Source organism: Nocardioides halotolerans DSM 19273, from assembly GCF_000422805.1.
In the GTDB taxonomy this organism is placed as follows: Bacteria; Actinomycetota; Actinomycetes; order Propionibacteriales; family Nocardioidaceae; genus Nocardioides; species Nocardioides halotolerans.
This window is the reverse complement of sequence record NZ_KE383925.1, coordinates 271,713-319,106: the sequence shown is the minus strand read 5'-3', so window position 1 is coordinate 319,106 and position 47,394 is coordinate 271,713. Positions and strand designations below refer to the sequence as shown.

The following is a 47,394-nucleotide window of genomic DNA, read 5'->3' as shown; positions in this document are numbered from 1 at the left end:
GCCACCCGCTACGACAAGCTCGCTGTCACCTACCGAGGCGCCGTCGTCCTACGCGCCATCACCATCTGGCTGATGACTTAGGAGACATGCCCTAGGCGGACACGATTCGAATCCGCGGACTCTGGACCCGTCCACGCAGCGACTGCGACTGTCGCGTCGATAGGGAGCTCGGGCAGGAATCTGCCCGACCGTCTGAAGTGACGTGCTGGTCGTAAGTCCTCGACGTGCGAACTCAGCTTCCGCGCGTCGCCAGGCCGTCGAAGATCAACTCGCAGATCGACGCAGACAAGCGCACTGCGTCTGCCGACGGGGCGTCAGATGGCCCCTCCACCGCCGCAGTGAGGCCGGCGACCGTGATGGCACCGAAGACGCTCAAGGCCACGGCGCCCGGGTTGGGCACCTGGCGTAGCGACCCATCAGCCACGCCGTCGGCCAACAACTGCTCGATCGGTTCGTAGAACGCAGCCCGCAACGCCAGCGCCAGCTCGGGCAGCCGAGTCGCGCGCCCCAGGTCGCCGACCAATGCCCGACACAGGAACGGATGCTCGAGCATTACCCCCAGCTGCGCCACGACAGCGGCCTCGAGTCGAGTCCGCGCATCCTCGGCGCTCGACACGGCAACGCCGACGGCGCCGGCGATCATGTCCAACAGGTCGCTGAGGAGAAACTCCAGCACGGCGTTCTTGCCGTCGAGGTGGTAATAGATCGTGGCCTTCGGGATGCCGGTGGCCTCGGCGATGTCTTCGATCTTGGTGCCGTCCAGACCGCGCTCCGCGATCAGCTCGGCCGCGCCGTACAACTGGCTGGCCAGCTTCGCCGGCAGCTTCCTCATCGCGCACCTCTGTTCTCTGCCGCCCGACCGGTGCGGCCCGGGCGGTATCGACGTCGTGCACATCGTATGTTGTACTGGAAGTACAAACCAGTGATCCAGACGATCGGTTGTGTTCAGTGAGTCGAGACGATCGGGCCGGGACCCGTGGACCGCTGCGGTCTGCCCTCAGCGTCGGTCACCGCTTCCCGGCCGTGGTGGTGATCGGCTGGGTGCTGGCGGCTGCGGCGCTCTCGCTGCTGGTGACCCCGCTGGGCACGGTGGTCGAACGCAGCAGCACCGCGTTCCTGCCGGAGGACTCCCCGACCCTGCATGGGCTGAGGGTCATGGACGACGCGTTCGGTTCCGGCAACACCCAGTCCTACGTCTTCGTGGTCATCACCAACGACAACGGGCTGGGCGCCCCCGACCGCCGTGTCTACGCCGACCTCGTGCATGCCCTGGGGGACGAGCCGGAACGGGTCTCGGAGGTCCAGGACTACCTCGAGGAGCCTCAGGCAAAGCGGTCGATGACTAGCAAGGACGGCGAAGCGACCTACCTGGTCGTGGGGCTCCGATCCGCGGTCGGGTCGCCGGCCTCAGACGAGGACGTGAAGTGGCTACGGTCGGTCGTCGACGATCTCGACGCCCCGACCGGCACCGAGATCCACGTGACCGGAGACCCGGCGATGATCACGGACCTGACCACGGCGGTAAACGACGCGTCGTTGAAGATCACGGCCGTCTCCCTCGCCCTGCTGGTCGGAATCCTGTGGCTGGTCTACCGCCGGGTCGCCACCGTCCTCGTGTCGCTGGTGACCATCGGCATCGCCCTGTTGTGCACCCGCGGCGCCCTGGCCTGGGCTGGTGAACATGGGCTGGCCCTGTCCACCTACACCGACGCGTTCGTCGTGGCTATCACCTTGGGCGCCGGGACCGACTACTGCGTCTTTCTGATCTCCCGGTTCCGTGAGGAGTACGCCAGGGGCCTCGACTCAAGCGAAGCGGTCGCCGAGTCGGTCTCCCGCGTCGGGCCGGCTCTACTGGCTTCGGCGGCCACAGTCATCCTGGGCGCGACCTGCCTGGGCTTCACCGATCTCGCCATCTTTGCCACCACGGGCCCCCCGATGGCGATCTGTGTCGCGGTCACCGTAGCGGTGAGCCTGACCTTCACTCCCGCACTGATTCGTTGGTTTGGGCCGCGCATCGGCCCCGCCCCGATTGCCCGCGCGGATTCGCGGTGGGCACGCACCGGCCGCCTCGTGGGGACCCATCCGGCCCGGGTCGTGGTCGCAGGGGTGAGCGTTCTAGTGCTTCTGGCTCTGGCGCTGCCCACCATGCAGCTCTCCTTTGACGAACGGGCGGCCCAGCCACCCGATACCCCCAGCAACGTGGGCCTTGCGGCGATGGCCGAGCACTTCCCGCCGAACCAGACGCTGCCGGACTACGTGCTCATCCGTTCCGACCAGGACATGGCCAACACTCGCGACCTTGCGGTCCTGAACGCGGTCAGCACCGCGGTGGCCAAGGTCGACGGCGTCGACCAGGTCCGCAGTATCACCCAGCCCGCCGGAAAGCGTCTCAAACCCGCGTCCATCGCCAACCAGCTCGGCAAGCTCGCCGAAGGACTCCACCAGGCAGACCGCAAGCTTGAGTCCGGGGAGCCAGGGCTAGAGCAGCTCGCATCCGGGTCCGGCGACCTGGCTGATGCCCTCAACCAGGTCTCCTCCGGTGCCGGGAAAGCCGAAGACGGTGCGGCCGAGCTCAGCAACGGAAGCAAGCGGATGGCCAGCGGCCTCGGCCAGGCCGCCGACAGAACGGGTCAGGCCGCTGACGGGGCCCGCCAGCTGCGGGACGGTGCGGCGACGCTGGCCGCTGGCCTCCGAACCGCACACGATCAGGTCGCCCAAGCCGTCGACGGCCTCGGCATGATCGTCGAGGCCCTAGAGGGCGACCCGATCTGCACTGCCGACCCGATCTGCAGACGTTCCCGTGAGGGCCTACGAACGATCTACGCTGGCCAACGCGACCAGCTCCTCCCCGGCCTCGCCGACGCGGCCGCCGGAGCGGACAAGATCGCTGCCGGGGACAGCAAGCTCGCCACCGGCCTCGACCAGCTCGCCGCCGGGCTGCGGCAAGCAGAGTCCGGCAGCAACCGGATCGCCGATGGACAAGCCCAGCTGAGCAACAAGCTCGGCGAGCTAGAAGGGGGCACCGACCGGCTCGCGACCGGTGCCGCCGGCATCGCACCGGGCATCGAGCAGCTCCTGACCCAGACCGAGCAACTCCAAGACGGGCTCGACGACTCCGGCGACTACCTCCAAGACGTCAACCAGCGTGCAGACACACCCGAGGCCGGCGGCTTCTACCTCCCCGCCTCCGCTCTCGAAAAGCCGGACTTCGCGCTGGCCCGGGACGTGTTCCTCTCCCAGGACGGCAAGCTGGCGCGGATCCAGGTGACCGGTGACACCGACCCGCTCACACCCGCCGGCCAAGAGCGCTACGACGAGATCCAGGGCGCCGCGAAGCAGGCCATGAACAACACCCGCCTGGACGACTCCACGGTCCTGGCTACCGGCGCCGCCGGCCTGGGCGCCGACCTGGCGCACTACCTGAAAGACGATGCCGTCCTGGTGGTTGTGGCGGTCCTCATGATGGTGCTGCTCATCCTCATCCTGACCCTGCGTGCCCTGGCAGCACCGCTCTACCTGCTTGCCTCCGTAGTGCTCTCGTGCGCGGCCGCGCTGGGGTTGACCACCCTGGTGTTCCAGCACCTGGGCGGACAAGACATCCACTTCACCGCCCCCGTCATCGTGTTCGTCCTCCTGGTCGCCGTCGGCGCGGACTACAACATCCTGCTGATGAGCCGGATGCGCGAAAGCGGGCTCGCTCTGGACCGCGACCAGGTTGCCCGCGCGGTCACCGCGACCGGACCCGTCATCACCGCCGCCGGCCTGATCTTCGCCTCCACCTTCGTGGCACTGCTGTTCTCTCCCGTCGAGGCGCTCGCCCAGACCGGTTTCGCAGTCGCTGCCGGGCTCTTGCTCGACACCTTCGTCGTGCGCACTCTCGTCGTCCCGGCCTGCGCCGCGCTGTTCGAGGAGGGCAGCTGGTGGCCCCACCCCGGGTCGGCCCACGCATCGGCAGCCGTTGAGCCAGCCCAATACCCCAGGCACCCGTGAACCAAAGACCAGAGAGAAGTCATGACTAGCCAGCAGCTCACCTACAGCCCGTTCGACCCCACAGTGATGGCGGATCCCTACCCCGTCTATCGGCAGCTTCGCGACCACGCCCCGGCGTACTGGTCGCCGGAGGCAAGCACCTGGGTGCTTAGCAGGCACGAGGACGTCTCGGCGGCCCTGGCCGACCCAACGACGTACTCCTCGGCGTCCGGCATCTTCCCCACCCCACCCGGCGTGGACATGACCGAGCTGTTCCTGCCCATGCTCATCATGAGCGACCCACCCCGGCACACGCAGCTGCGTCAACTCGTCAGCAAGGCCTTCACCCCTCGCCGCATCGCCGGGCTCGAAGGACACATCCAGACCCTTGTCGACGACCTCCTCGACACAACCCCCGAGACCGGCCCCTGGGACTTCGTCTCCGAGTTCTCCGGACCTCTGCCCGCGATCGTGATCGCCGACATGCTCGGCGTGCCGCGTGAAGACCGCGACCGCTTTCGGACCTGGTCCACCACCCTGATCCAGTCCAACCCGGTGCGAGGCGAGTTCGGCGCCGGGCTGGACGCCGCTGCAGCCCTCTACGAATACTTCTCCGCATTCCTGGCCGACCGACGCGCGCACCCGCAAGACGACCTCATGACAGCGCTCGTCCAAGCCGAGGTGGACGGCGAGCACCTCACCGAGGAAGAACTTCTCGGGTTCTGCCTTCTACTGCTCGTCGCCGGGCACGAAACGACGACCAACCTGCTGTCCAACAGCGCTGTCATCCTCGCCCAGCACCCTGAGGACCGACGCGCTCTCGCCGACGACCCCGAACTCGTGCCAGCAGCCGTCGAGGAGCTGCTCCGCTACGACTCACCGGTCCAGGGCCTGGCACGCACCCTGACCCGACAGGTCGATCTGCACGGGCAGGCTATGGCAGCCGGCGACACCGTGCTGCTGCTCTTCGGCTCAGCCAACCGTGACGACCACGCGTTCCCCGACGCAGACCACTTCGACATCCACCGTGGCCCCGAACGACAAGTCGCGTTCGGGCGCGGCATCCACTTCTGCCTCGGCGCATCCCTGGCCCGCCTCGAAGCACGCATCGCCCTGCGAGCACTCCTCAAACGCCGCCGTGACTGGGATGTCGACGTCGACTCCGCGGTCCGACTCCGGTCGGGCCCGATCCGCGGGTTCGCATCTCTACCCATTCAGTAGGTCAGCCACTCACCATCCAGTCCAACGAAGGAGTACCCGTGAAGGACCGACCGAAGCCGAGCCGCGCAACAGTCCTCCACGCTCTGATCGAGGAGATCCTCGCCCGAGACGACGGGCAAATCCCCACCAACATCGAAGGCACCGACACCTACTTCAACAACGACGAGGATCTCGCGAACGCGTTGCTGCTCCGCTGGCACACCCGCCTCGTGGCCTCACTAGAACGCGGCCTCGTCGACGACCCTGAAGACCGCAGGGAGGCCGTCATCGAAGCCTGGCGGCACGCCTCCCGGATCTACTCGGGCGTCCGCAGAGTCATCGACGAGATGGCCGAGGACCCGCCCACCGATGTCGTTGCCCACGCCGTGCTGACCACCGCCCGCAACGACTGGGCTGCCATGGCCATTGCAGCCGGGCTGGCCAGCGGCATCGACGAGCTAGGAGCTCGTGTCGGCCAGCGCCTCGAACTCGAGGCGAGACAACGCAACCTCACGGAACAGAGCGCGGCCAACAAGCCTGCAGCGCGATCATTGCTCGGCACTCTGATGGCTCATCTCGTCGGGCGGGGGATCCCGAGAGTCTCTACCGATTCCGTTCGTCCCTCCGGTTCTTCCGGAGCGACGGCGAGCCCTCCGGGCTCTGGGTCGGTTCGACACACGACGCCTGACTAGTCGCCATTGGACTCAGTCAGGTCAGTTCCCCTACGAGATCCGTGATGTGGCGCAGCAGTGGGACCGCGATGGCTTGCTCCTCAGGCGTGAGAGATCTCCAGGCGACCGAGAGTCGGTCGGCGACAAGGCCGCGCTTGGCGGCCAGGAGTTGCTCACCTCGTTCGGTGAGCGTGAGCACGCGCCGGCGGCGGTCGTCCTCAGCCGGGATGCGGCGCAGCAGACCTGCGCTTTCCAGGCTGGCCGCCTGTTGGGTCACCGTCGGTTGGCTCAACAGCGTGTACGTCGAAATGGCGCCGATGCCCTCCAGGCCGCAGATCTGTACAGCATCCAGTAAGACCAACTGCGGCACGGTGACGTCTTCGAAGAGCGGCTGCAGGCGTCCCCTGGTCCGCCGCGCGACCGCGAGCAGAGCCAGCACCGCATCAGCGAACTGGCTTCCGCTGTCCGAACCGACCACTTCACCACCAGCACCCATACGAGCTCCCGTAGTCCATGGCCACTCATTGACAGACCGGCGCCGAGGGCGGATCGACGGCCATATGTTGCGTCACGCTACCGGCCTTCCCTCGACGGACAGTTGTTCGGCAGGCGGCAACGATGGGCATCGAACTGCTCAATAGGCAATGTTGCCCATTGGGCAACAAGCGTCATACTCAGGGCATGGATCGTGGGTTGCGGGACCTCAAGCGCGAGGCGACGGGACAGGCGCTGGCCCAAGCCGCTTTCGAGCTGACTCGTGAGCGCGGGCTGTTTGGGTTCGTCACCGCGGACGTGGTGGAGCGGGCGGGCTACTCGCGACGCACTTTCGGGAACCACTTCTCCTGCAAGGAGGAGGCGGTCGCGTCAGTCGCGTTCGGCGGTGTCGACGACGCCAGCGCGATCCTGGCCGGCCTGCCCGCGGACCTACCGCTGCTCGATGCCCTACTGGCCGTGATGAGGGATCAGTTCACTGCGGACACGCTGGTGAGGATGCGCGAGCTGATGGCGATGGCGCGGGAGTACCCGACGCTGGAGCCTTACGTCCTGGGCGTTCAGCAACGAATGCGCCATACCGCCCAGGAGCTCCTGGCGTCGGTGGCCGGGGACCGGTACCCCGCGATCTACGTACCGCTGCTGTTTGGCGCCGTGTACGGCGCCGTGATGGCCGCCCTAGAGGGAACTCTCGACGTGCACCTGGACGGCGAGAGCGACTACACGCCCGCGTCGATGGACTACAGCTCGTTCCTCGACCTCACCTTCGACTACCTGCGTCACGGCCTCTAACCGCAGCCGCCTCACCCCCAAGGAGCACCCGACCCATGTCCACCTTCTTGTACCGTCTGGGACGAACCGCGTACGGGAGGCCGTGGCTGTTCATTGCCGGATGGGTCGCAGTCCTCGCGGCGGTCGTCGGTGGCATGGCAATCAACGGGGTGAGCGTGAGCTCCGAGATGAAGATCGAGGGCACCGAGGCACAGACCGTGCTCGACCGCGTAGCCGATGAGCTCCCGGAGGCGTCTGGGGGTCAGGCCAGCGTGGTCTTCACCGTGCCGGTCGGCGAGCGCCTCGACACCCCGGAGCGACTCGCAGTGCTCAGCAGCACTGTTGGCGAGGTCTATGAGCTCGAGAGAGTCGTCAACCCTCTCGACGCCGCGCTGAGTACCGCCGAGCAGGGAGCACCGGGCACGCCGCAAGAGAATGCGCCCGGGGATGCGCCAGCCGGGTCGGACCCGGCACAGGCGGCCCCCTACCAGCCGCTGATGGTGGACGGCGCCCCGGTGCCCGGCGTGCTGGTGTCCTCGGACGGGCGGGTCGCGCTGTTCCAGTTCCAGTTCACCGTCGCCTCGACTTCACTGACCGATGACGATGTCTCCTCGGTGCTCGAGGTCGTGGAACGCGCCGAACAGGGCACGGGGATGACCGTTCTCCCCAGCGACTCCCTCGAGGCACTCGAAATCCCCGTCGGCATCGGCGAGGTGATCGGTCTCGCCGTCGCCGCCCTCGTGTTGGTACTCACGTTGGGTTCCCTCACTGCGGCCGGCCTACCCCTGATCACCGCGCTGGTCGGCGTCGGTATCGGCGTCGGCGGCGCCTACACGCTCTCGAACGTCGTCGAGATGAACTCCGCCACCCCCGTCCTCGGCCTCATGGTCGGCCTCGCCGTCGGCATCGACTACGCGCTGTTCGTCGTCAACCGGCAACGACGACTGATCCTCGACCATGGCCTCAACGCGCACGAGGCAGCCGGCAGAGCAGTCGGCACCGCGGGTAGCGCCGTGTTCTTCGCGGGCCTGACCGTCCTCATCGCGCTGACCGCCCTCACCGTCATCGGCATCGCGGTGCTTTCGACAATGGCGCTGGTCGCGGCGTCTACCGTGGCCTTGGCCGTCCTCATCGCCCTGAGCCTGCTGCCCGCACTGCTAGGTCTGGTCGGGGAGCGGATCTGCTCGGACAAGGTCCGAACCCGGCGCCGCGCCAAGTTGCAGGCGGAGTCGCCCGGCGTCGCTGACCACTGGGTAAGGGGGGTGGTCAGGTTCAGGTGGCCAGTCATCGCCGGCGTGGCCGCGATCCTGGTCGTGATGGCGATCCCCGCAGCCAGCATGAACCTGGGCATCCCTTCCGGTGCCACCGCGAACCAGGACACGGCCGCCCGGCAGAGCTACGAGGCCGTCTCCCAGAGCTTCGGCGAGGGATTCAACAGCCCGCTCCTGGTCACCGCGGAGCCCACCCGCGCCGCAGGCAACGTCACGCCCGAGCTGACCGCGAAACTGATCGACGAGTTGCAAGACCGAGACGACATCGTGTTGGCCGCCCCCGTCGGCGTCAACGAGGCGCGCGACCTAGCCGTGTTCAGCATCATCCCCACGTCGGGTCCCGATGACGAGTCGACCAGCGAACTCGTGACGTCCCTCCGCGAGCCCGACCACCCCATTGCCCGGGACAACCAGGTGCAGCTGGGCGTCACCGGGTTCACCGCCATCCGAATCGACATGTCCGACAAGATCGCCAGCGTTCTTCCCCTCTATCTCGGGATCATCATCGTGCTTTCGATCCTGATCCTGACGCTGGTCTTCCGCTCGGTGGTGGTTCCACTCAAGGCCACAGCCGGCTTCCTGCTCAGCATCCTGGCCACCTTCGGAGCTACGACTGCCGTCTTCCAGTGGGGCTGGCTCAGCGACCTCTTCGGGGTCGACACCGGCGGCTCGCTCATGAGCTTTATGCCGATCATCGTGACCGGCATCCTCTACGGACTCGCCATGGACTACGAGGTCTTCTTGGTCTCCTCGATGCGCGAAGCGCACATCCATGGCCAGGGGGCCCGCCAGAGCGTCGTTCACGGGTTCGACCACGCCAGCCGGGTCGTCGTGGCAGCCGCCATCATCATGGTCGCGGTGTTCTCCGGCTTCATATTCAGCCACGACATCATGATCAAGCAGATCGGCTTTGCCCTGGCCGCCGGCATCCTCATCGACGCTTTCATCGTCCGGCTGACCCTCGTGCCCGCGCTCATGGCCGTCTTCGACGAGCGAGCCTGGTGGCTACCTCAGTGGCTCGACCGCCTACTGCCGGACCTCGACATCGAAGGCGACAAGCTTTTGACCATGCTCAACCAGCGGGCCGAGGCCACCGACCGACAAGACATAGAAGTCCCAGGTTGATGGAAACTGACGCACCCAGAGCCGGAACGTCGTCGTCTCGGCCGTGGCAGCATCGCGCTCGGACCCGTCTCGGCAGATCGGTTCGATCTGGTACTGGCCCCGGATGTGCCCCGGATACCTCCGTTGCGCATCGACCTTGCTCGTCGGAAGCACCGCCCCCGTGCGCGGTCTTCACGCTGCGGCCCTCCGCCTCACCCGGCCCGATGGGTCACAAATGACCGCGGAGGTGCCGGTGTCCCCGCCGGAGATAGGCGCGAGCCTCGCCCCCAGCCATCGACGGCCGGGGGCGGGTCGTCAGAGAACGAAGTCTGCCTCAAGGTCGGCGCCACCCCTGGCGTCTCCAGGTCCGCGACCGGCCATGGCGAGCCGGGCCGTCGTTCACGTGTGCTGGATCGTGCTCGCGCAGGTATTCCTCAAGATCAGCAAGCCCTCGGGCGAGATCTCGACGCAGCCTTCGCTCGGCCAGAAACCGGAGTCGTGGCTGGGGGTGTACGCGAACCCACTCACTGTAGATGCTCTCACCCACGTACCAGCATGCACCGGCAGCGACGAGGCCACCCACCAACGTCCACCACACGACTGCCATCACGTCCCATAGGGCGTTCCCCAGATGTTGCCACGCTGGCCCGTTCGGATCCCAATATCCCACTCCACCCACCTCCAGCCCTGGCGGCCGAACCCGGGGGTTCATGATCACCATGTACGCAGGGGTTGGGGTCAGGCTACGCCAAAATGCATAGGAGGAAAAGGGTAGTTTGGCGGCTAGTGATCGCTACCTACGGCCGCTGCCGAGTGGCGTGCCAGACGCGAATCTGATCGACCAGCACGACTGACCCCGACCGGCCGAGCCCGCCGCCGGCAGGACGGCGCCCGGCGGTCGCTTGGCGGAGCAAGGCGAGCGCCATCGCTGGGGGCAGCTCTCAGACGTCTGTGGCCCAACTCTGAAGAGGCGCAGCGCCTGTTCGGCGCGAGCCTCCATCCGCAGTTCACTACGGATGGAGCGCCCACCCCCCACGAACTCGCCAGTCGGACCGTAGCACCAACGTGGGCTGTCTCGGCGGCAACCGGGGATATCGATCTGGACTCCGCAGAACGAGGCCATGTGCTCCTCGATATGCGAGATGCGAACGGTGCCTGAGTAACGACGCTGCCGAGTGAAGTGGAGTCAGAATGGGGACGCTTCAGATCGAGCAGGACAAATCGAGCAGGACAAGTTCGGGATGTCCTGCGCGTCCACGGTCAGCTTCGAAGTGACGCCGCAGCGCCGTGCAGGTCTTGGGTCAGCATGGCCTCGAGCTCCGGAAGGGCCAAGGCCGACTGCGCGGCGTCGCGGACTCGACTGCGTGCGGGCCTATCCCGGGCGGTGGCCAAACGTGCCACCGTTGTCCAGGCCTCCGCGGCTCGGTTGGCTGAGCGCGCCAATGAGGTGGTTGCCTCGTCCCCTGTCATCTGGGCGATCTCGAAAGCCCCCTGCGCCAGGAGCCGGCGGAAGAGGCCGCCGCCGGTGCCTGCCTTCTCGATGAACGCGCCGACGCTGAACAACATGATTTCGAGTTGCTCGTCGTCATGTCGTTCCCAGCCCGCAATGTCCGTGGCAAAGGCACGCGCTGCGGCGACTCCAGCGCTGTGGACCGTCAGACCGGCGGCGTCACCCGGTTCTGAGGTTAGCCCGTCGAAGATTCTGGTGGCGCTGGTGGGATTGCTCATGGCGTGGGCTGACTGGGCGAATGCCTCAGCCGCCGTGGATGCCAGATCCGGCAGCACAGCGGGCCACCTGATGTTGTACACCGTATGTCGCGTCGGTTGCGGGAACGACGTGGAGCGGCGTGCCCGCGCAAGGGCTTCATAGGGGACCTCCTGGACGTCTTCGCGATCGTTGTCCACCACCAAGGCCACTTGCGCGTGGTCATCGAATCCGATCACCACGATGTCGTGGCGACTCATCGAGAGCTTGACGCGCAGATAGGGCAGCTCGGCGATGTCGGCCCAGAGCATCACTGGACGACCACCCTGGATCTCAGCGCGTACCCAGTTCCACCCCTCGGCGGGATCGTCAGTGACCCGCTGCTCGACCGCTCCGCCCAGCCGACGGGGCAGATCCAGCTCGAGCTCTCCGCCACGGCCAACCAGGTACAGGGGTGGGAAAAGGTCTACCGAGCGCACATAGGAGAGACCGAGCGCGCCGCCGAGAGTGAACACAAGACCTTCGCTGGGAGGGCCGTCCCATCCGAGTCCGGCCCACTCCAGCAGGTCTCGCAGGGCGCCGGACCCACAGTGCCCACCGATCCGATGCGGGTAGGGCGACACCCGTGCAGAAGCATGACTAGTAGTCATGTCGCGGTCTTCCGCGTCCGAGCCTGCGAGTGGGCGGTGATCGGTGGCAGTCAACCTCTGCTCGCTGAGGGATCACGGCCGCGGCTCTCTCGGAACGTCTGTCGGACCGCCGGTCTCGTCGGTGGTCTTGGTGATGGCGCTGCTCATGGCGCTCTCCAGGGTTCGTGCGTACGCAGCCGCGAAGTGGGTGACGTCGACGAGCACGAACATGGCCGTCGAGGTGAGCACCCTCTGCCCCTCCGGGTCGGTGATGGTGGCTTCGACCTGAAGTCGACGCCCATCGCGGCCGGTGAGGTGGGCTTCCAACCGATAGGTGACGTCCAAGAGGACAGGCTGCAGGTACTCGATCTCGAGGCGTCGAGTCACCGCCGGGCCGCCCACTAGGTACTGGAGGAATCCATAGAGGTCGTCGATGACCGTCGCCAACGCGCCACCATGAGCGATCCCCGGCGCGCCTTCGTGCCGGTGGTCGAAGGCGTGCGCAGCGACCACGCCGTCCCCCGCACGTCGCACCTCGAGATGGTGGCCATGCGGATTGTCCTCGCCGCAGCCCAGACAGTTGGCGTGGTGTGAAGCGAGGCGAGCTCCGTCGTCAGGAGGACGGAACTTCTCTGCAAACGTCGCGATCAGGTCATCAAATCGACTCATCCCGCGACCCGGCCGCCCACGACAGTGTCAATCCAGCGTTCAAGGACATCACGTTGCCACTTGGGAGGATGCGGGACGAGCATCCCGCTCACTCCTCGACCTAACAGGAGATCTAGCGTCAGCTGGATCAGAACCGGATCCGTGGTGATCCAGACGCGACATACCTCCCGAAGCTCGGCGTGCACCCGCTCCTCGGCCGGAACCAGCTGCCGTCGAAGGTCCTCGTCGGTGCGTGCCGCGGCCCACAGCTCCAACGTGGCTCCGTACAGCGGCCCGGACAACGCCTCAGCGAGGAGCTCCAGGGCCGCAAGTGCTGCCGGCCTGCTCGGTTGAGCCGAGGGGTCCAGACTGTCTCCGATCCGTATCGCGAGGCTGTCTTGAACGTGCGTGAGACGTTGCTGTGCCAGATGCTCGACCGCCGCCACGACCATCTGGTCTCGCGTGCCGAAGTGGTGGAGCTGGGCGCCTCGCGACAAGCCAGCTCGCTCGGCTACGGCAGGGCCAGTGGTCCCCGCGTACCCCAGCTCCGCCAAGCAAGCAACCGTGGTGTCTAACAACAGCCGGCGGGTTGCTACTGCCCGAACTTGTCGGTCCTGCACGCCAGCGGTCATGTCGAACACTGTACATACATACATGCATGTATGCCCGGCCGGCTTGAGCGAAACGCCATTGCGTCGACCAACGTCTTCCATCGTCAGTCGCCCATTCGTCGGCGGGCCATAACACGGCTCACGGACAGAATCGACGCTGTACGTGGTCGCGGGCGCTGGACTCGAAGGCCGCGCGCAGATCGGCCGACTAGGCGAGGCGCGGAGTCCTCGAAACAACCGATGCAATTCGACGCATCGAGGTCAGGCATGCCGTGACTGCGAATTTGATCGCATCCCATGCGAGTACCAGGACGAAGAGGTTCAGCCATTCCGGGGCCCCGGCCGCCATCGCGAGCCGGATCGTCTGCACGGATACGGCGCACGCGAATGCGAGCGCGACGAGGGCAACTGCCATGCCGACTGTGGGTCGCGAGGTGCGGACGCGGCGGAGCAGAAAGTTGGAAGGCGCGTACGCCTGGAGCAGCCTGTAAAGAACCGCAACCGAAATGACGACGGGCGCCGCGACGAGTTGAATCAACACCTTGCACCCTCCGGGACTGGGCAACGACGAATCCTGAATATGGCGAACATTGCGCCTCCCGCAGCCGAGCCGCACTCGTTGTGGATGGCGGCGACAATGACTGTCCTAAGGCGCAGAAACGGCACGAGCATCCGCGGCCAAGCCGTGCCCAACCGACGCCTCCGCGCCAACGCCCTCAGCACGTCGCACCGCTAGGAAGGCATGCCGTCGATCCACCCGTTGGGCATCTGTCGATGCTCGCCCACCGGCGGGCAAGTCCGACGTGACCCGGTACCGATCACGGTAGGCCGCGACGGTGGCTACGGCGGCCCGCCAAGCGAGGAGGTCGGATGCGGGCGGCTCGCCGAGCCGGCGTATCCACGGGGCACCCTCGTCGACGGCATCCGCAGCCAGCGCGGCTGCCCGACCTTCGATGAGGTGCTTGCGCTCCTCGATCGCCCGGCGGTCCTCGGCAGGCATCTCTCCCATCGGTTCCGGAATGAGACCGGCGATCAGACGCGGGCGAAGCCGACAGCCGCGAGGCAGGGACGCCGCCGCCTTCTCGACCCGGTACTGAAGCACCGCCGCGACGTCGTCCGCGTCGTCCAGTGCGTGCCGTCCAACGACGAGCCGGACCAGCTTCTCGAGGTCGTGGTGGTACGCCTCAGCCCGGCGGAGGGCCGCGGTGAGAGGCCCGAAGGCGCTCGACTGAACGACCGCCTCATGCTGTTCAGGCGTGAGGCCGGATCGGCACAGAAGCCGAACGAATCTGTCGTGCTGGGCGTCTGCCGCGATTGTCTCGAGCTCGGCGGCGAGCCGGTCGATGCCGCCATGGATCGCGTACTCGGCCTCCATCGTCTGATGCGCGGACATGCTCGCGCCGCTGTGTTGAAGCACCCCGAAGAGCACAGTGCGAGCCGTGACGTCATCAGGCTCGGGAGTCGAGTGGCTGTCGTCAGGCTGGTCGAGAGCCACGTAGGCGATGTTCGACTCCCGACCACGGCTCATTGAGACATAGAGGTTCTCCCGGGTCGTCGACGGTGTGACGACGACGTGGGAAGTGTCGACGGTGATGCCCTGGGCCCGATGTGCCGTGACGGCGTAACCGAGGTCGACGTACTCGCCGACGTACTCAGCTGGCAGCACCGACTTGCCGTATCGCCGTGGATCGAGCCGGTCGACGAGCACCGAGCCGTCGCGGCGGATGTCGACCACCCGCCAGCGGTCGCCGTTCTTGACCCAGCCGCCACGGGAGGTCCGCAGACCTCGCTCGTTGCGCCGGGTGATGACGACATCTCCGACCGAGGCCCTGGTGCCCGCGGCCAGGGGGACCTCCCGACCATCGACAGCGCCGTCGAGCAGCAGCCGCTCGGCTCGGGCGCGCTCGTTCAAAACCCGCACGGCGTGGGACGACTCGGTCACGAGGATGCTCGCCTTGCCGGCGTTGCAGTCCGCACGCCATGCCTCGTAGGCCCGGTCGAGCATCTCATCGGTCAGTCCCTCGCGGACCCGCTTCTGCCGGATGTACGTCGAGATGATCTCGACCTCACCCCGGCGAAGAGCGAGAGAGGCGTGCTTCTCCCACTCGTTCACGAAGCGATGAATGTCGGTCAGCTCGGGGGCACCGGCGCGTCGGTCGACCAGGAGCGCGAAGACGCCTCCAGCCTCGACGGACTGGAGCTGGTACGGGTCACCGACGAGGAGGACTTTGGCGCCTGCTGCCTCCGCGATGCCACTGATCCGGTCGAGCGTCGTCGTTCCCGCGAGCGTGGCCTCGTCGATGATTACCAGTTGCCCGGCGCACAGGGCCGTCCGCTCGTGGTCGAACTCATGAAGCCACTTCGCCGTGTTGTCACAGGCGACCCCCAGGTCATCAGCCAGCGCCTGCGCAGCGGCCGCAGAGGGCGCCAGACCAATGACACTGCCCTGCCCGTGCTCGGCGATCCACGACGAACGAAGGGCTCGCATCGTTGTCGTCTTGCCCGCACCCGCGGGACCGACGAGCAGATCCACCTGTCGGCCTGACGTCGTGATGCTCTCAAGGGCGGAGCGCTGCTGACAGCTGAGTCGAGCCTTCGAGTGCGTCGCCACCCGCCCCAGCACGCTAAGCCGCACGGTCGGTGCGTTCGTGGCTTCCGACCGCTCGAGGAGCCGTGCTTCCGCCTCGATGATCGCTGTCGATGAGTACTTGGCCGAGTGCCGCGGTCGGAAGAGGCTCGTGCCATCCTCACGCTGGAAGCGAACCGGACTGGTCGCCAACTCCGGCGGAGTCAGCGACACCGATTGACGCTGAGCAGCATCGACCACCATGGACACGACTGCCTCGCGGTCCGAGGTGGATGCAAACAGGAGGTCCATCGTCTGCTTCGAGGCCTCGGCCAGCAGGTTCCAGTGGTTCCAGGCTGCCCTCTTCACCTCGACAGCGGTCACGACGTCGGAGGCGATTGCCTCGATAGCGGCCAGAAGAACGTCGGCGGCGATGAGCGGAGCGCCACCCGCACCCAGGAGCGTTGCCGCCCACGCGGTCGCGTCGACGCCGACCTGGTCGGATGCCCGGCGGCGCCACTCAGCGGTGAGGTCGACGAGCGACCTCAGCTCCTTGGGTGGCCGAGTGGCCAGGGTCGCCTGGGCACGGAGCTCGACGATGACTCTGCCCGACGGCATCCGACCGTGCCTCGCGACGTACTCCCCGATGAGTTCATCCTTCTTGAGCTCGATCTCGCGGGTTCGGCTCGAGAACTCTGCGATGAGCTCATCGCTGACGCCGACGATCTCCCACTGCGGGTTGCGGTCGGCGCCTCGCTGACGAAGCTCCCAGTCGACTCCGACATCGCGCGAGAGTCGGTCGGCGAGGAGAGCGTCGTAGTGGGCAGACAGACCGGTCCTCGACGCGAAGACCGGACGACCGTCGAGACTGCGCCAACGTCCGTCCATCTGGGTGAGGACCTTGTTGGACACGACGACGTGGGTGTGGAGCTGCGGGTCTCCGGCCCGCGAGTCGAAGTGGTCGTAGGCAACGGCGGCGACACCAACGATGCTGACCTGGGCGACTGCGCCGTCGCTGTCGGAGATGCCGGCGCGTGTGGCTGCGACTTCACGCTCGAAGTAGTCGATGACGTCAGCGACAGCCGCATGGTGTGCCTCCACGATTCGCTCCTGCGTCGACGCATCGGCGACACCCCACAGCACGGACACGGACTTGGGCACGCTGAAGGTGAGGTCGAAACCGGCCACCGCATGGCGCACGCCTAGCGCGCTCTCCTCGGATTCGATCCTCTCCGACTCGGCGGCACAGTCCTCCGGAGTCATCTCAGGGTCGAGTGCGGCGACGCGCTCGTGGATGCGATCAGCGATGCGCTTGTACGACGGGTAGGCCCGGCCGAGCTGTTCCCCTGTGATCGGATCGCGACCCATACCAACCAGCAGCGCGAGCTGGTCCTCCGTCACCTGCATGCCGGGCCTGAGCTCACCGCCCCCGAAGGCTCTTACCCCCGAGCCCATCCAGCGGCCGGGCGGGGCCCCAACGTCGGAGTAGTAGCGCGTGAGCGGTGTCGACAGCGCTCGGTTGCCGTCGCCGGCGGCGACGCTGCGCAGCAGGTACTGATAGCCGCTGCCCGCGGACATCCGGCGCATCGAGACCGTCATGGCCGCTTGCCTTCCACAGGGTTCAGGTGCGGCCTGCCATCCACACCCCCTCGATCTGCACACCGTGTGAAGCCGATAGGGGATGAGGTGCAGGAGACGGGCAGGCCTGGAAAGGCAGCAAGGGAACAGGTGGCGGGATCGAAGGGGTGACAGTGAGGGCGACGAGACGGAGAGCAAGAAGGGGATGGGTAGGTCGAGAAAGTTGGAAGGCGGAGAGCACCTGAGCGGTGGCCCGGAAAGGCGAGAAGCGACCGGGTGCCAAATCCAGGATCGGACCCTACGATGAGGCTCAGACGATGCCCGCACCGCCGCGGGTGTCATCTGTGCCTCGAGCCGAACAGCGAGAGGCAGCGGGACAAAGCGCCATGAAGATTCGACTCGGGTTGATCTCCTGTGCGACCGGCACACTGATGTTGGCCGCGGTCTCCGCGTGTGGCGACAGCGAGGCGGGTCCTCCGCCATCGCCGTCCGCGTCATCTGCGCCGACCGCAGCAACGACGAGCGCCTCGGCGACGTCGACATCCGATCTCGCGACCATCGACGCCACCGCGGCCATTCGGAACTACTACACGGTGGTCGACGAGCTCCGCAGCGATCCGTCCTCCGATCTCGAGCAATTGAAGTCCGTCGCGACGAGCGCACAGCTCAATGCGGTTCAGACTCTGATCCGCCGTCAACGTAACGAAGGTCAGCGCCAAACCGGCGCGACGTCGATCGGCGAACTGACGGTGCAGTCGGTCAACCTGGACAACTCGGACCCGAACGCCGGCAAGGTGCCCGCGGTCGTCATCGACGTCTGCTGGGACGTCAGCAAGGTCGACGTGCTCGACGAGAGCGGCAAGTCGATCATCTCTCCCGACCGCCCGGACACCGGGTGGACGCGTTACACCGTCGCGAACTACGCGTACGCCGCCGATCCGACCGGCGGCTGGCGTGTGGCGACGGGACAAGACCTCGAGCAGACGCCATGCCCAGCATCCTGACTCGCCTCGCCCTGACAGCGCTGGCAGCCGCCGGCCTCTCGGTCCTCGTCCAGGCCGAGTCATACGCGGACACCGTGTGCTCGCAGACCGACCCAGCGACGGGCCAGTGCCTGATCTGGATCGAGGTGCCGGGCACTCCGGGCACGCCTGGTGAGCCAGGTGACGACGGGCCGCAGGACACCGGCAGCGGAGCAGCCTGCTACTGGGATGGCACCAGCCAAGGCATCACGCATCCTCCGCCCGGGCCGGTCCCGTGCTCATCGCCCGCGGGCTACTGGTCGAACAGCTACCACTGCTACATCAGTCTGGTAGAGCCCCAGCCGCCAGCGGGCGACCCGAGCTGGCAGGGTCACGAGCCCGGCGACGGCGCCGTATACAACTGCTACCAGCCGCAGACGGGTCTGCTCATCACTATCTGGTCCTACGACCCGCCGCCGAACTCGGGCATCGGACCGACGCCGCGTGACGTCGCCCAGCTCGCGATCGAGCAGATGCGTCTCTCAGCCATCAACATCGGCATCGCTCCGGAGCCCGGTCCGGACAGCATCGGCCTGGTCGGTATGCCGGTCTGGATGTGGGCCGAGAACCCGAACGCCCACACCGTCGGTCCGATCAGCGAGAGCGCCTCCGCCGGCGGCATCACGATCACAGCCACGGCGGAGTTGCTTCACATCACCTGGGACATGGGCGACGGCACCGAGGTCGTCTGCGAAGCGGTCGGCACGCCGTACAAGCCGTCGTACGGGAGGAAGGACTCTCCTGACTGCGGCCACACCTATAGGGAGTCGAGCGCGCACGAGGCCGATGACGCCTACACCGTCACCGCCACCTCGAGCTGGGTCATCACGTGGTCGGGCGCCGGCCAGACGGGGACGATTCGGCTCGACGGCCTCAACCGCTCGACACAGATCCGGATCGGCGAGGCGCAGGTGCTCGTCAACTGACGGGCCGCGCGGGAGGTACGACAAGGTGTCCACAACGGCCCGAGAGGCGCGAAGGACAGGCCCGCGCAACGCCACCCCAGAGGCGGCCGCCACCATCACTCCCCCGCCCAAGCTCCGAAGACGCCCCGCGCTGGTAGTCGCCGCGGTCATCGTGACCGCGCTCGGCTGCCTGATCGGCGCGTGGGCCTGGAGTTCGACGACGAACACCCAGGAGGTACTTGCTGCCCGCGACACGATCCACCGCGGCGAGGTGATAGATGCCGAGGACGTCCAGCGGGTCAGGATCAATGGCGACCCGGCGCTGTCCCCGCTGCCCGCTTCGGAGTACGAGGAGATCGTCGGTCAGCGGGCAGCCCTCGACATCGCGGCGGGCGGCCTGCTCACAAGCGAGTCGACTGCCGACGAGCCGCTACCTCCGCGAGGCCAGTCGATTGTCGGGATCTCCCTGACACCCGCGCAGGTCCCTGGCATGGCCCTATATGGCGGCGACAAGGTCCGCATCATCGTCACACCTGGTGACAACGGCGAGGCGCCGGCGAGCTCGCCGCAGTTCACGGTCGCTGAAGTCGTCGCAACCTACGTGGACGAGACGACAGGCAACACGGTCGTCAACGTCCTGGTGCCGTACGCCGACGCGGGCGTCCTCGCCGCACGCGCCGCCACTGGGAATGTCGCCTTGGTGCTGGACTCCGGAGCCGAATGATGGCTGTCGTCTGCCTGACCTCCGCATCCGGATCGCCCGGCGTCACCGCGACGGCCGTGGGCCTCGCGTTCTGCTGGCCGCGTCCAGTGCTGCTCGTGGAAGCCGACCCGACCGGCGGCTCCGGGATCCTCGCCGGATTCATGAAGGGCACGACGCCGTACTACGCCGGACTGATCGAGCTTGCGCTCTCGCCGCTTGGTACAGCGGATGCGCTACGCGACGTCGTCCGGCCCCTGAGCCCGAACGTCTCCCTCGTCGCGGGAACGCGGACACACGCTCAGGCAGCGGCACTCCGCGATGTGTGGGAGCCACTCGGCTCGGCTTTGCGCGAACTGGAGGCAAACGGGCAGGACGTCATCGTTGATGCCGGCAGGCTCGGGCTGACGGGATCACCGCAGCAACTCCTGGACACGGCTGACGCATCCCTGCTGGTCACTCGCGCAAACCTGCCATCGATCTCCGCAGCACGTTCGTGGGCCGAGACCGTTCGCCAGCCCGGGACCGGGTGGAGACATCCAGGCCTGCTGCTGATCGGCGAAGGACAGCCGTATCGAGACACCGAGGTCTCCAAGGTGCTCGGTATGCCGGTGGTCGCCGACGTCCCCGACGACCCGGCAGCCGCCGCGGTCTACCACCGCGGCGCGCACCCACCTCGTCACTTCGAGACCGGGCCCTACGTCCGGGGTCTACAGGCCGCAGCACAGTCGATTCAGGCGCACCTCGCCCGTGGTCTGCTCGCCCAGGTCGAGGGGGCTCAACGGTGACGGAGGCCTCCCGCTACATGAGTGAGTACGGCGAGCTTTCGCGGCTGCCGCTGTTCAGCCAGCCGTCCAACGGGACAACGCCGGCCCCCGCCAAGCTCGGCGCTCCGGTCACCGCTCCCCCGCCGGCAGGCCCCGAAGTCGACTGGTCCGTCGTGTCGGAGCTGCGTGCGCGTGCGTCCGAGCAGCTGAGCCAGGCCGTCGGTTCCGACCGGAGCAGGCTAGACAAGGCGGCTCAGCAGGAACTCGGCCGGTCGATCGTGCTGGACTTCATCGAGTCGGCGATGGCCGAGCACGTCGACGCCGGCCGCGGGACCTGGAGCCAGGTCCGCCAGCAGGCGACGGCGCAGGCGGTCTTCGACTCGCTCTTCCGGTTGGGTCGACTGCAGCCGTTGGTCGACAACGACGGTGTCGAGAACATCGTCATCGTCGGCCACGACAACGTCCTGCTCGAGCTGGTTGACGGCACGTTGATCGACGGCCCACCCGTCGCGGACTCCGACCAGGAGCTCATCGACTTTCTGGTCTTCCTCGCATCGCGCAGCGAGGTCAACGCTCGCTCCTTCTCCGAGGCGCAGCCGCGGCTCCATCTGCGGCTGGACGGCGGTTCCCGCCTGGCCGCCGCAGCATGGGTCACGCCCCGTCCATCGGTCGTGATCCGACGGCACCGGCTGATGCACGTCACGCTCGACGACCTCGTCGCAAGAGACATGATGACGCCGACTGCAGCATCGTTCCTACGCGCCGCTGTCCGAGCACGACGTTCGATCGTCGTCGCCGGCGCCCAGGGCGCCGGCAAGACGACCTTGGTCCGCGCGCTCTGTGCGGAGATCGACGCCATGGAGGCGATCGGAACCTTCGAGACCGAGTACGAGCTCCACCTCCATGAGCTCAACCGCCACAAGGTCGTCCACGCCTGGGAGGCACGTCCGGGATCCGGTGAGCGCGGGGCTGATGGCCGCCAGGCGGGCGAGTTCACGCTCGACGAGGCACTCGTCGACTCCTTCCGGTTTAACCTCTCGCGCCAGATCGTCGGCGAGGTACGAGGCAAGGAGATCTGGGCGATGATCAAGGCGATGGAGTCGGGCACCGGCTCCATCTCGACGACCCACGCGGCTGATGCGGCCTCCGCTGTCCGCAAGCTCGTCACCTGCGCGATGGAGGCCGGTCCACACGTCACCCAGGGCCTCGCGACCAGCAAGCTCGCGGCGACGGTCGATCTGATCGTCCAGCTGAGCATGGAGAACAAGGTCGTCCCCGGCGGCGCGCAGCGTGAAAGGCGAGTCTCCGAGATCATCGCCCTGGCCCCCGGCGAGAAGGAGGTCGGATACGCGACCACGCAGGTGTTCCGTGCCGATGCGTCAGGTGTCGCCGTACCGGACGTACTTCCCGACGAGTACCGGGCGCTGACACGCCACGGCTTCGACCTGGCGGCGTACCTCTCGACCCAGCCGTACGGAGTGCAGCCGTGACTCCCTTGCTTCCCGCCCTTGCCGGCGGACTGATCACCATCGGCATCCTCGGCATCGTCGTCGGCCTGCGACCGACGGCCGAACCACCTCGCGAGAGGCACATGTCCCGGGGCCGCGTTGCGGCGTTGACCTCGCGCACCCGAGTGCTGCTACTGCTCGGAGCCGGGCTGGGCCTCCTCGGATGGGCGATCACCGGGTGGGTACTCGCGCTGGTCATCGCGCCGGTCGCGGTCATAGGATTGCCGGCTCTGCTGTCCGCTCCCCCGGCGGCCACTCAGATCAACCGGCTGGAAGCGATGGAGGAATGGACTCGCTCGCTCTCTGGCGTCCTGACCGTCGGGATCGGGCTCGAACAGGCGCTGGTCGCGACACTGCGCTCCACGCCCGCGCCGATCAACGCCGAGGTCAGCCGGCTCGTTGCTCGTCTTCGTGCGCGGTGGGACACGGAGACCGCACTCCGCGTCTTCGCGGACGAACTTGACGATGCGACCGGCGACCTGATCGCTGCGAACCTCATCCTCGGAGCACGCCGCCGTGGCGCCGGGCTCGCGAGCGTCCTCGAAGGTCTCGCGGAGTCGGTCGCCGCTGACGTCCGGGCGCGCCGGCAGGTCGAGGCCGATCGGGCCAAGCCGCGTGCGACCGCCCGATGGGTGACACTCATCAGCGCCAGTGTCCTGCTTGTCCTGGCCCTGTCAGGCCAGTACGTCGAGCCGTACGCGACCGCTATCGGTCAGGTCATCCTCGTCGTTCTTCTCTCGGCCTACGTCGCCACCTTGATCTGGATGCGCAGCATGGCTACCGGCAAACCGCTGCCGCGTTTCCTCCAAACTCGACTCGATGTGGCGGCGACCCCATGATCACCGGTCTCCAGCTGGCGATCTTGTCCGGTGGCCTTATCGGCCTCGGACTCACCCTGGTCGTCGCGCGACTCGTGCCCGCTCAGCCGGACCTCGCCGACGCCTTGGAGCGTGTCTCCTCCACGCGACACCGCACCACCGCCAATGCCTCCGCTGCCCGGAATGGCAAGGAACGACTCGGGCTTTGGGGCATGCGCGTGCTGCCGCCGGGACTGTGGGTGCGCACGCCGACCCGCGAACTCGCCCTGCTACGGATCTCAATCGCGCAGTTCTACGGCGAGAAGCTCACCTTCGCCGGCCTCGGACTCCTCATTCCGCCCGGCCTCACGCTTCTCTTCAACTCCCTCGGGCTGGGCCTCCCACTCCAGGTCCCGGCACTCGCGTCGCTCGCCCTGGCGGCCGTGATGTTCTTCATTCCTAACTACAACGCGCTTGACGATGCCCGGAAGGCCCGCGTCGAGTTCGCCCGGGCGCTCGGCGCCTACATCGATCTGGTCGCTCTCGAGCGTCACAACGGCATCGGCGTCCGTCAGGCCATGGAAGCAGCCGCGGAGGTAGGAGATTCGTGGGTCTTCACCCGGCTCTCCGAGGAGCTGACCCGGTCGCGCTGGTCGGGCCTGCCACCTTGGGATGCGCTGCACACCTTGGCAGAGGAGCTCGGGCTTCCCGAGCTGGACGACTTCGCCGACATCATGCGGCTCTCCGGTGAGGAGGGAGCGAGCGTCTACGTCACCCTGCGTGCCCGATCCGCCGCTATGCGCACGGCGATGCTCAACGACGAGATTGCCCAGGCGAACGCCGTCGGCGAGCGCATGACGATCCCAGGCTCGCTACTCGGCGTCATCTTCATGGCCCTCCTCGTAGCCCCCTCATTGCTTCGCATGTTCACGACCTCATGAACGGAAGAGACAGATCAAGGAGGAACCCATGTTGAAAGTTCTGGTCCTGCTTCGCCTGGCCGTGCTCACGGCATATGACGACCTGCGAGCCGCCCGGCGATATGAGCGTGGCTCGGTGACCACAGAGCACGTGCTCTGGGCTGTCGCCGTGATCGCCATTGTCGGGATCGTGGTCGCGGCCGTGACGACTTATGTCAAAAGCCAGGCCGGCAACATCAAGTAGCCGCTGCTGGCGGCGCGACGAACGGGGCTCGGTCTCGATCGAGCTCGTCATCCTCCTGCCCGCGCTCTTCGCGGTCATGTTCATCGGGATGCAGGCCGCGCTGTTCTACCACGCGCGAACAGTGGCGATCGCCGCCGCGCAGGAGGGTGCCCGGGCGGCCGGCGCCGAGCATGGCCGGGAGACGGACGGCGTCGGAGCGGCCAACGACTTCCTCGCCGAGGCCGGCGGCAACGACGTACTCACCGGAGCATCTACCTCCGCCAACCGCACCGCGACGACAGCCACGGTGACGGTCACCGGGTTCAGCCTGAGCGTGATTCCCGGGTGGAAGGTCCGGATCACGCAGAGTGCGTCGGTGCCCGTCGAGCGACTCACCGCTCCCAACACCTCGGGAACGCCATGACGCGACAAGACGAGCGTGGCTCGGCGGCGATCGAAGCGGCGATCGGCGTGCCTGCATTCGCTCTGTTCGTGGGCCTGATCATCTTCGGCGGACGAACGGCGAGCACCCACGAGGCGCTCCAATCGGCTGCCGCCGATGGCGCCAGGTCCGCCTCACTCTCTCGGGATGCCGAGACGGCACGGGCCGACGCTCGAAAAGCTGCCGTCGCCAGCATCGCCAACCAGAAGATCGGCTGCTCCAACGTCGACGTGACAGTTGGCACCAGCGACTTCAACAAGCAACCGGGCGTTCCCGGGTTGGTCGAAGTCACGGTTTCTTGCCGGCTCAGCCTTTCCGATTTGGCCGTTCCCGGCGTTCCCGGCTCGCGCGTCGTGCGCGCGACCATGTCCAGCCCGATCGACACCTGGCGGGAGCGATGACCCAGCACGACGAGCGAGGCTCCATCACGGTGTGGCTGTCCCTCTCCAGCTTCGTGATGATGTTCATGGTCGGGCTAGCCGTCGACCTCGGCGGCCAGGTGCACGCCCACGAACGAGCTCACGACCTTGCCGCCCAGGCGGCTCGCGCCGGCGGTGAAGAGGTCGAGGGCAGCGCGGCCATTCAGGGGCGCGAGCTCACCATCAATCCCGCCGCAGCTCGTGCCGCGGCTGAGCGCTACCTCGACGCCGCGGGCGTCAGCGGAACGGTCGAGATCACCAATGGCGACACCATCACGGTCACCGTCCACGACTCGTACGACCCACAGTTCCTGGGCTTGATCGGCATCCAACGCCTTGACGTTTCGGGCACAGCGACGGCTCGACTGATCCGCACCCTCGGAGGTAGCCAGCGATGAGCACCCTCGGCCCCCGCCTGCGCGGTCTGGCGGCCACCCTGACCCTTGTTGCTTTCGTGCTCGGAGTCCCCGCCGCCCTCCTGACGATCGATGCAGTACCGGATCCTGCGGCCTTCTCGTGGGCACGACTCACCGCACCGGACGACGGGACCCTTGTGGTCGAAGTCCTCGCCGCGGTCTGCTGGATCGCCTGGGCGGTGTTCACCTGCCAGGTCGTCGCCTCGGCCGTCTCCCACGTTCGAGGCATCCGCACGCCGCGGCTGCCAGGACTGGCCATGCCTCAACTCGCGGCAGATCGCCTCATCGCCGCAGCCGCCCTGCTGTTCGTCGCCGTGCCGTCGGCGACCGCGTTCCTGCCACAGTCGGAGGCCGCCGCCACGGTCGCGACCACCTTCCAGCCTGACCCTGAAGTAGCGGTCGGAAGGGTTGCTTCCCCGGCTCCGGCGCCGCGGACCCAGCACGAGACGGACTTGGAAACCGAGCGATACACCGTCAAGCGCGGCGACAGCCTTTGGCGGATCGCTGAGGATCGCCTCGGAGACGGCGCCCGCTACACCGAACTCGTCGCGCTCAACCGGGCCGTCCTCGACGGACGTCCTGACTTCCTCGTCCCTGGCACGGTTCTGAGAGTGCCAATTGTGGAAGCCAATGCGCCGGACTCCTACGTCGTGCAACCCGGCGACACCCTCTCGGAGATTGCGGAGGACGAGCTTGGTGACGCCGAGGGCTATCCGAAGATCTTCAGAGCATCCAAGGACACGGTGCAGCCCAACGGCGCCCACCTCACCGATCCCGATCTGATTCTTCCTGGGTGGACGCTCACCATCCCCGGCCAGGACTCGCACGAGGAGTCACCGGGCCCCAAGCCCACGAAACCACCAGACAATGTCTCTGAGCCAATGTCGCCTCCGGCAGAGGCTGAGCCCTTCGAGCCCTCCGAGCCCTCCGAGCCCTCCGAGGAACCAGCCGCGGAGTCTGACGTGTTGGATCAGGCTGCCGATGACAGCGCGGCCCCTTCGTGGCTGGTCCCCGGCCTCGCGGGTGCGGGAGCCATGCTCGGCGGCGCGCTCTGGATCGCGCTACGCGCGCAGCGACGCACCCAACTCCGTCATCGCCGTCCCGGCACGGTCATCCCTCCGCCGCCAGCCGAACTCATTCCTGCCGAAAAGACTGCGCATGCCACGGCATCGGTCATTGCGCCCCGTATCGACGCCCTCGACGCCGCGCTGCGATCTCTGCCTTCAGTTCGCCTGCTCACGGTGGCGCTCTCCACGGACGAGGTCCGTCTGGCTCTTCGGGAGTCCGCGGAGCTGCCATCGCCATGGTCCGGCTCGGGCACCGAATGGCGGCTCAATCTGTCCGTCGTGCCCAACCGCCCGGACGACTCATTCCCACCGTATCCGCTTCTGGTGAGCGTCGGCCAAGGTGACGATGGCTCCTTCTTGTTCCTCAACCTCGAGGAACTCCGCACGGTCACCCTGACCGGAGACAGTGACCGGAACGCCTCCTTCGCACGCCACGTAGCGGCTGAACTGGCCGTCAACCCGTGGTCGATCGTGACGACGGTCGATGTCCTCGGCCTCGGATCCGACCTCGCATCGTTCAACCTCGGCCGCGTACGCACGCACCCTCCACGAGACACGGGCTTCATCGCTGAGCTCACGCACAACCTGTCGCCCATCACCGCGACGATTGATCCCGACGACTTCCACGCGGTCATCATCGCCTCCGCGGGCCATGCGACTTCGGACTGCGATGCGCTCGCAGAGGTGATCGAGGCCATCCCCGGTCGTTCGACGGCAGTGCTCGTGGATCTCGAGGGCGAGCCTCGCCCCTCGGGCACTCAACTGGAGCTGAGCGGCGAGGGGCGCCTCCGTGCCCCGAGTCTGGGGATCGATGTCCGGGCGGCACAACTGAGCGCAGATGAGGCCCACGCCTGCGCTCTGCTTCTCGACCTCACTCTCGATGAGCAGGTCGTGCCTGTCGTGCCGCCGGACGGCGACACCGCGGTCTTCAACCTGGCGGGTGCGCTCCCGAAGCGACTCACCGAACCGAGACCTGAGGTTGGCGCGACTGGAGACGAGTCCCTCCTGCCGCTCGACGCGGTTGTGTACGCCGACGCCGCCGCGACAACGGTCGAAGACGTCGAGCTGCTCGCGCCGCGGGCGGCGCCGGAGGCCTGCACGACAGTTGAGGCCGCAGACCCGGCGCTGGACGAGGATCTGGCGCGCTGGGAGTCGCCGACACTATCCGCGGCAAAGCTGACCCTCCTCGGGCCGGTCGGTGCCCGCACGACGGGCGACACGAAGGCAACAGCACACCGGCGGCCGTTCTATGTCGAGTTGTTGGCCTACCTCGTACTCCATCCGCGCGGAGCCTCCGGGCATGAAGTCGCTGACGCGTTCGGGATCCGTCCCGAGCGCGTTCGGGTCGACATGAGCCAACTGCGCCGATGGCTGGGAAACGATGCCCGCACTGGCACTCCCTATCTACCGAAGGCGCAGCCTGGACCAGACCCGGAGTCGCCAGCTCTCTACAAGCTGGACGGCGTGCTGTGCGACCTGGACCTGTTCCGACGTCTCAGGGCGCGAGGACAGAGTCGTGGTGCAAGGGGCATCGACGATCTGATCGCGGCACTGCGGCTGGTCAGCGGCGAGCCATTCACCGATCTCCGCAACGATCACTGGAGCTGGCTTCTTGACGGCGACCGGTGGGACCACATCATGACCAGCGCCATCGTCGATGTCGGACACGTCGTCACCACCCACGCGCTGGCTGCAGGGGACCACGACCTCGCGCTCTGGGCTGCTCGAGTTGCCTACACGGCGGCACCGTACGACGAAGTCGCCCAGCTAGACATGGTCCAGGCGGAGAAGTCTGCGGGTGACCACACGAACGCTGATCAAGTACTCGACGAGAGGATCTTCAATCGTCGCGACGATGAACTCCCCCCGATCGGTCTACCGAAGCGCACCGCTCAGATTGTGGATTCCAAAGGCTGGGCGACTCGAGGGCCGCGTCCGCGCCGTACTGGTTGAACGCTTCAGGCGGCCCGCTCGATGCGACGCCCTACGCGCGTCTCCTAGTCGTTCCTTGACCGAAGGTCCATGAGCCCGGCGCGGGCCGGCGAGACTATCGGCAAGAGCGCGCATGAACCTCTTAGGGAACGCCTCTGACCTGCGCAAACGCAGTGTTCCCCCTCCCCGGCGCCCTCGTTGTTACCGGAATCCGGTAACGCCGGCGGGTCAATCTCGGAGACATGTTCGACCCGGCAAGCCCGATCCCTCACTGGACTGCGTCCACGATGCAGCGTGTCGCTTCCGAGCCCACCCTGGCCGGCGCAGCGGTCCGCTATGCCAACCTTGGGATCCCGGTCTTCCCGTGCGTCCCGGGCGGCAAGCAGCCGCTCACGCCAAACGGATTCCATGACGCGACGTCGTCGGCCCGCGTCGTCCAGCAGTGGTGGCAGCGGACACCCGACGCGAACATCGGTCTTCCCACCGGCGCCCGCACCGGCATCCTCGTCGTCGACATCGACGTTCACGCGGGGGGCAGTGGATTCGCGGCGTTCGAGCGTGCCCGATCCGAAGGGCTCGCCGTGCACTGGGCCTGGCTGGTCCGCACGCCATCGGGCGGTGTTCACGCCTACTACCCGAGCGTGCCCGACCAGGAGCTGCGGTCGTGGCAGGTTCCGTCCGCCCACGTCGACTTCCGGGGTGACGGCGGTTACGTCATCGCTCCCCCGTCGCGGATTGCGGTCGACGGCGCGATCAGGGCGTACGACGTCATCGCGGTCACGGCCCAGCCCGCGAGGCCGCTAGACGCGATCAGGCTTCGCCAGTTCCTTGAGCCGCCTCGGCAGCGGCCGGTAGCACCACCCTCAAGGCTTCCTCCGAAAGGTTGCCGCCCTGAGGCGCTGGCCAGGGTGGTCGCGCTGACTCCCGAAGGCGGTCGCAACCGCGCCCTCTTCTGGGCGTCTTGCCGGATGGCCGAGGACGGTCAGAGCCGTGCGAACACCGCCGGCTATCTGATGCCGGCCGCCCGGTACGCAGGACTCTCCGATCGGGAGATCGAGTCAACGATCGACTCCGCGTTCCGGATCGCGTCCCGCCTCGGCCCCGGGAGCGGCCTGGGCCCTACCCAGCGAAGTGAGGCGATCCAGCTATGAACGCGCACGTCGAGTACCGCCGCCACAGCTACCAATCGACCGAGTCGCCGCCGCTAGCCCCGGGCACCGAGTCGTCGGCCAGCGCACTCGCCCGCCACCGAGATCCGTCACTCTCCGCGGTGGAGAAGTCGCCGACAACGCCTGCGAAGGGCATTGCGTGGGTGCGTCCGACCGAGTTCGCGACGTACGTCGCACCAATGGTCGGGCGGGGCGTCAACCTCCACGCCGAGCTGACCCGGCGCGCACTCCGTACCACGGCCACGACCACGCGGGCACTCCAGCGGCGTGGTCCTCAGCCGTCCGCGCCGACCCCACCGGCCAACGGGCTAGAGGGGTTGTCGCTGTGAGCCGCTCAGTTCAGACAACGGCAGGACTGCGCCGACTGCTCGTGCGCCTCCGGGTGTCTGGACCGCGCGCGTGGGAGCACGACCCCGAGGCCCGCGAGCTGATGCTCTATGCCGCACGGAAGTACGAGGCGCTGGCGATCAAACATCGTTGTGACCCCACCGCGGGAGCCGCGGCAGCGTTCGAAGCGATGCGGACCTATGCCGTCCGCACAGCCGACGACCCTTGGGCCGTGGTCACCATGGCGGTGAAGGTCACGCTGATCGCAGAGGAGCGCGCCGACGGGCTCCTATGCTCTGTCGACCAGGCCCGGCGACCGGAGATCTCCCGGCATCACGACGTCCGCCGGTTCTGTGACACCGAGGCTGACCTGCCCAGCTTCCTCCCTGCGCTCACCGTCGAGCCGTTCAACCCCGACGAGACTCCACCCACCGGCGCGTACGAAGCGGTCGACGCAACGATCGACCTCTTCACCGCACTCGGGTGGCCCCGGGACACGGCGACCTGCGCACTCGACTACATCTCAGCCCGCCTGGTCGAGTCCGGATCCCGTCGCAAGGCCCACGCGGCACTCCGACGCGACCACACCGCACGAGCGCTCCTCGACATCGACCAGGAGGCATGGTCGACCGTGCTGCGAATCGTGCTTGGCAATCCGAACCCCGACGAAGCCTGTACGTCGGACGGGCACGGGGTCCTTCTGCGACTACTGATCGGGCATCCAGTCGCCGAACTCCTCGACGATGACCTGCTCGTCTTCGAGATCAGCGAGGCGGCTCCCCGACCGAAGGCTCGGATTCATGCCTGACGCACGCGGCCACATCGAACTCGACAGAGCGCTCGACTCGATCACCGTCGGAGTCCGGCACCGCAAGGACCACGGCGACCTCAAGCCGCTCATGGAGTCGATCGAGCGGCTGGGACTGCTCCAGCCGATCACCATCACCCCCGAGGGTGTCCTTGTGTGCGGGTGGCGGCGCCTGGAGGCCGTGCGTCGGCTCGGCTGGCGCACAATGAAGGTCTGGGTCCGATCCGGGATCTCCGACAAGCTCTCGCTGTTGCTCGCTGAGCAGGACGAGAACCAGCTGCACAAGTCGCTGAACGAGCTCGAGAAGGCCGCGCTCTACCGCGAGCTCAAGGCTCTTCGAGCGGACGATGCCGAGCGACGCATGCAGGCGACCCAGTTCGGGACCTCGGGGTCCGCACCCGGTGCGGAGCCGGGCGAGACCGGTGACGCCCGGCTTCAAGCTGCCATGGCCATCACTGGAAAGGCGTCGTACAACACCCACGAGCGGGTCTGTGCGCTCATGGACTGGGCCTCCCGAAAGGCCACGCCACCAGAGATCCGCGCGCTGGCGAACGACGCGCTGCAGAGAATCGAGCAGGGCGAGCCGGTCAAGCCGCTCTACCTCAAGGTCAAGGAATCGTTCGACGAGGCGCAACAGCCGGAGCCTGGGGAAGAGACCGATCTGGCTCGGCTGGCGCGTGAGGCTCGTGCGCGCGCCGAGCGCGAGGTGCGCGAGAAGGGCCCCAAGGGACTCACGCGCAGCCACGGACCGAGCAGCCACTTCCGCAGTGTCCGCTCGTTCAACCTGACCTGGACTGAGCTCGATGGCTGGACGGAGCTGTACGACGTCGACGCACTCGCGGCCCAGCTCAGTCGCAGTGACTGGGAACGGTTCGACCGCGTTGTGACGGCGACGATCGCGTTCCGCGACCAGCTCGTCGCCGCCCGGCGTCACGCTGCGACACCGGCGTAGCCGACGCACCTAACTGACGTCCCAGAACCCGTCGCTTCGGAGTTCCAATGCCCAACCTGACTGGCCGCCAGATCATGCTTCTCCTCGGATGCGCACTGGCCGTCGTCACTGCCGCCGTCGGCATCTACGGTCTCGTCCGCGGACCTGGGGGCACGACCACAGCGCCCCCGAACGCGAGGCCCATCGCTGCCGCGCTCGGGGCGGACAGCACCGAGCCCGACGTCACCGTTCAGGACCGGTCTCTCCCACACACGACCGATCCGGTCACCTATGCGCGAGCTGTCGCCGTCTCGCTGTTCGACTGGGACACGACGGCAGGGTTCCTGCCGACCGACTACAGCTCGGTTGTCCTCGCTGATGCCGACCCATCCGGAGAGGAGGTGCCCGGGCTGCTCGACGATGTCGCGGCGTACCTGCCGACGGTCGAGCAGTGGCTCGACCTAGGCGCCATGGAGGTCGAGCAGACGATCGAGGTCGACGACGCTTACGTCCCTGACGCCTGGGCGGCCGCGGTGGATCAGGCTCACGGACATCTCCGGCCCGGGACGACAGCTGTGACGATCGCCGGCACCCGCCATCGCAGCGGTGTCTGGAACGGCGAACTGGCCGAGTCGTCGTACCCGGTCTCCTTCACGGTCTTCGTCGCCTGCCAGCCGTCCTTCGAGCGCTGCCACGTCCTACGCCTCTCAGAGCTCGACAACCCGCTGAGGTGAACGGCGGATGGGCATGAAGGTCTTTGCCGTCGGCGCCGCAGCCGCAGTCCTGTTCGCTCCTGGAGCTGCAGTCGTCGGCGTAGCGACGCTCGTCAGCCCGGCTGCCGCTGGATCAGGCAGCTGCATGTGGGACGGCGAGGCGACGGCCAGTCTCGGCGTCGCCGGCCCCGTCCCGTCAAGTCTGAACGCAACCAACACGAACGGCGAGACCGTCACCCTGAACGAGCAGCAGCTCACCCGTGCGGCGGCGATCATCGCAGTCGGCAACAACCAGCGCATTCCGGCCCGTGGCCAGCTGATCGCCATCATGACCGCCCTGACGGAGTCGTCGCTGCGAGTCCTGTCGAACACGAGCGCCTACCCCCATTCCGCAGACATTCCCAACGACGGAGACGGGAGCGACCACGACTCCGTTGGCCTGTTCCAACAACGACCGGCCGCCGGTTGGGGCACCGTCGAGAACCTGATGGACCCGGTGTGGTCGTCCCGTGCCTTCTATGGCGGTCCGAACGGGCCGAACCACGGATCCCCGCGCGGGCTGCTCGACATCGACGGATGGCAGGCGATGGACCCCGGCGCCGCTGCCCAGGCTGTCCAGGTCTCCGCGTATCCCGACAGGTACGCCGTCAACCAACCGGTCGCCGAGAAGGTCCTGAGCGCGGTCAGCGGTGCATCGCTCGGCAGCGACCTGGATTGCGCGCGATCAACCGGCGATCTGCCCACGAACCTTCCGGCCGGCTTCCCGGGGGCCCTCATCGCCGGGGCTGCCTCGCAGCTCGGCCAGCCGTACGTGTGGGGCGGTGGCGACTTCTCCGGACCGACCGGAGGAGGGTTCGACTGCTCGGGCCTCGTGCTCTACGCGGCGTACCAGGCCTCCGGCGGCCGGATCCGGCTTCCCCACTACTCGGGCGACCAGATCCATGCCGGCATGGGCATCCCCTGGACGCTCAAGCAGCCCGGCGACCTGATCTTCTTCAGCTACCCGGGCGCCGGTGGCCCGCACCACGTTGCGATCTACGTCGGCGGCGACAGGATCCTCCACGCGCCGCGTACCGGCGACGTCGTCCGATACGGAACGATCGGCGAGTTCGCCGGTGAGGTCATGACTGTGCGTCGGCTCGCTTGACAGCCGAGGAGAAGGCCGGCTGACGAGACTTGGCTGCCGTTGCGCGGTCGCCGCGGCGCACCTGATTCCCATGGGCCCAAGTGATTTGATTCGGGCTGACGTTGGTCCGGACTTCGGAGCAGTCGGCGGAGCAGGCGAACTCCGCGTCATCGTCGGCGCCCTGCTGACGTTCGGCCTGATCGTCGCCGTCCTCATGCTCATTGTCTCGGCGACGACCTGGGCCATCGCGTCCAACTCCGGAAGCTGGCACACCGCACAGAAGGCGAAGTCCGGCTGCTTCGTCGCGATAGGTGGCGCCACGCTGACCGGTGGCGCGTTGGCTTGGGCGAACTGGCTGCTGGACATCGGCGCACACCTCTAGGACGTCCGCCCGTTCGACGTCAGGAGCCTTCCGATGGACCTTGTCACAGCAGCTCTGCTGCTTCCGCTCGACATCCAGATCGATCCCAACTCCAACGGTCTGCCCGGTATCGGTCAGCTCAAGAAGATCGTCGGAGCGTCGATGACGGTCGGGCTGGTGCTGGCCGTGCTCGCGCTGATCATGTCGGCGATCGTGTGGGCACTCGGAGCCAACTCCTCGAACCCGCATCTCGCGGGACGCGGCAAGCTCGGCGTCCTCGTCGCACTCGGTGCCGCGATCGTCTGCGGCGCCTCCGTGACGCTGGTGAACTTCTTCTGGAACGTCGGCCAGCAGGTCTGAGGGACCAGTCATGGGTGTCTGCGATGTGCCGGTGATCCACGAGGTCTGCAACACCGCGGGAGACGCGGCTGGCGCGGTCGTGACCGCGCCGTTCGAGTGGCTCGCTCAGGGAATGGGTGGTGCGGCTGAATGGATGTTCACGTCCGTCTGGAAGGTCATCGACACCACGACGTTCGTCGATGTGACCAGCGGTGAGTACACGAAGGTCTACAACATCATGTTCGGGGTCGGCGTCTTCGTGATGCTCGGCTTCTTCATGCTGCAGGTCATCGGAGGGATGATCCGCCGCGAGCCAGCCGCGCTCTCCAGAGCCGCTCTCGGGCTCGCAAAGTCGATCCTCGGATCCTTCGTCACCCTCGCGCTGGTCGGCACGGCGCTCGAGATCACAGACCAGCTCTGCATCGGCATTGTCAATGCCGCTGGAACCAACATGAACGAGATGGGCGACAGGGTCGCCGTACTCGCCGCTGGCCTCGGCGCCATCAACCTCAGCGCTCCCGGCGCCGGCGCGATCCTGACGATCTTCCTCTCGAGCCTCGCCATCATCGGTGCGATGGTGGTCTGGATCAGCCTGCTGATCCGCAAGGCACTGCTACTGATCGCGATCGTGTTCGCGCCGATCGCCCTGGCCGGCTCCAGTTGGGACCACACGCGTTCCTGGCTGAGCCGGTGGGCCACCTTCGTGATCGCGATGATCCTGTCGAAGGTCGTCCTGGTGGTGATCTTCCTGCTCGCCACCGCTCAGGTGTCGGCGCCAATCGACGCCGACCTGGAATCCGTCAGCCAGCCGATGGCGGGTGTCGTACTGATGCTGATGGCCGGCTTCGCGCCGTACCTGACCTACAAGGCCATCGCCTTCATGAACTTCGACATGTATCAGGCGATGTCGGCCGAACAGGAAGCCAAGGCCTCCCTCAACCGTCCGATGCCGATCCCGCTCTCTCGCCGCACCGGCAGCGAGCCCGCCAAGATCCTCGGAGACGCGGGCGGAGGTACGGCGTCGAGTGGACCGGCTGCTGTCACGCCCGCCGCGGGCGGTGGCGGATCTGGAGCCGCTGCAGGAGGCGGCACCAGTGGTGGCGTATCGGGTGGAGCGGCGGCCAGCGGCGGCGCGGGTGCAGCCGCCGGCGGTGCGGTCGCCGCGGGCGCAGTCGTCGCGAAGGAAGCTGTGGCAGCGGGGCCGCGTCTGGGCGGATTCGTCGCGACCCAGGCGAGCGGACAAGCCCAAGCTCACGAGTCGGCGGAGCCTTCGACGGTGCCGCCGCCGGTCGCGGACTCGACTCTCGCCGAGCCTGCCGGACGAAAGTAGCTTGCGGTGAGCACGTCAAGCAGCACCGAACCATCGCTCACGCCTATCAAGTTCTCCCGCCTCACCAGGCGTGGTGTCCTGCTCGGGCTGTCAGGTCCGCAGCTTGTGATGGCGGGCCTCGCCGCAGTCACCCTGATTCTCGGCCTCTACCTGGGGGTGGTGATCATGACGTTCCCGATCATCCTCGTCTTCGTGGTGCTCGGGTTCGTCGGCGTCGGCGGAAGGCGGATCGTCGAGTGGGGGCCGATCGGGGCACGGTGGGTCTGGCGCTCGTCGGGGGGCCAACTCCTGTACCGCCGCCGCGTCGTCAGACCGCGCCCGGCGGGAACACTGTCGCTGCCCGGCGACGCCGCTCGTCTCAGGCAATGGGTTGATCCCGAGACCGGCGCGGTCATGGTCCGCGACCCCCACGGAGGCACCCTGACCGCGATCGTTGGCGTCTCCCACCCCGCCTTCGTACTACTGGACCCTGCCGAACAGGAACGTCGGGTGGTCAGCTGGGGACGCGTGCTCGCGACCGCCTGCCGATCCGGTCGTCTTGCCTCACTCCAGGTCATGGAGCGCACGCTCCCCGACTCCGGCAAGGGCTTGGCGGACTGGTGGGAGCGGCACGGCGACCGCACCGAGACGTGGGCGTCGACGACGTACGGGGAGCTCGTTGACCGTGCCGGACCAGCCGGTGAGCGTCATGCGAGCACCATCTCGATCTCCCTCGACACCAAGGCGGCTGGCCGCGCGATCCGGGCCGCAGGTGGCGGAAACCGCGGCGCGGCCGCTGTACTCCGCCAGGAGATGGCGACGATGCTCGCTGCCCTTCGGTCCGCGGACCTCTCTCCCTCTGACTGGCTCACCCCCGGCGACCTTGCCCTCATACTTCGCTCGGCATACGACCCGGCGGTCGCGGGAGCCTTGGAGCGGCACGGCGAGGTCGGCCGCGACCTGGCGACGGCCGGCCCGGTCGCCGTCACCGAGTCCTGGGGCAGTCTTCGCAGCGACTCGGCGCACCACTGCGTTCTCTGGATCAGCGAATGGCCACGCTCGCTGGTCTTCCCCGGGTTCCTCGCGCCGCTGCTTTTGTCGTCGGGCATTCGCCGCACCTTCACGCTGCTCTACACGCCGATGCGCACCGACCGCGCTGCCCGGGACATCCGCAAGAAGAAGACCGAGTACGTCTCCGATGCTGCCCAGCGGCAGAGGATCGGACAGATCGAAGACGTCCAGCAGGCCGCTGAGTATCAGGACGTCCTCCAGCAGGAGGCCGACCTGACCGCAGGTCACGGCGTTCTCCGGTCGACTGGGTTCGTCGCAGTCAGCGCCAGGGACGCCGATGAGCTCGAGCGCGCTGTCGCGGCCATCGAGCAGGCAGCGATCCAAGCGTCCTGCGAGACGCGGCGGCTCTGGGGCCAGCAGGCTCAGGGGTTCGCGGTCGCGGCGTTGCCCCTGTCACGTGCGCTCTAGGGGCGGACTTCTCGCGAAACCAACCCCCAACTGCGTCGCCGTCGGGCAATATCTGACCAGACCCCGCAGGTGACCCGAGACTCCTGCGGGGTCTTCCTCGCTCCGGGGCAGTGCGGGTCGGCCGGCGACTGCAGCTGCGACGACACGGCGGCGCACTTCGCGCACCTCATCGATGAGAGCCCATCGCCCGAGGAGCCACCGATGCCGACCTTCAACGACCCGGTCGCCGACTCCGACCAACTCCGGGAAGCAGTCCGCGGCCTGGCCCACGCGACACGTTCGATCGAGGATCCGACTTCGATCTACCCCGTGCTCGGTTCCATCAGCTCGGCGCTCGCGTCTCTGAGCCAGTCTCTACACCAGCTCGGCCAGTTCCACGATGGGCCGCGTCGCAAACAGGCATGGATGAGCGGCGACCCCCACGCTGGGCGCGCAGCGTCGTACCGGGAGTCCTGGGAACTCCATCGCGCCGCCGAGATGATCGATCAGGTTGCCCATGGGGTGAGCCGGGCGCACGAGATCGAGGCGACGATCGCCTACGACGTCCACGACTGCGCGTCGTCTGAACCTGTCCGGCGCCCGTCGTACCAGCCAGGGATGTCGCTGTGACCGGGTGGCAGGACGAGCGGCTACATTCGGCCGTCCTTGTCTCTCCAGGCAGGGAACGCCGGCGCGATCGCAAACTGCGCAAGGCGGCTGCCCGAGAACTCCTGTCCGCCGACCGCGAAGCCCGGCGTGCCGAGGCGAAGTGCAAGGCCGAACAGCTCTCCGCTGAGCAGCGAGAGACCGTCACGCTCCCCCGTGCTGGTGAATCGGGACCGGCCGCGCTCCGAACACCGGGAGGATTTCGAGTCCCGCGGCATCAGGACACGTCGGCGACGCTCGCAGGCGCGTACCCGTTTCTCGCCGAGGGCGGTCTGGGCAGCGAAGGGGTCTTCGTGGGCCAGGATCTCTACTCGGGTAGCTCGTTCGTCTACGACCCGTGGGTCCTCTACGCCCGCGGTCTGATCACCGCACCGAACCTGGTCCTTGCCGGCATCGTGGGTTCGGGTAAATCCTGCCTCGCCAAGAGCCTTTACACGCGGTCCATCCCGTTCGGCCGCCGGGTGTATGTGCCCGGGGATCCGAAGGGCGAGCACACCGCGGTCGCCGAGGCGGTGGGAGGTCGAGCCATCGCGCTCGGCCACGGGATGCCGAACCGACTCAACCCGCTCGACGAGGGCCATCGCCCCTCCGGTTTCGACGATGCGCAGTGGGCCGGCCAGATCGCATCCCGCCGCCGCGACCTCGTCGGCGCGCTTGCCGAGACCGTGCTCGAGCGACGGCTGAGCCCGCTGGAGCACACCGCAGTCGATATCGCGATCGATCGCACCGTCCGTACCGCCGACGTCCCAGTTCTCCCGATGGTCGTCGAGCGGCTCCTCGCTCCGGACCGAGCCGAGGACCCGGACGGGCGCCTCGCCGACGACGGTCGGCTCGTGGGCCACGCTCTCCGCCGGCTAGTCGCCGGTGACCTCGCTGGCCTGTTCGACGGGCCGTCCACAGTGTCCTTCGACCCGACGCTCCCGATGATCTCCCTCGACCTATCCCGGGTCACCGAGAACGCGACCCTCATCTCTGTACTGATGACCTGCGCCTCGGCGTGGATGGAATCAGCACTCCTGGACCCCGCCGGCGGCCAGCGCTGGGTCGTGTACGACGAAGCGTGGCGACTCATGTCGCACCCCGCTCTGTTGCGGCGGATGGACGCCCACTGGCGACTCGCGCGCCACTACGGCATTGCGAACATGCTGATCTTCCACAAGCTCACCGACCTCGACAACGTCGGCGATCAGGGCTCGGCGATGCGAGCACTCGCCTCCTCGCTGCTGGCGAATGCCGAGACGCGGATCGTCTATCGCCAGGAGTCCGACCAACTCGGCGCAACGTCGGCCGCGCTCGGCCTCACCGGCACCGAGCAGTCCCTCATCCCGACGATGGGCACCGGCCAAGGCCTGTGGCGGATCAAGCACCGATCGTTCGTGGTGCAGCACCAGATGCATCCAGCCGAACTTGAGCTCTTCGACACGACCGGACGGATGACAGGAGGTCAGTGAACGTGACCACTCAGACCAGGGCGCGAGCAGCACGGGAAACGAAGCTCGAGGCGCTGCAGCAGCAGCTCTCGGAGTCGGTGGCTGCGCTCGTCACCGGCGAGGACTGGAAGCGCGCGCTGACGTTCGCCGCCCAGTTTCGCTCACGGAGCTTCAACAACAGCATGCTCATCCAGGCGCAGCACTACGCGGCGTACAACGAAGGTCGGGTGCCGGAGCCCACGCCGAGCTACGTCGCGGGCTTCCACCAGTGGCTCTCCCTCGGGCGCCACGTCGTCAAGGGGCAACAGGGGTACGGGATCCTCGCGCCGGTGACCGCGCGATTCGCGTCCCCGAACCCGTCGGATGCGACTTCTTGGCGGCGGCTCGCCCGCGGCGAGAAGCCTGGGTTCGGTGAGAAGGTGCAGACGAAGCTCATCGGCCTCAAGCCCGCTCAAGTCTGGGACGTGTCCCAGACCGCGGGAGACCCGGTGCCGGAACTGCCCCGACCGGACCTGCTCCAGGGTCTCGCTCCGGACGGCCTGTGGGACGGCCTGGCTGATCAGATCACCGCCCTCGGGTTCGAGCTCCGACTGGTCTCGTCCGCTGCAGCAATCGGAGGCGCCAACGGACTGACCGACTTCCTCACCCGCGAGGTGTCGGTCCGCATGGACATGGACGACGCCGCCCAGGTGAAGACACTCGCCCACGAACTCGGGCACGTCCTCCTTCACACTCCTCGCGACAAAGTCATGTCGACGGACCTCGCCGCCGACGCGACGCTGCACCGCGGCATCGCCGAGGTCGAAGCAGAGTCGATCGCGCTCATGGTCGGGGCTGCGCATGGGCTCGACACCTCGTCGTACACCATTCCCTACGTCTCAACGTGGGCGGCGAGCGTCTCCGGCAGGACGCCAGTCGAGGTCGTCCAGTCGACGGCCGAGCGGGTGCGGACCACCGCGCTTGGGATCCTCGACAAACTCGACACGCAAAAGGTCGGCGACGGCAACCCGCCAGGTCTCCACCAGGACGCCCCGGGTCATCGAGCCGGGGTTACGCCTGTCGTCGCGGCCACGCGCCGCGACGGATCGGTCATCGGACGGTGAAGGTCCCAGTCGTCCTCACCACGGTCCGGTTCGAGATCGACGGCGGAGGCCAGCTGAGGGTCAGCGTTGACGGCCAGCCATACGCCGACGACCGATCCCTGTCCCGCGACGACGTGCGGGCGGTCCTCGACGAGATCACCACGAGGCTCGAAACCGCCGTGCGGGTCGAGGTCCATGAAGCCGACGGCACGACGTACTCCGACATCGAGACTCCCCCACAGCTCGCCGAGCCGACCAACTCTGCGCCGAAGGCACCAGCTTCCGCACTCGCCGGCGCCGGCTTCCGTCCAGGTGAACAGGTCGCACTCGCCTGCGTCGTGGCACGTCAGCAGGCCGACGCGGATGGGAATGCCACCATCAACCTCCCCCCGGCCCTGCTGGCCGCGTCGCGCAACGGCTTGGTGCTCCTCGGCCTGACCTCGCTCGCGGTCGCGCCCGTCGAGGCAACGACGTGAGCCCCAGCACCCGCAGCGCGAACGACCAACTGGTCAACCTCGCACTGATCGGGCTCGCCGCGCTCTTCGCCGTGGCGCTCGCACTCGGGATCGCGGGAGAACTCGCCGCGTTTGTAGCCCGCGAGCCGGGTCCGAGCGGAGGCATCGCCAGCGGGCTCCGGGTCTTCGCAGACCCAAGGCGGCCCGGCATCGCCCTCGGCACACCCGCGCTCTCCCCCGCGGTGTACTGGCTCGCGGTCACTGCCACGATCACCCTTGCTGCCGGCGCGGCCTGGGCCCTTTGGACACTGATCGCGCGAACCGGTCACCGAAGCCAGCACAATCCCCACAAGATCCAGGGCATCGCCACGCGTCGCGACATCGACGCGGCGGCGTCGAGGAAGGCGCTCGTACGACGGGGCGAGATCCTGCGCCCCTCGATGGGGCGCGCGAGGCCTGAGGATGTCGGGTACCTGCTCGGACACAGTTGCGGCCGAGAGATATGGGCCTCGGTGGAGGATTCGATCCTCGTCATCGGGCCGCCGCGCTCTGGCAAGGGACTACATCTGGTCGTCAATGCGATCCTCGACGCGCCCGGTGCCGTGGTCACAACATCCACCAGGCCGGACAACATCGTCGCCACGATCAACGCCCGCAAGGAACGCGGACCCGTGGCAGTCTTCGACCCGCAGCGCCTGACCGCGGGCCTACCGGGTGTCGGCAGGGCCGGCGTTCGTTGGTCGCCTATCCGAGGGTGTCAACACCCGCTGACCGCGATGATCCGAGCGGCCGGCCTCGCGTCAACAACTGGGCTCTCGGCCGGCGGAGTCGAGTCCGGCGGCTTCTGGGAAGGCAAGGCCAGGTCGGCAATCCAATCGCTGCTCCACGCGGCAGCGATCGAGCGGCTCCCGACTCGTGCGCTCTTCGAATGGTCGCTGTCACCCGCGGCGGCAACCGACGCGGTCGGCATCCTCGCCAGCCGACCGCAAGCTGCGCCTGGTTGGGCGGACTCTCTAGACGGGATGATCAACTCCGATCCACGGACTCGGGACTCGATCTGGATGGCGGTCAGCCAAGCTCTCGCGTGCCTGGCCGATCCCGCTGTGCTCGAAGCCGTCAGTCCCGACCCGGACGACGCCTTCGATCCGCGCGATTTCCTTGTGGAGAACGGCACGCTGTACCTGCTAGCGACCGGCGCCGGCGCTGGCGCTTCATGGCCCCTCGTGGCGGCCTTCATGGAGGACCTCACCGAAGTCGCTCGGCACCTCGCGGCCGGCTCCACTGGCGCACGGCTTGATCCCCCGCTCCTGTTGGCGCTCGACGAGATCGGCAACCTCGCCCCGCTCCCCTCGCTGCCAGTTCTGATGGCGGAGGGCGGCGGAACCGGCATCACAACGATGCCGGTCCTCCAGTCGCTCTCGCAGGCTCGGAACAAGTGGGGAGACCACGCCGCGAGCACCATCTGGGACGCCTCGATCGTGAAGGTCATCCTTGGCGGCGCATCCGCCTCGAAGGATCTCCAGGAACTATCCATTCTTATCGGTGAGCGCGACGAGCGCTCCGACACAGTGACGATCAGTGACTACGGCACCCGATCCCTGCAGCGGTCCGTCCGGCGCGCGCACGTGATGCCTCCCGAACGAATCCGCACGCTGCCGTTCGGCACCGGCCTCACCCTGTTGCGGAGCGCACCGCCCATCGTGACGGACCTTCGCCGGTGGACGAGTCGGCGTCGGGCCGCATGACCCACACCAATTTGCCACAGTTCGTGAGCCCAACCGCCCTGACGAGCAACGACCGCCACATCCAGGCACCGGTCCCCGGACTCAGCCAAGGACCAAGCCACCGCTGGTATGCAAAACGCATCGCCACGGTGTGCTCTGGCCGGGGGCAAGCGTCCTTTCCGCACGACCAATCTCCATCAGTCTTCGCTCGTGAACCATCCGGCATCCAGAGCGACCACATGCAGATTCTTGTTCTTGGATTCCAGTTCCGCTGCGGCCTTTTGGCTCGCGAGGTGAACGATGTCTGCCGGCCACTCTATTGGTGCAGCGAGGACCGTACGGATGTCGGCCTTCCGTAAGGAAACCAACTCAATGTCGCTGGCCCACCCTCCGGTTGGCAGCAGGGATCGCTTGCCGTGGACGGTGTTCAGCTTCAACTTCTTCGCATGAGCGACGAACGTAACGGGTCCTCGCAGGTCAACTCCCCCGATACCGGAAACGGTGCCGTTCGGATCCTGGCTGAGGGCACGGGCGATGTGCTCGTCGCCAGAATCGGCGGCGCAGTACCGGAAGAGCCAAAGCGCTCGGGGGCCAAACTTTGTGGGTGCCCTGCGGACGGCATCGCCGATGAAGAGTTGGCGGCCCGTCAACCGTCGGCTGTCCGCAAGGAGAGACGCGTGGACTGCTGCGAAGTACTTGGCAGGTAGCGAATCGAGTACGGCATTGAGGGCGGCCGAGTTCTCAACGAAGACCGCAACGTGCGCGTTGGCAAACAGGCCCAGAATGGCGAGGGCTCGGTCGCGAGCACAGACATCCGCAGCTAGTTGGGCTGCCCACCATCCCGGGTTGGACCGGTTTTCGTGCATCGCGTAGACATTTCTAGCGGCAGCCGCGGCTTCGGGAGTCTTCATTACGGCTGCAACCACGCTCAGGTCGACGTCGGACGGCGTGAGGCTGGTGGCACGGTTGAGTACCCAGCCGCTGCCCCAAATTTCGGCCACCGCGTCCAGGACCTGGGCCCACTCCTTGGCGGTCCCGTCCGGAGGGCGTGCTGAAAGGTTAGCCGTCGCCGCCGCGAGGCCCGAGTAGCTGCGTGAACCGGTTCGAGAACGGACGCGCGTACGGCCGGTGCCCGGCTCGCTACCTTCGCCACTCCCTCTACCCAACGCGCGCAAGGCAAGGGCGGCGATGCTGCCTGGCGTGCTTGCACGGAGGGGACCTTTGCAAATGAGTTCGTAGGCACCGTCGTTGAAGTCGTCAACGATGGCGGCAACCACGGCGTCGTTCCGAGTCATGCACTTGCCGAGTGCTAGGAGCTCGCTTGCCCAATGCGTGTCGGACTTGAACGCGACCATTGCCTTGGCAAGCCGGACCTCTTGGCCAGGTAGGCCAGAGTTCAAGATGCCGAGTGGCGCCGCGATGTTCAACCAGACACCGTCATCTTCGAAGGTCTTTTTGGCCCACTTGTCGAGGTCGTCCTCAGGCTCAGCATGCCGAGCGAGGTTGTTACAGAGGACCCGAGTCATCTCGGCCGACTGTGGCTCCTCAAGCCGCTTCTTTAGGTGCTTGACTGCTTGAGTCCGCCCTGCGTGCTCGGAGAAGACTAGTGCGCCTCCACCGCCGTCAAGGAGGCCGTCTTCAGCGAGAACGACACCCGAACCTCCGAGAATGAAGTCGACAATCTCCTCGAAGGGCCTCGCCGTCAGTCCCTGGTAGACGCGATCGTTGAGGAGTTGCGCGGCGGTGGCGCGAACGAGTGGCATGCCGTCAAGCGGGGGCTCCTCGGTTGCGTCCTGGAAGAGCGTCTTCAGTCCACGGACTTCTCCGTCGGTGTACCTGCCGACGTAGAACCGAAGGACGTTGGACCAATAGGGACGGCGAAGCATCGACGTAAGGACGTCGTCACGCAGGCTGGTATCCGCTTGTTCGAACACGTGGACTGCGGTGAAGTACTCCCGCAGTGTCTGCACCTCAAACTGGTAGGCATCGTGTTCTCGAGGGTTGAGGCACAACATTCGAGTGGTGAACGCGTCGAAGAGCTTGTCTGCGAGTCGCCGTCCTCCGTCGCGGTCCGCAAGGAAGCGTCGGAGTTCGCGCCTGAGGGTGGCGCCGCTGATGGAGCCTGGACAGCGACCTGCTTCAGTCTCGGTCTGGATGTACCAGCCGAGGTAGGCATGAACTCGTTCGATGAGCGGTCGCTCGGATGCGAGGAGCGGCTCCTTGTCATGGGCCTGCTCGCGGGTGAGGAAGGCATCGAAGTAGAGGTCGTACAACTTGGTGCGCTTCTCGGGCATGATCTGCTGCTTGTAGAGCATGTGCAGCAAGATGGCGAGCTGCATCGGATACGCGGCGAGGTCGCGGATGTGCGGCAGTGCGGCGCTCTTCATGAACTCGCCCTGCATCTCCTCCGTCTTCTTCGCGTCGAAGCCCGCGACGCTGCACCAGCGCCTCAGATACTGGAGCCGTAGCCCCTGCGAAAGCGGTAGCAGATCCATGCGCGGGAAGTCTGAGGACGACCACAGCTGCGGCGTGGTTCCGCCGGGTCGAGTTGCGACGAGGACGACGAGGTCTTTCGCGACTCCCTGAAGTCGATCGTTCAACTGAACGGTGTACTCGCTGACGAGCTCGCGCTCTTTCAGGTCTGCAACTTCATCGAGTCCGTCGAGCGCGATAAGGACGGCTCGAGTCGACATCATGGTTCCGAGGTCGCGGATCGTGAACCTCGAGCCGGTGGCGGCACGGTCGGTGATGTCGTGAGCGAGGAACTCTTCGATGGTGCGCCACTGAACTTCCTCGGCGCCCGCAGAGACACGACCGCGCTGGCTCTGGCGGCCACGCCCTCGCCCGCGAGCTGCTTGGTCCTGCCGGCTGCTGCGACGTGCCGCGTCCTTGCGCGCCCACTCTGCGTACTTCCGAAGGTCGATGCGAATTGGATACCGCGCCAGCGCACCGCTGACATCAACCTTCTCTATGTCTCCTGCGTAGCCGTCCCTCTTGAGGAGCCGTGCACGGTGGTACTGGCAGACGTATTGCAGAAGGGTCGACTTCCCTTGTCCTGGCCCGCCGACGAGCAGCGCATTCCCCTTCCAAACAGAACTCAAGAGAGCCTGGGCTGCACCGGTTACGGGCTGTCCGGAGGAGCGAGCCGATGCCTCGAGATCACCTGGGTGCTGGGCAGCGATGCCCGCAAGGAGCTCCGCGACCCTGACGTCGCTACGACAGGTGACGGGAACGTCCACGAACATGGACTCAACTGTTGGCCCGCGCAACTGGGCCTGCTCAAACAGGATTTTGTCGTCAGCGCCGAACTGCTCGCCGAGGTACGCGTTGAGGGTGCCCTCCAGCGCCTCCAAACGATCGAAGTCCTTGATGTGGGCGTCACGCATTTTCTCCAGGTCCGCAGCCGTGAACCCGCGACCTTGCTCGGCGTCGACTACCGGCCCGTGATGGGTGGGACAGAGAAGAATGAGGTTGTCGAAGCTGTCGAGCTTCTCTTTCGGATAGTTGGCGTCGTACCGGGGTCCGTTCGGCTTCTTGGACCTGATGTGTGCGTGCTCAAGCACCGGGGTGTGGAAGACCTCGCCGGTCTCAGCGTCAGTATTCGCTACTGACGAGCCTTGAAAGCAACCGTGGAACATGCATTGGTCCCGCGACTTGCCCCACAGCACGTTCTTCGTTGCCACGCTGATCGCCATCAGGTCTACACCTCGTCGCCATAATCGGACGACTCGGTGCCCTCACTGTCCCGGCGTCGGATGATCCACATTGGCAGATGGACCTAGGACCAGCCGGGCGATTGCGCCGAAGTGTCCGGGGACGCACCCGGCATAGCGGTCGCGTCCGCCGAGTCATCGTCGAGGCCGTCGGCACCTCGGTCGGTCTGCGACTCGGCGACACTCGAAAACCCGTCGGCCTGATCGCCCTGGCTGGACCCAACCGGGTCAGCGTCCGGCCCGGTGTCACCGGTGGCGGCGGCCGCCGGGTCGTCGGTTTCGTATGGCCCATCTTGTGACGACAGGGACGTCGACACCAGAGCTGACGGAGTCTCGTGGACGGCGACCGGTTCCCGCATCCGCGGTGGTGAAGCGGACCACGCCTTGAGGTCCTGGACGACTTCGGCATAAAAGACGTCGACGAGGTCGAGGACCGAGTCGATGAAACCTCCGCGTCCGCGGCCTCGCTTGACGCCCATGGGTGCCGACATAGCGACCTGAAAGCTGCGCAAGTCGCGCTTGGGGTCGGCGATCAGGAGCGTCGGGTCTTCGCGTACCTTGCCCAGCAGTTCGGTGGCCCCGGCGCCGCGGGCGTTCGCGGCGAACGCCTCCAGGCGTACGGCGTCTGGTGCGCCAGTGAGCTGGCGGACCAGCCAGTTGACGCGAGTCTGTGCTCGGCCTTCCTTGGGTGCGTCGATGTCAACAGAGACAATGACCCTGCCTGCGCGCAGGTCGGCGGAGACGTGAATGGGCGCGACGGCGTGCGGGATCCGGATCGCACCGGTCAGCAGTCCTTGGCCGACCATGCCCTGCAGGAGTGTCTGGGCACGGAGGCCTGGTTCGGCCTGCTCGCGGCGTGAGAGAACTGGGAGGACTTCTGTGCCGAGCTGGCGGCCGAGACGGAGGCTGGCGTAGCGGAGCAGGGCGTCGAAGCGGGCGACGACCTCGGGAGCGGCCTTGTCGGTGGCACGAAGGGTGCCGGCGGTGACTGCTTCGCGGACCGGGACCCAATGCTGGCCCATGTCGTCGAGCTCCATCGCTCCGGACCGCGGGTGCTCGAGGTATCGGATGAGCTCCCCGAGGATCCAGGCCTGCTCGGGGTCGGAGACGCCACGGTGCTCCTTCTGCATCACCGCCGTTGAGAGCAGATAGGTCCACGACCAGTGGTGGAGCTCGACCTTGCGGAGCTTGCGCTTGTCGACCTTGGTGGGGTGCTGCCCCGCTACCGGCGGGATCTCATTGCTGATTGTGATCAGGGCGTCATAGCCCTGCTCGCGGGCGATGTCGAGGTAGTTCTCAAGCTGCTGTGGCTCGAGCTCGCTCTTGCCGGTCTTGACCTCAACCAGCGCCGTCCAGGTTCTCGACCCGCGGGTGACCCGGATGAGCCCATCGGGATAGCAACGCTTCTCGCCGAGCAAGAACGGCACTTCGATGTAGCACTCGACCGTGC

Annotated in this window: 41 protein-coding genes and 1 pseudogene (1 of these 42 cut by a window edge); 32 read left to right on the top strand and 10 right to left on the bottom strand. The window is 67.0% G+C overall.

Going from position 1 to position 47,394, the window contains the following annotated elements:
* Positions 1-232: 232 nt before the first annotated feature.
* On the bottom strand, positions 233-832 hold the full coding sequence (locus G514_RS0121700) for a TetR/AcrR family transcriptional regulator (RefSeq protein WP_028653462.1): 600 nt from the start codon (positions 830-832) through the stop codon (positions 233-235).
* Between the two features lie 191 nt (positions 833-1,023).
* Here G514_RS0121700 and G514_RS28295 point away from each other — a divergent pair, with 191 nt between their 5' ends.
* The 3 genes from G514_RS28295 to G514_RS0121685 are packed head-to-tail and all read left to right on the top strand — an operon-like array spanning position 1,024 to position 5,861.
* Positions 1,024-3,990 carry an MMPL family transporter gene (locus G514_RS28295; protein ID WP_245582301.1) on the top strand — a complete coding sequence of 989 codons (2,967 nt, stop codon included), beginning with the start codon at positions 1,024-1,026 and terminating at the stop codon, positions 3,988-3,990.
* Positions 3,991-4,011: 21 nt separating this feature from the next.
* On the top strand, positions 4,012-5,190 hold the full coding sequence (locus G514_RS0121690; protein ID WP_028653461.1) for a cytochrome P450: 1,179 nt from the start codon (positions 4,012-4,014) through the stop codon (positions 5,188-5,190).
* A 38-nt stretch (positions 5,191-5,228) separates the two neighbouring features.
* Positions 5,229-5,861, top strand: a complete 633-nt coding sequence (locus tag G514_RS0121685; protein WP_028653460.1) for a hypothetical protein — start codon at positions 5,229-5,231, stop codon at positions 5,859-5,861.
* Between the two features lie 16 nt (positions 5,862-5,877).
* On the opposite strand, the gene G514_RS28290 is transcribed toward G514_RS0121685, so the two are convergent.
* Positions 5,878-6,336, bottom strand: coding sequence for a MarR family winged helix-turn-helix transcriptional regulator (locus G514_RS28290; RefSeq protein ID WP_157545114.1), 459 nt, complete (start codon positions 6,334-6,336; stop codon positions 5,878-5,880).
* 122 nt (positions 6,337-6,458) lie between these two features.
* On the opposite strand from G514_RS28290, the gene G514_RS0121675 reads away from it, so the two are divergent.
* Positions 6,459-7,124: a TetR/AcrR family transcriptional regulator gene (locus G514_RS0121675; protein WP_084152290.1), complete on the top strand. Its 666-nt coding sequence runs from the start codon at positions 6,459-6,461 to the stop codon at positions 7,122-7,124.
* 35 nt (positions 7,125-7,159) lie between these two features.
* Positions 7,160-9,499: an MMPL family transporter gene (locus tag G514_RS0121670; protein WP_028653458.1), complete on the top strand. Its 2,340-nt coding sequence runs from the start codon at positions 7,160-7,162 to the stop codon at positions 9,497-9,499.
* Positions 9,500-10,738: 1,239 nt separating this feature from the next.
* On the opposite strand, the gene G514_RS0121660 is transcribed toward G514_RS0121670, so the two are convergent.
* Both G514_RS0121660 and G514_RS31235 read right to left on the bottom strand, forming a co-directional pair.
* A complete protein-coding gene (locus G514_RS0121660; protein ID WP_051248001.1) occupies positions 10,739-11,833 on the bottom strand; it encodes a BtrH N-terminal domain-containing protein in 1,095 nt (364 codons plus the stop codon).
* A 72-nt stretch (positions 11,834-11,905) separates the two neighbouring features.
* Complete coding sequence (locus G514_RS31235; RefSeq protein ID WP_245582300.1) at positions 11,906-12,259, bottom strand: PaaI family thioesterase; 354 nt, start codon at positions 12,257-12,259, stop codon at positions 11,906-11,908.
* A gap of 9 nt (positions 12,260-12,268) precedes the next feature.
* On the opposite strand from G514_RS31235, the gene G514_RS31230 reads away from it, so the two are divergent.
* Entirely contained in the window at positions 12,269-12,406 is a 138-nt protein-coding gene (locus tag G514_RS31230; RefSeq protein ID WP_245582299.1) for a hypothetical protein, read from the top strand.
* 71 nt (positions 12,407-12,477) lie between these two features.
* Here G514_RS31230 and G514_RS0121650 read toward each other — a convergent pair whose 3' ends face one another.
* The 4 genes and pseudogenes from G514_RS0121650 to mobF all read right to left on the bottom strand — a co-directional run bounded on the left by G514_RS0121650 (position 12,478) and on the right by mobF (position 17,236).
* Positions 12,478-12,906: a hypothetical protein gene (locus G514_RS0121650; protein WP_245582298.1), complete on the bottom strand. Its 429-nt coding sequence runs from the start codon at positions 12,904-12,906 to the stop codon at positions 12,478-12,480.
* Between the two features lie 6 nt (positions 12,907-12,912).
* Positions 12,913-13,092, bottom strand: a pseudogene (locus G514_RS31390) (TetR family transcriptional regulator); the annotation flags it as partial.
* Positions 13,093-13,279: 187 nt separating this feature from the next.
* Positions 13,280-13,612 carry a hypothetical protein gene (locus G514_RS28285; RefSeq protein WP_036565816.1) on the bottom strand — a complete coding sequence of 111 codons (333 nt, stop codon included), beginning with the start codon at positions 13,610-13,612 and terminating at the stop codon, positions 13,280-13,282.
* Between the two features lie 105 nt (positions 13,613-13,717).
* Complete coding sequence (gene mobF / locus G514_RS0121640; RefSeq protein WP_028653454.1) at positions 13,718-17,236, bottom strand: MobF family relaxase; 3,519 nt, start codon at positions 17,234-17,236, stop codon at positions 13,718-13,720.
* A 365-nt stretch (positions 17,237-17,601) separates the two neighbouring features.
* Here mobF and G514_RS30535 point away from each other — a divergent pair, with 365 nt between their 5' ends.
* From G514_RS30535 to G514_RS28245, 26 genes are all read left to right on the top strand, one after another.
* The gene (locus G514_RS30535; protein WP_157545112.1) at positions 17,602-18,219 is read left to right on the top strand and encodes a hypothetical protein; all 618 of its coding nucleotides are present in this window, start codon (positions 17,602-17,604) and stop codon (positions 18,217-18,219) included.
* On the top strand, positions 18,204-19,163 hold the full coding sequence (locus tag G514_RS0121630) for a hypothetical protein (protein ID WP_028653452.1): 960 nt from the start codon (positions 18,204-18,206) through the stop codon (positions 19,161-19,163). Before G514_RS30535 ends, G514_RS0121630 begins: the two co-directional genes overlap by 16 nt.
* 151 nt (positions 19,164-19,314) lie before the next feature.
* Entirely contained in the window at positions 19,315-19,866 is a 552-nt protein-coding gene (locus tag G514_RS28280) for an SAF domain-containing protein (RefSeq protein WP_051247994.1), read from the top strand.
* Positions 19,866-20,630 carry a CpaE/TadZ family protein gene (locus G514_RS0121620; RefSeq protein ID WP_028653451.1) on the top strand — a complete coding sequence of 255 codons (765 nt, stop codon included), beginning with the start codon at positions 19,866-19,868 and terminating at the stop codon, positions 20,628-20,630. The genes G514_RS28280 and G514_RS0121620 overlap by 1 nt, the downstream gene beginning before the upstream one ends.
* Positions 20,627-22,099, top strand: coding sequence for a TadA family conjugal transfer-associated ATPase (locus G514_RS28275; RefSeq protein ID WP_036565814.1), 1,473 nt, complete (start codon positions 20,627-20,629; stop codon positions 22,097-22,099). The genes G514_RS0121620 and G514_RS28275 overlap by 4 nt, the downstream gene beginning before the upstream one ends.
* Entirely contained in the window at positions 22,096-22,956 is an 861-nt protein-coding gene (locus G514_RS0121610; protein ID WP_036565813.1) for a type II secretion system F family protein, read from the top strand. The genes G514_RS28275 and G514_RS0121610 overlap by 4 nt, the downstream gene beginning before the upstream one ends.
* Positions 22,953-23,855 carry a type II secretion system F family protein gene (locus G514_RS0121605; RefSeq protein ID WP_036565810.1) on the top strand — a complete coding sequence of 301 codons (903 nt, stop codon included), beginning with the start codon at positions 22,953-22,955 and terminating at the stop codon, positions 23,853-23,855. The genes G514_RS0121610 and G514_RS0121605 overlap by 4 nt, the downstream gene beginning before the upstream one ends.
* Before the next feature lie 28 nt (positions 23,856-23,883).
* Positions 23,884-24,078 carry a hypothetical protein gene (locus G514_RS0121600; protein ID WP_028653448.1) on the top strand — a complete coding sequence of 65 codons (195 nt, stop codon included), beginning with the start codon at positions 23,884-23,886 and terminating at the stop codon, positions 24,076-24,078.
* A complete protein-coding gene (locus G514_RS0121595; protein ID WP_028653447.1) occupies positions 24,047-24,481 on the top strand; it encodes a TadE/TadG family type IV pilus assembly protein in 435 nt (144 codons plus the stop codon). The genes G514_RS0121600 and G514_RS0121595 overlap by 32 nt, the downstream gene beginning before the upstream one ends.
* Positions 24,478-24,900: a TadE/TadG family type IV pilus assembly protein gene (locus tag G514_RS0121590; RefSeq protein WP_028653446.1), complete on the top strand. Its 423-nt coding sequence runs from the start codon at positions 24,478-24,480 to the stop codon at positions 24,898-24,900. The genes G514_RS0121595 and G514_RS0121590 overlap by 4 nt, the downstream gene beginning before the upstream one ends.
* The gene (locus G514_RS0121585; RefSeq protein ID WP_028653445.1) at positions 24,897-25,316 is read left to right on the top strand and encodes a Tad domain-containing protein; all 420 of its coding nucleotides are present in this window, start codon (positions 24,897-24,899) and stop codon (positions 25,314-25,316) included. Before G514_RS0121590 ends, G514_RS0121585 begins: the two co-directional genes overlap by 4 nt.
* Positions 25,313-28,354: an AfsR/SARP family transcriptional regulator gene (locus tag G514_RS0121580; protein WP_028653444.1), complete on the top strand. Its 3,042-nt coding sequence runs from the start codon at positions 25,313-25,315 to the stop codon at positions 28,352-28,354. Before G514_RS0121585 ends, G514_RS0121580 begins: the two co-directional genes overlap by 4 nt.
* Positions 28,355-28,575: 221 nt before the next feature.
* Positions 28,576-29,484 (top strand): bifunctional DNA primase/polymerase, encoded by a 909-nt coding sequence (locus tag G514_RS28270; RefSeq protein WP_051247991.1) that lies wholly within the window; start codon positions 28,576-28,578, stop codon positions 29,482-29,484.
* Positions 29,485-29,827: 343 nt separating this feature from the next.
* Positions 29,828-30,637: a hypothetical protein gene (locus tag G514_RS28265; RefSeq protein ID WP_036565807.1), complete on the top strand. Its 810-nt coding sequence runs from the start codon at positions 29,828-29,830 to the stop codon at positions 30,635-30,637.
* Entirely contained in the window at positions 30,630-31,589 is a 960-nt protein-coding gene (locus tag G514_RS0121565; protein ID WP_028653443.1) for a ParB N-terminal domain-containing protein, read from the top strand. The genes G514_RS28265 and G514_RS0121565 overlap by 8 nt, the downstream gene beginning before the upstream one ends.
* A 47-nt stretch (positions 31,590-31,636) precedes the next feature.
* Positions 31,637-32,302, top strand: a complete 666-nt coding sequence (locus tag G514_RS0121560; RefSeq protein ID WP_028653442.1) for a PrgI family protein — start codon at positions 31,637-31,639, stop codon at positions 32,300-32,302.
* A 7-nt stretch (positions 32,303-32,309) separates the two neighbouring features.
* Positions 32,310-33,428 carry a C40 family peptidase gene (locus G514_RS29580; RefSeq protein WP_084152288.1) on the top strand — a complete coding sequence of 373 codons (1,119 nt, stop codon included), beginning with the start codon at positions 32,310-32,312 and terminating at the stop codon, positions 33,426-33,428.
* 70 nt (positions 33,429-33,498) lie between these two features.
* On the top strand, positions 33,499-33,789 hold the full coding sequence (locus G514_RS0121550; RefSeq protein WP_028653441.1) for a DUF6112 family protein: 291 nt from the start codon (positions 33,499-33,501) through the stop codon (positions 33,787-33,789).
* A gap of 33 nt (positions 33,790-33,822) precedes the next feature.
* A complete protein-coding gene (locus tag G514_RS0121545) occupies positions 33,823-34,128 on the top strand; it encodes a DUF6112 family protein (protein ID WP_028653440.1) in 306 nt (101 codons plus the stop codon).
* A gap of 10 nt (positions 34,129-34,138) precedes the next feature.
* On the top strand, positions 34,139-35,437 hold the full coding sequence (locus tag G514_RS28255; protein WP_036565806.1) for a TrbL/VirB6 family protein: 1,299 nt from the start codon (positions 34,139-34,141) through the stop codon (positions 35,435-35,437).
* 6 nt (positions 35,438-35,443) lie between these two features.
* Positions 35,444-36,895, top strand: a complete 1,452-nt coding sequence (locus G514_RS0121535; RefSeq protein ID WP_028653439.1) for an SCO6880 family protein — start codon at positions 35,444-35,446, stop codon at positions 36,893-36,895.
* A 201-nt stretch (positions 36,896-37,096) separates the two neighbouring features.
* The gene (locus G514_RS29575) at positions 37,097-37,504 is read left to right on the top strand and encodes a hypothetical protein (RefSeq protein WP_157545108.1); all 408 of its coding nucleotides are present in this window, start codon (positions 37,097-37,099) and stop codon (positions 37,502-37,504) included.
* A complete protein-coding gene (locus tag G514_RS0121525) occupies positions 37,501-38,991 on the top strand; it encodes a VirB4 family type IV secretion system protein (RefSeq protein ID WP_028653437.1) in 1,491 nt (496 codons plus the stop codon). The genes G514_RS29575 and G514_RS0121525 overlap by 4 nt, the downstream gene beginning before the upstream one ends.
* 2 nt (positions 38,992-38,993) lie before the next feature.
* Positions 38,994-40,073: an ArdC-like ssDNA-binding domain-containing protein gene (locus G514_RS0121520; RefSeq protein WP_028653436.1), complete on the top strand. Its 1,080-nt coding sequence runs from the start codon at positions 38,994-38,996 to the stop codon at positions 40,071-40,073.
* Positions 40,070-40,528: a hypothetical protein gene (locus G514_RS0121515; protein WP_028653435.1), complete on the top strand. Its 459-nt coding sequence runs from the start codon at positions 40,070-40,072 to the stop codon at positions 40,526-40,528. Before G514_RS0121520 ends, G514_RS0121515 begins: the two co-directional genes overlap by 4 nt.
* A complete protein-coding gene (locus G514_RS28245; protein WP_036565963.1) occupies positions 40,525-42,252 on the top strand; it encodes a type IV secretory system conjugative DNA transfer family protein in 1,728 nt (575 codons plus the stop codon). The genes G514_RS0121515 and G514_RS28245 overlap by 4 nt, the downstream gene beginning before the upstream one ends.
* A gap of 176 nt (positions 42,253-42,428) precedes the next feature.
* Here G514_RS28245 and G514_RS28240 read toward each other — a convergent pair whose 3' ends face one another.
* Together G514_RS28240 and G514_RS28235 are read right to left on the bottom strand one after the other, a co-directional pair.
* Positions 42,429-45,926 (bottom strand): HNH endonuclease, encoded by a 3,498-nt coding sequence (locus G514_RS28240; RefSeq protein ID WP_051247986.1) that lies wholly within the window; start codon positions 45,924-45,926, stop codon positions 42,429-42,431.
* A gap of 83 nt (positions 45,927-46,009) precedes the next feature.
* Positions 46,010-47,394: the 3' portion of a hypothetical protein gene (locus G514_RS28235; RefSeq protein ID WP_211222203.1), read on the bottom strand. It continues 160 nt past the right edge of the window; the window shows 1,385 of its 1,545 coding nt (coding positions 161-1,545); its start codon lies beyond the right edge, outside the window; it ends in the stop codon at positions 46,010-46,012.

What these genes read in the sequence shown, in the direction of transcription:
- G514_RS29575 (WP_157545108.1), top strand. Translation starts at nt 37,097, where the DNA reads ATGCCGACCTTCAACGACCCGGTCGCCGACTCCGACCAACTCCGGGAA.
- G514_RS0121565 (WP_028653443.1), top strand. Translation starts at nt 30,630, where the DNA reads ATGCCTGACGCACGCGGCCACATCGAACTCGACAGAGCGCTCGACTCG.
- G514_RS28240 (WP_051247986.1), bottom strand. Translation starts at nt 45,926, where the DNA reads ATGGCGATCAGCGTGGCAACGAAGAACGTGCTGTGGGGCAAGTCGCGG.
- G514_RS0121595 (WP_028653447.1), top strand. Translation starts at nt 24,047, where the DNA reads ATGTCAAAAGCCAGGCCGGCAACATCAAGTAGCCGCTGCTGGCGGCGC.
- G514_RS31230 (WP_245582299.1), top strand. Translation starts at nt 12,269, where the DNA reads ATGAGCGATCCCCGGCGCGCCTTCGTGCCGGTGGTCGAAGGCGTGCGC.
- G514_RS0121690 (WP_028653461.1), top strand. Translation starts at nt 4,012, where the DNA reads ATGACTAGCCAGCAGCTCACCTACAGCCCGTTCGACCCCACAGTGATG.
- mobF (WP_028653454.1), bottom strand. Translation starts at nt 17,236, where the DNA reads ATGACGGTCTCGATGCGCCGGATGTCCGCGGGCAGCGGCTATCAGTAC.
- G514_RS0121670 (WP_028653458.1), top strand. Translation starts at nt 7,160, where the DNA reads ATGTCCACCTTCTTGTACCGTCTGGGACGAACCGCGTACGGGAGGCCG.
- G514_RS28290 (WP_157545114.1), bottom strand. Translation starts at nt 6,336, where the DNA reads ATGGGTGCTGGTGGTGAAGTGGTCGGTTCGGACAGCGGAAGCCAGTTC.
- G514_RS29580 (WP_084152288.1), top strand. Translation starts at nt 32,310, where the DNA reads ATGGGCATGAAGGTCTTTGCCGTCGGCGCCGCAGCCGCAGTCCTGTTC.
- G514_RS0121590 (WP_028653446.1), top strand. Translation starts at nt 24,478, where the DNA reads ATGACGCGACAAGACGAGCGTGGCTCGGCGGCGATCGAAGCGGCGATC.
- G514_RS28255 (WP_036565806.1), top strand. Translation starts at nt 34,139, where the DNA reads ATGGGTGTCTGCGATGTGCCGGTGATCCACGAGGTCTGCAACACCGCG.
- G514_RS0121550 (WP_028653441.1), top strand. Translation starts at nt 33,499, where the DNA reads ATGGGCCCAAGTGATTTGATTCGGGCTGACGTTGGTCCGGACTTCGGA.
- G514_RS28270 (WP_051247991.1), top strand. Translation starts at nt 28,576, where the DNA reads ATGTTCGACCCGGCAAGCCCGATCCCTCACTGGACTGCGTCCACGATG.
- G514_RS0121560 (WP_028653442.1), top strand. Translation starts at nt 31,637, where the DNA reads ATGCCCAACCTGACTGGCCGCCAGATCATGCTTCTCCTCGGATGCGCA.
- G514_RS0121620 (WP_028653451.1), top strand. Translation starts at nt 19,866, where the DNA reads ATGGCTGTCGTCTGCCTGACCTCCGCATCCGGATCGCCCGGCGTCACC.
- G514_RS0121605 (WP_036565810.1), top strand. Translation starts at nt 22,953, where the DNA reads ATGATCACCGGTCTCCAGCTGGCGATCTTGTCCGGTGGCCTTATCGGC.
- G514_RS0121660 (WP_051248001.1), bottom strand. Translation starts at nt 11,833, where the DNA reads ATGACTACTAGTCATGCTTCTGCACGGGTGTCGCCCTACCCGCATCGG.
- G514_RS0121700 (WP_028653462.1), bottom strand. Translation starts at nt 832, where the DNA reads ATGAGGAAGCTGCCGGCGAAGCTGGCCAGCCAGTTGTACGGCGCGGCC.
- G514_RS0121585 (WP_028653445.1), top strand. Translation starts at nt 24,897, where the DNA reads ATGACCCAGCACGACGAGCGAGGCTCCATCACGGTGTGGCTGTCCCTC.
- G514_RS30535 (WP_157545112.1), top strand. Translation starts at nt 17,602, where the DNA reads ATGAAGATTCGACTCGGGTTGATCTCCTGTGCGACCGGCACACTGATG.
- G514_RS0121675 (WP_084152290.1), top strand. Translation starts at nt 6,459, where the DNA reads ATGGGCATCGAACTGCTCAATAGGCAATGTTGCCCATTGGGCAACAAG.
- G514_RS0121600 (WP_028653448.1), top strand. Translation starts at nt 23,884, where the DNA reads ATGTTGAAAGTTCTGGTCCTGCTTCGCCTGGCCGTGCTCACGGCATAT.
- G514_RS0121630 (WP_028653452.1), top strand. Translation starts at nt 18,204, where the DNA reads ATGCCCAGCATCCTGACTCGCCTCGCCCTGACAGCGCTGGCAGCCGCC.
- G514_RS0121580 (WP_028653444.1), top strand. Translation starts at nt 25,313, where the DNA reads ATGAGCACCCTCGGCCCCCGCCTGCGCGGTCTGGCGGCCACCCTGACC.
- G514_RS0121545 (WP_028653440.1), top strand. Translation starts at nt 33,823, where the DNA reads ATGGACCTTGTCACAGCAGCTCTGCTGCTTCCGCTCGACATCCAGATC.